Genomic DNA, 55776 nt, shown 5'->3' on the forward strand with positions numbered 1-55776 from the left:
GGCCGGTTGGAGTGGCTGGCCTGTGGATAAGTTCCCGGCACATCCCTAAAAACATGGATAAATAACCAGTGCCTTTCTGATCGGGATGCAGCCCTTAAACTGCAGCATGTTTGATCAGAATCATGGAGTTGAGGCATGGATAACTTTGCGATGATGCCTGGCCCTGCCGGCGTGAGCTTTGTGGCCTGGGCCAGCACGACGGTGGATAGCGAATCGGCCGCCCACACGCTGGCGCAGGCGGGGGTGAAAGCCCGTTTTGCTGCCTGCGCGCAGGTCGAGAAGATCCATTCGCACTACTGGTGGGACGGTCAGTTGCAACAGGGCGATGAATGGCGCATCACCTGGAAAACCACGCCGCAGCGCCTGACAGCCTTGCAGCTTTTGCTGATGCCACTGCACCCCTATGCCTTGCCGCAGTGGCTATGGGGTGAGAGCCAGGCCAGCCCTGCCTACGCGGCCTGGGTCGCCTCCGAAGTGGGTGCGCCGCTGCAGGTCTGAAGCTGATCTGGCTCAAACAGGGATGACGGCCACGCCCTGGGCGTCCAAGGCTGCCAATGCCTCGTTGTTGTTGGAATAGGCGTTGGTAATCAGGGTCTGGTTGGCCGTGGCGCAGGCCACCGCATAGCGGCTGCGCAACCCAATCTTGCTGTAATCGGCGAGCACCACCAGCGACAAGGATTGCTCGGCCATCGCCGTGGCCAGGCTGGCCTCGTGCTCGTTGCCAAAAGTGATGCCGTCTTGCGCGCTGATGCCCACGGGCGAGAGCAGGGTGACGTCGGCACGGTAGCGCCGGATTTCGTTGAGGGTGACCTCGCCATAGGTGCAGGGGATTTCCGGGTTGGTATCGCCACCCAGCAGCACCACGCGCATGGCGTTGCTTGCACCAGCGCTTGCCTGGGTGCCGGCCAGCTTGAGGGCTACGGTGATGGAGTTGGTCACGACGACCAAGCGGCTGATCAGGCTGAGCTCTTCGGCCAGGATGGACGTGGTGGTGCCGGCATCGATAAACACCATCTGGCCCGGCTGCAAGCGCTTGACCGCTGCCTTGGCGATGGCGCGCTTCTCTGCCACGCGCAGCGCCTGGCGCTGCACAAAAGGGGGCTCGTCCTGCGTGACGCGGGCGACGCCGCCATGCACGCGCCGCACCAGGCCCATGGATTCGAGTGCCAGCAGATCCTGGCGTACCGTTTCGCGGGAGACCTGCATATCCTGGATGAGTCTGTCGGTGCTGAGCCGGTCAATGGAGGCCAGCAGTGACTGGATGCGGATAAATCGGTCTTCTTGCAGCATGGATGCATTTCCTTAAGGGGGCAGGCCGCCTGTCGGGCGGCCTGCGCAATTTTGCAGTACGGCCCTGAACGGCCGTATGTAAGGCTGGAGGCACAGCCGCAGAGCGATATGCTGCGGCCAGGCCTTCTTTAGCGGCGGCGCGCTGCCGCTGCACCTGCCATCAGCAGCAGCGATGCGAGCAGCAGGGCCAGCGGCTGGTTCACCGGCACCGGGCGGGCGGCTTCCGTCGGCGGCACCACCACGTCGGCTGGCACTGCCACCAGCACCGGATCGACGATGGCACCGTTGACCAAACCGTCTTCATCGAGCGGACCGCCGTCAGTGACGGTGTAGCTGACCACGCCGCCGGCAATGCTGGCGCCGGCGATCTCGCTCACTACACGCTGTCCATCTGCAGTGGTGTGTACCTTCATGACCCGGCTGTTGGCGGGCAGATCAGCTGGCACCGCCAAGCGGACCTGAGCGCTGAAGCCTTCATGGGCGCAGCCCGAGAGCGTGAAGGACAGCAGACCGGTGGCGGCTTTCAGACCGGCGGGCAGCAGGTCGGCCGGCACGGGGCTGACGCTGGCGTTGGACTGGTCGCAGCGGGTGGCGGCCTGGATGTTCAGGTCCATCGCGGGCAGGTTGCCACCAGGGCTGGGCAGTTGGGTGTCGATCAGGTCTTGCACCGGAGGCTCGGGTTCCGGCGCGGGGTTGCCCAGCTCGAAGGAGCCGGTGGCACTCCAGTCGGACCAGTTCAGGTGTGTATCTCGCACCCGCACACGCCAGTACCAGCGCTCATCCTGGCCCAGTTGCAGCACTTGCGCTGGCTGGCCCTGGAAGGGGTCCAGGGCGGAGCCCTTGCTGCCATCAGCTTTTGCCAGCTGCGCATAGCACTGGCGGCCGCCCTGGCGTGCTGCGCCGCTGTCACCGTCTTCGTCCCACTTGTAATCGCAGCTCCAGCGGTCACGCAGGCTGTTGCCGCCGGCAATGATGGCGGTGGTCAGCTTGCCGCGGGCGGTGCCCGCATCCACATTCGGGTAGACGCGCTTGGGGTTGGCCAGCAGCTGGCCCAGGGGCAGGGTGGCGATATCGGCATCCTTTTGCGTGTTGACGCGCACACCGTTCACGTAGGTCCAGTTCTCGCGGCGCGTGTCATTGCCCCAGACGTCGTAGACCGCTTGACCGGCGGCAAACTGCGGGTCTTGGGAGACTTGCCACTGCGCTTCATACAGAGCCGGGGCAGCATCAGTGCGGTAGGCCAGTTGCACCGTGGCAGGATCGACCTGACCGAGCTTGGCCTGGACGAGTGCGGGCTTCAGCGCCAGCGCTTCGCTGGTGACTTCGATGCTGTCATCGGGCGTGGCGCTGGTGGTGGAGGCGCCCAGGTCGTAGCGCTTCCAGGTGAGGGCCGGGGTGGCGCTGCCAAAGCTGGCTTCCAAGGTGCCATAGCCAAAGCTGAGCTTGGTGTTGGCGATGACATCCAGATCGCTGTCGTCGTCTTGCTTGGCGCCTTCCAGTGCGCCGCTGCCCGAGGCCACATTCAGCCAGAGGTGGCGGCTGTTCATCGAATTGCCGCGCTCATAGAAATGCACATGGCCGTTGAGGTTGGCGGTGATGGCGCCGGTGCTGCGGCCATAGTCTTCCATCTGCGCGATGAAATCACAGGTGGCCAGCACCTCGCCCTGGCGCCACTTTTCGCTCAGGCAGGGGTAGTGGTTGAGCAGCACCATGTAGGGCTTCTTGTCCACGCGGGTCTGGGCCATCAGTCCGGTAAACCAGTTCAGGTGCTCTTGCATATAGGCGGCGCGGAAGAGACCCCGGCCGTTGTCATACCCAGTCCAGCCGCCGGTGTTGTGCATGGCGGAGGCGGGGTTGAAATCGCTGCCGACAATGCGCATGCCCAGGTAGTCCAGCGCGTACCAGTGCAGCGGATGCGTAGGCGATCCGTTGGCGGGCATGCGGTTGAAGTACTGGCGGTAGGTCTTGGCCCAGGTCTTTTCTGCCCCTGCACTGGCTTGCTCGCCGCCAAAGTACTCGTGGTTGCCAGGCGAAGGAATCAGCGGCACATAGGCCGAGATGGCAGCCAGCGGGCCGAAGAACTGGTCCTTCCAGTTGCTGCGGGTGCCGCCTGAGCCGACCAGGTCGCCGGGCACCATGAAGCCGGCCAGGTGCTGCGCGCATTGGGCTGCAGCGCCTGCGCAGTCGTTGTTGATGATGCCTTGGGTGATGTTCTTGAGGCGGTTGGCCAGGCCGTCCTGGGTGTCTGACACGACCGCGAACTTGGCCTTGGCGACGCCATCGTTGTCACGTGGCCAGGTCTTGAACTGGAAGGGACCGGCCAGCTTGGGCGCAGCGCTGCTGCCGGTCACCACCGCGTACTCATAGAGCGTGTTCGATTGCAGACCGGCGATGTCGGCAAAAAAGATGCTGCTGTCGGCAAAATCACCGACCGGGTTCTTGGCGGGCAGTAAGGTGTAAGGTCCGGTGCTGCCGGCCAGGCGCCACCAGATGGTGGGGGCGGACTCGGTGGTCTCCAGCATCACGGCCATGTGGTCGGGGCCGGGGTTTTGCAAGGTCGGGCCCACGGTCAGCGCGGGCGCGTTGGCGGTGTTGGGCAGCTTGGCGGGGTCAAAGGGCTTGGGTGGCTCGCTGCTGGTTTGCGTCAGCACCACATCATCGAGGCCCCAGTACCAGTTGTTGTCAGTGTTCAGGTAGCTGAAGCGCAGGCTGACCTTCTTGGCACCGGCGGGGACGCTGAAGGCCAGGTTCTCGTTCTGGTTCAGGCGCGAGGCGCTGGTCTCATGCAGCAGGGTCTGGACGCTGCTGTCATCAAACACGGCCTCGACCTTGATGCTCTCCTTCTTGGTGGAGCCCATCTGGAAGTGGCTGAGAAAGCCCAGCGTGTAGCTGCCGCCACCCAGCACCGCAATGCTGGGGCTTTCCATCACGGTGCTGAAGTACAGACCGCTGTTGGGCCGCAGGCCATCCGATTCGGCCACCGCGATCTTGCCGTTGGCCTTGGTGAGTTTGGCGCGATCGCCACCCGAGACCTGGGTCGTCCAGTAAGTCGGCGTGACAAACTTCCAACCCAGCCAGGGCAGTTTGGCGGCGCTGGAGCGGCCGCTGGTAGCCACCGTGTCGGCATTCTCCAGGCGCAGGGTCCAGCCGGCCGGGCCGGTGGTACCCAGGCCGGCAGGTGCATCCGCGCCCGCCGCATCAAAGTTCTCGCTAAAGACCACCGTTTGGGCCAGGGCCAGTCCGCTGACTGCCCAGAGCCCGGCGGCACACAGTTGCCGCAAGCTTGCTAATTTCATGGAATCTCCTGCCTTCAAGGCCGATGTTGTGAATGCATGTTTTCACCAGGAAGTGCAAAAAATAACAAGATTGCATGAAATTACCATGACGAAGGTAAAGAAAAAGCCCTGCTCCAGAGGGCAGGGCTTGTGTGTGGGAAGTCCGTTTGCCGGTCAGGCCAGCAGTGCCTGCGCAAATTCCTTGGCGCTGAAGGTTTCCAGGTCTTCGACTTTTTCACCCACGCCGATGAAGTACACGGGGATCGGGCGCTCTTGCGCAATGGCGGCCAGCACACCGCCCTTGGCCGTGCCATCGAGCTTGGTGACGATAAGGCCCGTCAGCTGCAGCGCATCATCAAAGGCGCGCACCTGGTTGAGGGCGTTCTGGCCGGTATTGCCATCGATGACCAGCAGCACCTGGTGCGGTGCGCTGCCATCGGCCTTGGTGACCACACGCTTGATCTTCTTGAGCTCTTCCATCAGGTGCAGCTGGGTGGGCAAGCGGCCGGCGGTATCGACCAGCACGACGTCCTTGCCCCGGGCCTTGCCAGCGGTGACGGCATCAAAACTGACGGCAGCCGGGTCGCCACCTTCCTGGCTGATGATCTCGACCGTGTTGCGGGTGGCCCAAACGCCCAGCTGCTCGCGCGCGGCAGCGCGGAAGGTGTCGGCTGCGGCCAGCAGCACACTTTGGCCGGCATCGGCCAGGTGCTTGGTCAGCTTGCCGATTGACGTGGTTTTGCCGGCGCCATTGACACCGGCTACCATGATGACTGTGGGGCTGTGCTCGCCGATGACCAGCGGTTTCTCCAGCGGTGCCAGCAAATCGGCCAGCGCGCTGGCCAGCAGGTCCTTGACCGCTGCCGGGTCCGTGGTCTTGCTGTCCTTGACGCGCTGCTTGAGGTCGTCCAGCAGATGCGTCGTCGCCTTGACACCGGTATCGGCCATCAGCAGCGCTTCTTCCAGCTCTTCGTAGAGCTGTTCATCGATCTTGGTGCCGGTAAAAACCGTGGCAATGCTGGAGCCGGTTTTGCGCAAACCGTTCTTCAAACGGCCCATCCAGCTGTCGCGGCTGCTGACAGGCTCGGGTGCTATAGTGATAGGAGCTACCGGCGCCTGTGGCGCCTGAACCGATGGGTTTTTTGCCGCGTTATCCACGGGCAGCGGCGCAGGGGCTGCGGCCTTGCCGCCCAGCCCCAGGCCACGCAACCAACCGGCCTTGGCAGGCTCGGCCACCACGGGGCTCGCGGGCTCGGCCGTCACCACAGCAGGTGCTGCTGGCGCGGGAGCTGGCGTGGGTGGTGCTGGCGTTGCCGGCAGCGGTGCCGGCGCTGGTCCCGCAGGCGGGAGCAGAGGTGCTGCGTCGGCAGCGGGAGATTTTTTCTTGAAAAAACTGAACATTGTGCGCTACGTAGAATCAGCCTATTTTATGAAACGTTCCACCATTTTGCTGGCCTTGATGGCCTCCCTGGGCGCTGGGGCTTCTTCAGCGCTGGCAGCATCGCCGGTTTCCAGCGCTGCCGTTGCCTCCAATTCTGCCGGTGCCCAGCAGTTCAAACTGTCCAATGGCATGGGCCTGATCGTACAGCCAGACAAGCGTGCGCCAACGGCGGTGCACATGGTTTGGGTGCGCGTGGGCTCGATGGACGAGGTCGATGGCCGCTCTGGCCTGGCCCATGCACTGGAGCACATGATGTTCAAGGGCACGGCCACCGTCGCGCCGGGCGATTTCTCGCGCAAGGTTGCCGCACTGGGCGGGCAGGACAATGCCTTCACCAACCGCGACTACACCGGTTACTACCAGCAGATCCCGTCCGGCAAGCTTGAAGACGTGATGCGCCTCGAATCGGACCGCTTTGCCAACAACCAGTGGCCTGACAGCGAGTTCAAGAAAGAGATCGAAGTCATCAAGGAAGAGCGCCGCATGCGCACCGATGACAACCCGCGCGCCAGCCTGATGGAGCAGCTCAATGCCGCGACCTGGCAGGCCTCGCCCTACCACCGGCCGGTGATTGGCTGGATGGGCGACCTCGACTCCATGCACCCCGATGATGCCCGCCAGTTCCACCAAGCCTGGTATGTGCCGGAGAACGCCGTGGTCGTGGTGGCTGGCGATGTGGATGTGGACAAGGTCCGCGCACTGGCCGAAAAATACTACGGCAGCATCCCCGCGCGTGCATTGCCCGAGCGCAAGCCCCGGCCCGAGCCGCTGCAAAAGGGCGAGCGCCGGCTGGACTACAAGGCGCCTGCCGAGCAGGCCTATGTGGTGATGAGCTTCAAGGTGCCCGACCTGCGCAATCTGGTGGAGCCTAAGGACAGCGACAAAGATGCCATGGCGCTGCTGATGCTGGGGTCTGTCCTCAGCGGCTATGACGGCGCACGTCTGGACCGCCAGCTGACCCAGGGCGCCAACCGCGTGGCCGATGCCACCTTCAGCGGCTCCAGCGTGGTCAACCGGGGGCCTTCGACCTTCTTGCTCGGCGGCGTGCCATCGCAAGGCAAAACTGCCAAGGATGTGGAGACCGCCTTGCGCGCCGAGGTCGCCCGAGTCGCCAAGGACGGTGTCGGCGAGGGAGAGCTGGAGCGGGTACGTACCCAATGGCAGGCCTCTACCGTGTATGAGCGCGACTCGGTCTTTGGCCAGGCCAATGACCTGGGCTCCAACTGGGCGCTGGGTTTGCCGTTGGATACCAATGACAAGCTGCTGAGCTTGATGAAGACGGTGACCGCCGCCCAGGTGCAGGCAGTGGCTGCGCGCTATTTTGGCGATGACCAGATGACGGTGGCCACCCTGGTGCCCCAGCCCTTGACCGATGCCGACCGCGCTGCGCAAAAGCGCAGTGGTGCGGCGGCCAAGGATGGCGCCGTGCACTGACGAAACGCCCAGGGACCGGTGCGGCAGTTGGCCCGCCGGTTCTGTATTGTTTTCACCAGGACCTGTCGCAATTGGCGCCAGGCCCTGGCTAGCAGAGATACCCATGCGAACCTCATTTTGCAAAACACTGGTCGGCGGCGTAGCAGCCTTGCTGGCCTCCCATTCGGCCTGGGCCTTGCTGCCCATTGAGCACTGGACACAGGACAGCGGCGCCCAGGTCTGGCTGGTCAACAGCCCCACCATTCCGATGGTGGATGTACAGCTGAACTTTGATGCCGGCAGCCGCCGCGACCCTGCCGCGCAAGCCGGTTTGGCCAACGCTGCGGCGCTGATGGCGTCCAAAGGCGTCAAAGCCCAAGCGGGCGCGCCTGCGCTCGATGAAAACGCCGTGGGCGAGGCCTGGGCGGACCTGGGTGCCAGCTTTGGCGCAAGCGCGAGCAGTGATGCGCTGACCTTCTCCCTGCGCTCTTTGACCGATGCCAGCCTGCTGGACCGTGCCGCCGATTTGGCTGCCCGCCAGATCACGCAGCCCAGCTATGACGATGCCGTCTGGCAGCGCGAGCGCGAACGCTGGAATGCCGCGATCAAGGAGGGAAACACCCGCCCGGCGGTGGTCGCAGGGCGTGCTTTCAACAAGGCGGTATTTGGCAGCCATCCCTACGGGCTGCGCACGACGGAAGAAACCCTGGCACAGATCAACCCGGGCCTGATGCAGCAGTACCTGGCCCGCTCGGTCGATGCCTGCCGCGCCAAGGTGACCTTGGTGGGCGCTTTGGACAAGGCCCAGGCGGATGCCCTCGTCAAGCGCCTGCTGGCCAAGATGCCTGCCACGCCCAAGGCGCAGTGCGCGGCGCCTGCTGAGGTGCCGCCAGTGCAGCCGCTGGCCAAGGCCGATGAGATCCAGATTGCTTTTGACTCCGCCCAGGCCCAGGTGCTGATGGGGCAGCCCGGTATTCGCCGTGCTGATCCGGATTTTCTGGCGGTGCTGGTGGGCAACCAGATTTTGGGTGGCGGCGGCTTTGCTTCGCGCCTGATGGAAGAGGTGCGCGAGAAGCGCGGCCTGGTCTATGGCGTGTATTCCGCCTTCAACCCCGGCCTGGATGCAGGCGCCTTCCAGATCGGCCTGCAAACCCGGCCTGACCAGGCGGCCGAGGCGCTCAAGGTGACCCGCGAGGTGCTGAGCGATTTCATCGCCAAAGGCCCCAGCGACAAAGAACTGCGCGATGCCAAGGACAACCTGATCGGCGGCTTTGCGCTGCGCGTGGACAGCAATGCCAAGCTGCTGGGCAATGTGACCAATATTGCCTGGAACGGCCTGCCGCTGGACTACCTGGACCACTGGACGGACCGGGTGGAGGCGCTCAGCGCGGACGATGTGCGCAAGGCCATGGCGCGCATGGTGCAGCCGGACAAACAAGTGACCGTAGTGTTGGGAGCAAAACCATAATGGGACGCAGTGCCATCAAAAGTGAAACAGCGCTGCGTGCGCTGGTGCAAAAAGCCGCAGCCGCTGCCGAGGCAGTGCCCGATGCAGCGACCGCCCGCAAGCGAGGCAATACTGGTAATACCAGCAATGCTGCCCGCGTGGCGGCATCGGCTGCCGGAGAGATCCGCATCATTGGCGGCCAGTGGCGCCGCACCAAGCTGGCGGTGCTGACCCGCCCCGACCTGCGGCCGACGCCAGACCGCGTGCGCGAGACCTTGTTCAACTGGCTGGGCCAGGACCTGGCCGGTTGGCGCTGCCTCGATGCCTTTGCCGGCACCGGCGTGCTGGGGCTGGAGGCGGCATCGCGCAACGCCACCCAGGTGCGCATGGTCGAGTCGGACGTGCAGCTGGCCGCGCAGATCAAGCAGCTGGCGCAGAAGCTGGGTGCCACCCAGGTGGAAGTGAGCCGGGGCGATGCGCTGGCGGCATTGCAGGCCTACCCTGCGCACTGGGACCTGATCTTTATCGACCCGCCGTTCTCCGGACAGTTGTTTGCGCCGGCGCTCAAAGCCGCACAGGCCGCGGTGACCGCGCAGGGCTTTATCTACCTGGAGGCGCCCGAGGCCTGGAGCGAAGAGGCGCTGGCCGAGCTGGGCCTGGTGAGCTACCGCTACCTGAAAGCGGGTGCCGTGCATGCGCATCTGCTGAAGAAGGCGGCGCCCGTAGAAGGCTGAACGGGAATGCCTGGGGGCTGGCGGTCCGCTGCCAGAAATGGTTTATGCTGCGCTGCAATGCGCCAAGCGGCTGGCGCAGCGAAGACGCTACGCAGGAGACATACATGACACTGGCCATCTACCCAGGCACCTTTGACCCCATGACCCTGGGCCACGAAGACGTGGTGCGCAGGGCCTACCAGCTGTTTGGCAACGTGATTGTGGCGGTGGCCGAGGGCCACCACAAAAAGACCATGTTCACGCTCAAGGAACGCATGGACATGGCACGTGAAGCCGTCAAGCACTATCCCAGCGTGCGGGTGGAGAGCTACTCCGGCCTGCTGCGTGATTTTGTCGTCGCACAGGGCGGCAATGCGATTGTGCGCGGCCTGCGCGCGGTCACCGACTTTGACTATGAGTTCCAGCTCGCCGGCATGAACCGCTCGCTGATGCCCGATGTGGAAGCGGTGTTCCTGACCCCCAGCACCCGCTACCAGTTCATCAGCAGCACCTTTGTGCGCGAGATTGCGATGCTGAGCGGCGAGGTCGACAAGTTTGTATCGCCCTACGTAGCGCAAGAATTGCAGCGCAAGGTGGTGGAGCGCAAAGCCCAGGAAAGCTGAGGCTCCATGGCGCGCCGCCTAGGCCAGGCGGGCGCCGGTGCCCGCTGGCGACAGCACCGTTGCCGGGTGGCTGTCCACATCATGGGGGCGCCGCACGATGTCATGCACATAGCGCAGTTTTTGCAAGGCCCCAGCCGATAGCGCAAAGGGGTAGGCATCTTGCTGCCCCAGGCTGCGGTTGAGGCTGTTGAGCAGCAAGGTCACCGGCACCCACTGGGCGACCATGTGTTCAAAGCTGGGTGGCGGCTGGATGAAGGGGTCGCCAATCCGTACGGAGGCCGCCTCGGCGCTGCCGGTCATCGTCAGGCCCGTGTGGTAGCTGGCAGCCGTCTCCAGCATATCCACCATGTGCAGGTAATGGGCCCAGGATTCGGCCCAGTCCTCCCAGGGATGGGCGCTGGCATAGGCGCTAACATGCTGCGCACTCCACTCGGTGTAGCCCGGTGGGTTGGCGTAGTAGACCTGCAGGGCATCAGGGTAGCTTTGGCGCTCATCGCCGAAGAGCTGGCGAAAGCTGTCGAGCTCGCCGCCATCACGCACCAGCTTGTCCCAGAAGAAATGGCCTGACTCATGGCGCAGATGTCCCAGCAAGGTGCGGTAAGGCTCATGCAGTGCCACGCGGCGGCGCACGCGCTCGTCGTCATCGGCTTCGGCGATATTGATGGTGATGAGACCGTTGGAATGCCCGGTCACCACGTGCTGATCGGGTACATCGGCCAGAAACTGGTAATGCGGGGTCCAGTCGGGCCGGTCAGGGTGCAGGCCCAGACGGGCAAAGGTGTAGTAGAGCCGCCGTTTCGCGCTTTCCAGCTTCTGCCAGCGCAGCATATTGCCCATGACGGAGAGGTCGGGCACCACCAGGGTCTGGCGGCAGGCGCTGCACAGGCTGTAGGGCTCATGCGCAGGTATCGCAAAGTTGCAGGCCTGGTACTGGTCGCGGTTGGCGCACATGCGGTAGTGCGGAGCGTTGGGCGCACTATGGGCGGTAACCCGCTGCCACGCTGCGGGCTGCATGTTGGGAGCCGAGGGAGTGTGAACGTCCAGGGTCCGCATCGCACCTACCTCTGCGCAATCGGGCAGGTACGCCAAGGTGGCGCCACAGTTCACACAGTGCACGCTCTCAAAAAAAACCAGGTGACCACATTGGTCGCAATGAAACAGGCGCATCGGACAAGCTTACCTCATCGACAAGGGATTGGCCATGTTTCGCCCCATACCGGGCCAGAGCCGCACGCCGGAAACAAAAAATGCCAGCTGGCTCGCACCAGCTGGCATTTCGGCAAGGGCCGATCGGTTCAGGCTTACTGCTTGACGATCAGGCTGTTGCGCACTTCGGTCACGCCCTTGACGCCGCGAGCGAGTTGACCAGCACGGTCCTTTTCCATTTGCGACTTGGCAAAACCGGACAACTGAACAATGCCGCCGTCCATGGTCTTCACGTTGATCGAGCTGGCCGAGGTTTCCTTGTCTTCAGCCAGCTTGGCCTTGACAGCGGTGGTCACAGCCGAGCCGTCGATGTATTCACCCACGGTTTCTTGCTTGCGTGCCACGGAGCAGCCGGTGGCCATCACGAGGGTTGCGCCAGCGAATGCAGCGATAGCAATAGTACGGGAGAGTTTCATTTTTGTTTCCTCGCAAAGTGTTGTTGGGGTGCTTGAAAATCGATCGGCATCTGCACCGCACTTATCCGTTATATGCCGATAGATACTTAAAAATCAGTCGCGACGGCGGGTTGCCATGATGACCAGGGTTGCCAGTGCGGCACCTGCGGCCATGGCGATGGCCATCGACTTGCCTGGTTGGTCAGAGACGTACTCATTGGCACGCTCTTGCGCACGGTAGAACTGCTCACGGGCTCGGTGCGACGAATCTGCCGCGATTCCGATGCCGCGCTCGGCCCAGTCCTGGGCGCGAGAGGCGATGTGGTCGATGGAGTGGTTCTTTTCATGGCCGTATTCATCGATGGCACGCTCTGCCTTTTGGGCTGCAGACTTCACCGCACGGCGGGTCTGGCTCACTGCCTTGTCTGCACCTTCGAGCACGTCGTTGGCGGTCTCTTCGACTTTGTCCACAGCGTCCTTGGCAATTTTTTCGGTATCCATGAAATAGCCTCTTTCTATGATGTTCAATGAAGATCTTGCAGTGTACGTTGACCTGCACCTGCGCTTTAAATGTAGCCTTTGGTGCGCACAGGTTCAAGCGATGGCAGGGTGGCTACTTTTTCAGTAGACCCATCAGGAACGATGCCACGGCCAGCACGATAAAAATCACAAACAAAATTTTGGCAATACCGACAGCGCTGGCCGCAATACCGCCAAAGCCGAAGACGGCTGCGATCAGTGCAATGACCAGGAAGACAACTGCGTAATGCAGCATATTTTTCTCCTCATGTTGTTTGCTGTGCAAGAAGGTGCGAGCAATGACTGCATTCTGGATGCTGCCTGCATGCAGGCTTGCCAGTAGGTGCGAAGAAGCGATGTAGGACGGTTCCCGCGATGTGGGGATCGGGCGCGGGCGGGGGGCTGTTGGGCATGCGCGTAACCAAGCGCAGCACCGGCCGTTGGGCGCGGTGCTGCGGATGCTTGGTCGGATGGATGAGGGCAGGCCGGACGCCGCCTGCACGCTCAGTTTTGTGGCAGGTTGGCCGAGATGGTGGTGCCTTGCTGTGGTGCAGAGGCGATGTGCAGCCGGCCGCCGCTGGCCTCGATGCGGTGGCGCATGCCGGCCAGGCCGTGCGAATTGGGATGCGCTTGGCTGGGGTCGAAACCGATGCCATCGTCGCGCACCTGCACGAACACATGCTTGGGATGGCTTTGCAGACTGATGAGCACATGGCCCGCCTGCGCGTATTTGCCGATGTTGGTGAGCGACTCCTGGATCAGGCGGTAGATGCTCAGCTGCATGGCTTCGGGCACATTGATCTGCTCAAGGCTCAACTCGACGGCCACATTGCTGCTCTCGGAGAACTCCTTGGCCAGGATCTCCAGCGAGGCCGTCAAGCCCAGGTTGGACAGCGACGAGGGCCGCAGGTTTTCAATGATGCTGCGCTTGAGGGCGATACCGCTGTTGAGGGTTTCGATCAGGTGCTTGATGCGCTCTTGCACATCGGGTGCGGTCATGTCGATCTTGGACTTGAGGCGCGCCACATCGAGCTTGGCCGTGGTGAGCAAGGCGCCCAGCTCATCGTGCAGCTCGCGCGCCAGGTGGGCACGCTCGTCCTCACGCACCTGCTGCAAGTGGGTGGCCAGCTCGCCCAGGGTGGCGGTGCGCTGGCGCACTTGTTTTTCCAGCTGGTCCCGCTCGTCCTCCAGCATGCGCTGCTCGCGCAGCATCAGGCCGGTGAGGCGGTTGGACTGGCGCAGGTAAAGGTAGAACGCCAGCAGGCCCACGATGCTGACCATCGCGATGCCCAGGCGTGCGAGGGTCAGCGATTTGAGAATCTCGGCCTCGTTGTGCATGCGCCTCTCATTGCTGTGGATCACCAGCTCATTGCTGAGCTTGCGCATGCTCTCCATCGTGGCTTTGGCTTCCGGGCTTTTGACCAGAAAGCGCCAGGCCTCTTCCAGGCCCTCGCGCCGCAGCGCAATGCTGGTGTCCATCTGGCTGAGGCGCTTGGCCACTTCGCGGCCGAGCATCGATGAGGTCTGCAGATCTTCCGGAAACACGCTGTAGATGGCGCGGAGCTCATCGACGGCATTGTTGGCATTGGTGCAGGCCTGCTGGTAGTCGGCCAGGTTGCTGTCTTCGCCGCTGAGCAGGTAGCCGCGTGCGTGGGTTTCTGCATCCACCAGCTGCTGCATCAGCTTGTCCAGGGTGGTGCGGGTCTGGTAGGTGACCGTGAGGTTCTGCAGCGAATCGTGCGAGCGGTAGTAACCAGCTTCGTTGATGCCAATCAGCACGGCAGCGGCCAAAAAGGCGGCTGGCAAACTGATGGCCCATTTGCGCAAGCGAGACCAACGCATGGAGCTTCCTTTTTTGATGGTTTTTGGTTTATGCGAGTGATAATAGTGCAAACTTTGGGCGGCGCCTGCGTGTGGCAGGTGCTGCAGTCTGCGCTGCATGAGGGGATATATGATTAAAGTTGGTATCGTCGATGACCACGCGATTGTGCGCTCGGGCCTCAAGCAATTTCTGGCCGAACATGTCGACCTGCGGGTGGTCGGGGAGGCGGCCAATGGCCGTGAAGCCATCGACCTGGTGCGCAAGGAAGAGATCGATGTGCTGATCATGGACCTGTCCATGCCGGGTCAAAGCGGGATCGATGCGCTGGCCATGCTGCGTGCCAAGGCGCCGGATATGGGTATATTGATCCTGAGCGGCTACCCCGAAGCGCATTACGCGATCAACCTGATCCGGCAAGGCGCCAGTGGCTACCTGAACAAGGAATGCGACCCCTCCGAGATCGTGGAGGCGCTGCGCACCATTTCGCTGGGCAAGCGTTACCTGACGCCAGCGGTCGCCGATCTGCTGGCGCAGCAGCTGCACCGCAAGGAAGACGCTCCGCCGCATGAGCAGCTGTCCGAACGCGAATTTCAGGTGTTTTTGAAGCTGGCCAAGGGCGAGACGGCAGGCAATATCGCCGACCAGCTGTCCTTGAGCGTCAAGACCGTGAGCACCTACCGCACGCGCTTGATGGAGAAAATGGGCCTGGCATCGAACAGCGACCTGACCTATTACGCGCTGAAAAACGGCTTGATTGATTGAGCGCATATGCCTTTGCAAAACAAGCGGCCTACCGGGGCCGCTTTTTTGTACCTGCCTGCAGGGCAACATGGTGGCGCTCACTGCAGCTGCGATGTGCGCTCCACACAGTAGTCAATCAGCGCATCAATGTCTTCGGACTTGTCAAACACCCGATTGGCGCCTAACTGTGCGCAGCGCTCGCGCATGCTGGGCGTGGCGTAGTTGCTGAGGATCACCAAGTGCTGGTGGGGCGCTCGCTCCTGCAGTTTTTCCAGCACTCCTAAGCCACTGCCTTCGAGCAGGAAAATATCGACCACGGCCAAATCCCAGTCGGTCGACGGATTGCTGAGCCAGGTAGCGGCGTCAGTTTCGGTGCTGGCATGCCCCACGGTCTCCACCTGTGCCAAATCTTCCAATGTGGCTATCAGGTTGTCGCGGATGGTCTTATTGTCTTCTACCAGATAGGTTTTCAAACGGCGATGCATATACGTCTACACGGGTGTGTCTTACCGTAACAATCATAGCAACAAGCCGAGCGCAAGCCATCGGTCTGAAAGGATGGCGTAAGTAGGACAAAGCCTTGTAGGTTTTATTTAAATCTATAAATTTATATAAATAATGAACTACAAGGCGGCATTGGCGGCATGCGTTTGGCCGCAGACCGGGCAAGCGGGGTTGCGGTTGATCCGCATCGTGCTCCACTCCATGTCCTTGAGCTCCAGCATCATCAACCGACCGTCGAGGCTGTGGCCAATGCCGGCGATGAGCTTGAGCGCTTCGGCCGCCTGCATGGTGCCGATGATGCCTACCAGTGGCGCGAACACGCCCATCGTGGAGCAGCTGGCTTCCTCGAACTGCTCGTCGGGTGAGAACAGGCAGGCGTAGCAGGCAGCACCATCTCGGCGCCTGTCAAACACGCTGATCTGGCCATCGAAACGGATGGCTGCACCGCTCACCAAAGGCTTGCGCTGCGCCACGCAGGCGGCATTGATGGCCTGGCGCGTGCGGTAGTTGTCGGTGCAGTCCAGCACCACGGTGGCGTCGGCCACCAGGGCCTGCAGGCGCTGTTCATCCACCCGCTCCTGCACGGTGCTGAGCTGGACATGCGGGTTGATGGCGAGCAGGCTGGCTGCGCAGGAGCTCACCTTGGGCTGTCCGACGCGTTCGGTGGTATGGGCAATCTGGCGCTGCAAATTGGTCAGGTCCACCGTGTCGTCATCGACCAGGCTGATGCGGCCTACGCCGGCGGATGCCAGGTACATCGCCGCCGGGCTGCCCAGGCCGCCAGCGCCAATCACCACCGCATGGGCAGCGAGGATGGCCTCCTGGCCTTCGATGCCGATCTCGTCCAGAAAGATATGGCGGGAGTAGCGCAGTAGTTGCTCGTCGTTCATGGGCCTATTGTCGGAAAAAACAAAGGCCGCAGCAGGAACTCTGCTTGCGGCCTCTGGATGCAGCCTCAAAAAGGCTGGGTGATGGGGCTTTACTTCTTGGGCTCGGTCGCGGGCGGCAGCTTGGTGTCGTCGGTGGTCGACTCTGCGGGCTTGTCGCTGGTACTGGTTTTTTCCTCGTCCTTTTTCTCGGCCGGGCGCTCGGTCTTGGTCTGGCTGACCTGCACGGGCTCACCCTTGAGCTGGTGCAGCGCTTGTTGCAGCTGGAAGTCCTTGTCCGAGCCGAACTCGGGAGGGCGGCGCTCCGAGGCGGGCTTCTTGCTCTCTTCGTCCAGGCGCTTCAATGCGGCTTCGCGGGCTTTCTCGCGGGCCTCGTCCTTGACCTCTGGGCCTTGGCCGCTGGACAAATGCTTTTCCAGATCCGCCTCGCGGGTGCGCAGTGCGGCAAACAAATCGCCTTCGGCCGATTCGTCCACCATGATGTCGGGCACGATGCCCTTGGCCTGGATCGACTTGCCGCTTGGCGTGTAATAACGCGCCGTGGTCAGCTTGATGCCGGTGTCCGGGCCCAGGGGACGCACGGTTTGCACGGAGCCCTTGCCAAAGGTCTGGGCGCCCATGATGGTGGCACGCTTGTGGTCCTGCAGCGCGCCGGAGACGATCTCGGAAGCCGATGCCGAGCCTTCGTTGACCAGCACGACCAGCGGAATGTTCTTGATGGCGGCAGGCAGCGAACGGATCGGGTCGCTGCCACGGCGGGCGTAGAACTCGGGCGAGGCACGGAAGATGGACTTGCTCTCGGCCAATTGGCCGTCGGTGGTCACCACGGTCACATTCGGCTGCAGGAACGCGGCCGAGATAGCCACGGCTGCATCCAGCAAACCGCCCGGATCATTGCGCAGATCCAGCACCAGGCCCTTCAGGTTCGGGTCCTGCTTGTACAGGTCTTCCACCTTGCGCACAAAGTCGTCGACCGTGCGTTCCTGGAACTGGGAGACGCGCACCCAACCGTAGCCTGGCTCGACCATCTTGGCCTTGACGGACTGGGTCTTGATCTCGGTGCGGGTGATGGTGACGGGGAAGCTGCGGCTCTCGTCCTTGCGCAGAATCGTCAGCACCACCTTGGTGTTGGGTTCGCCTCGCATGCGCTTGACGGCATCGTTGAGCGACAGCCCCTTGACTGCCGTGTCATCGATCTTGGTAATCAGGTCATTGGTCTTGAGGCCAGCCAGGTCAGCGGGCGAACCTTCGATCGGGGAGACGATGCGGATCAGCCCGTCCTCCTGGGTGATCTCGATGCCGACACCGACGAATTTGCCGCTGGTGCCTTCCTGAAACTCGCGGAAGGACTTCTTGTCGAAGTACTGCGAGTGGGGATCGAGGCCCGAGACCATGCCGGAGATGGCATCGGTGATGAGCTTTTTGTCATCGGCCGGCTCGACATAGTCGGTCTTGATCAGGCCGAACACTGCGGACAGCTGCTGGATTTCTTCCAGCGGCATGGGAGACATCACGCCCCTTGCGACCGTCTGCAAAGACACGGTAGTAAGGGCGCCGGCGACCACGCCCAGTGAAACCCAGCCTGCAATCTTCAATTTTTGGCCCATATGCTCACAACTTTCTATAGCGTGCCAATATACACCCAAGCGCCTGCGCTGGCGTAGGAGTGCCTCGGTTTCTGGCTGTTAAGACAAGTATTTACCTTCGGCAGCAAACAGCCGGCGCGTAGCCGGCTGCTTCGTTCAGACTCCGGCTGATGCCAGGGAGTTCCCGTTTTTTCTCAGACCGGCAGGCTGGGACTGCGTGCGGCCGGTCCTGGCAGCGCTGGTGGGCCTGCGCTTAGGCCTTGCCTTGCGAGGCCACGGCCGCAGCGGCCTTGGCAGCCGCTTCAGCATCACCCAGGTAGTAGTGGCGCAGGGGCTTCAGGTTGGCGTCCAGCTCATAGACCAGCGGGATACCATTGGGGATGTTCAGGTTCACGATGTCGCTGTCCGACACACCATCGAGGTACTTGACCAAGGCGCGGATCGAGTTGCCATGGGCAGCCACCACGACACGCTCGCCTTTTTGAATGGCGGGCGCAATCGCCTCGTTCCAGAACGGAATGACGCGGTCCACGGTGTCCTTGAGGCATTCGGTCAGCGGAACCTGGTCGGCAGCGCCGGCATAGCGGCGGTCGCCCTTTTCGCTGCGTGGGTCGCCTGACTCCAGCGCAGGTGGCGGCGTGTCGTAGCTGCGGCGCCATACCAGCACCTGCTCGTCGCCAAACTTCTTGGCGGTTTCCGCCTTGTTCAGGCCTTGCAGGGCGCCATAGTGGCGCTCGTTGAGCTGCCAGCACTTTTGCACTGGCAACCAGGTGCGGTCCATCTCGTCCAGGGTGTGCCACAGGGTGCGGATGGCGCGCTTGAGCACGCTGGTGAACGCCACATCAAAGTCATAGCCCTCTGCCTTGAGCAGCTGGCCGGCCTGCTTGGCTTGCGCCACGCCGGTATCCGTCAAGTCCACATCGGTCCAGCCGGTGAAGCGGTTTTCCAGGTTCCAGGTCGATTCACCGTGGCGAATCAGGACAAGCTTGTACATGCAATCCTCGTGCGATAGTCAGAAATCGGTGGGTGTTGCGGGCGGGCCGGGCGCTACAGGGCCGGGCGTGCGCTGCATTCACAATGGCGCCGATTGTAGAGGCAGGTCTAAATCCCACGGGTGCTGCACAGCTTGGCCATCGCAGCGCCGCGCGACGCTTGAAGCGCATCAAAGGCTTTTATCGTGCAGCGGCATGGTGGCCCTTTTAGAATGTGAGGCTGTTTGAGAATTTTTTGACAAGGGACTTGTGTGAACTTTCTGATCGACAACTGGTATCTGATCGTGCTGGTCATCGCCTCCGCCGTGATGCTGATGATGCCTGCAATGAAGAGCATGGGGGGCGGCACCTTGACGCCCGCCAATGCCGTGGCACTGATCAACCGTGAAAAGGGCGTGGTGGTGGATGTGTCCGATGCGCAGGAATTCGGCGCTGGCCACATCAGCAATGCCAAGAATGTGCCGTTTGACCAGTTGGAAGCGCAGCTGCCCAATGTCGTCAAAAACAAGGCCTTGCCGCTGATTCTGGTGTGCGCACAGGGCCAACGTTCGCAGCGCGCCGTGGCCGTAGCCAAGAAGCTGGGCTACACCAATGTGCAGGCGCTGGCCGGTGGCATGAAGGGCTGGCGCGCTGCCAGCATGCCCATCAAGAAGGCTTGATTTTTGGGATTTGAACCCCATGTGCTGGCTTTAGACACATCATTGACAGGCCTGCGCGCTTTGCGCGTGCGGGCCGCAGGACACTCTCATGCAAGCTGTAAAGATGTACACCACCGCTTACTGCCCTTATTGCACGCGTGCCAAGCAGGTGCTGCAATCCAAGGGCGTAGCGCAGATTGAAGAAATCCGGATCGACAGCGATCCGGCGCAACGTGCCGTGATGATGGAGTCCACTGGACGCCGTACCGTACCGCAGATCTTCATCGGCGACACCCACGTGGGCGGCTGCGATGACCTGATCGCGCTGGACCAGCGCGGTGGTCTGCTGCCTTTGCTCCAGTCCTGAGTTTCCCCTTTCTGCATGCCCCTTGACCTGGGGGTTGCTGCTTGGCGGCGCTGTCACTTTGCCATTGCATAATGGCAGGCTGCATGCGAGGGGCGCACACCGGGCGGCATCGCAGGCTCCATCCATTTCATTTTCTAGCGAAAGACAGACAACCATGGCGGATCAAGAAAATCCCGTGTTCCAAATTCAACGCGTGTACCTGAAGGACGCGTCGCTGGAACAACCCAACTCGCCAGCGATCCTGTTGGAGCAAACCCAGCCAAGCGTGGACATCCAGCTGGGCGTGGAAGCCACCCCCGTGGCCGATGGCATCTACGAAGTGGCCGTGACCGCCACCGTGCAGACGAAGATCGAAGACAAGACCGTTTTCCTGGTGGAAGCCAAGCAAGCCGGTATTTTCGAGATCCGTGGCATCCCTGAAGACCAGATGGGTGCTGTCATTGGCGTGGCTTGCCCACAGATCGTCTACCCTTACCTGCGCGGCAACGTGGCAGATATCGTGACCCGCGCTGGCTTCCCGCCTGTGCACCTGGCGGAAATCAACTTCCAGGCCATGTACGAACAGCAACAAGCCCAGGCCAATGGCGCTGGTGCAGGTGCCGCACTGGCCCAGTAATCGCCGCTGCTGCCAACGCAAGGGCCTTGCAGTCTCGGTTGCAAGGCCTTTGTTGTATCTGCCGGGGTATTGGTCGGGCGCAGCGACACTGTTTGAAAGCATCTAAGAGGGGTGGGTGGCTATGAAGATCTTGGTGATTGGTGCGGGTGCCTGGGGAACGGCTTTGGCCATGCATGCTGCTGCCCGCCATAGCGTGCAGCTGTGGGCGCGGGATGCGCAACAGGCCAGCCAGCTGCACACCAGCCGCGAGAACCAGCGCTATCTGCCAGGCATTCGTCTGCCCGATGCGCTAGAGGTGTGCAGCGGCGATCTGCAGCCTCTGGTGGCCCAAGCCGAGCTGATTGTGCTGGGCACGCCGATGGCGGCACTGCGCGGTGGTCTGACGATGTTGCGCGACTGCCAGGTGCCGGTGGCCTGGCTCAGCAAGGGTTTTGAAGCCGTGGCCCCCGATGCCCCCACCGGCAGCCATGGGCTGCTGGGCAATGAGGTCTGTGCCCAGGTGGCGCCCCATCTGCATGCCGGCATGCTGAGCGGCCCGAGCTTTGCGCAAGAGGTGGCCCAGCACCAACCCACCGCGTTGGTAGCGGCCAGCCGCCATGCCGATGTGCGCGATGCACTGGTGGCGGCCTTCCATGGCGACAACCTGCGCGTCTATGCCAATGACGATATCAGCGGTGTCGAAGTGGGTGGCGCCGTGAAGAATGTGCTGGCTATTGCCACCGGGCTCTGTGATGGCCTGAGCCTGGGCTTGAATGCCCGCGCGGCGCTGGTGACGCGCGGCCTGGCCGAGATGACGCGCCTGGGCGTGGCGCTCGGCGCGCAGACCGATACCTTCATGGGCCTGTCCGGCCTCGGTGATCTGGTGCTGACTGCCACCGGAGATCTGTCGCGCAACCGCAAGATCGGCCTATTGCTGGCCCAGGGCCAGAGCCTGGAGCAGGCGGTGCAGTCGCTCGGCCATGTGGCCGAAGGGGTGTACAGCGCCCGTACGGTGCTGCAGCGCGCCCAGAAGCTGGGCGTGGAGATGCCGATCACCGCTGCCGTCGTGGCCTTGCTGGGCGGCAGCATGTCGGCGCGTGATGTGGTGCAGGCGCTGATGGAGCGTGAACCGCGCGCCGAATAGGCGGCGCGCAGATCATCAGGATTTGGCCAGCAGGCCAATCAACGAAGGCAGCATGGCATCGCCGTGCTGCGCCTTGACCTGGTCCTGCAGGGTGCTCGCTGCAGCATCGGCGATGCGGCTGGCGGCCTGGGCGTCATGGGCCATGGTGCTGTAGTAGCTCAAATCCTTGGCGGCGTTGGAGATCGAGAACGCGATGCCCGAGGGGTCATCGGCCAGGATGTAGGACTGCAAACGGTCCAGCGCCACACCGGCGCCACCGCCTGCGGCCAGCACGCTGTGGAAGGCTTGCATGTCCATGCCCTGCTTGCGCGCGCAGGCGGTGGCCTCGGCCAGCAGGCTCATCTGGCCCACGGAGACAAAGTTGTGCAGCAGCTTCATGCGGTGGCCGTCGCCCAGCGCGCCCACATGGGTGACCTGGCTGGTGAAGGTGGCCAGCACCGGTTGCACCTGGGCCAGCACGGCCGCATCACCACCGACCAGCAAATTGAGCTGGCCGTCGTGGGCTTGCTTGGAGGTCTTGGTCATCGGTGCATCGATAAACTCCCCGCCTGCGGCTTGCACGGCCTGGGCCATGCGCAAGGTCGATGCAGGCACGGCCGTGGAGCAATCGATCACCACCGTGCCGGGGCGCAGCGCCGACAGCAGGCCTTGTTCGCCGGTCAGCACGGCCTCAACCTGGGGAGAACCCGTCACACAGAGGATGATCACATCGCAGTGGCTGGCCAGCTCGGCCGGGCTTTGGCAGGTGCGCGTGCCCAGGCTCAGCAGCTCGGTCAGCGGCTGGTTGCCAGGGTGCTCCAGCACATAGAGCTGGAAGCCTTTGGCCGCTACATTGCGGGCGATGCCGTGGCCCATCAGGCCGACCCCTATCAGGCCGACGACCGGCTGGGCTGTTTGCGATGGCATGGAAATCTCCTGGCGCTGTACATATGGATGGAAGGGCCTAAGGGTACTCCAAGCCTTTTGCGCAGCGGCGGCGGCGGGTGCAAGCGCAGTCAACTTGGTGACCAGCGCTTGCCGCCCCTGGGGGCCCTCTCAGCGCGCGCGCAGCTCGGCCAGCACTTCCAGTGCGCGGTCGGTGCGCACATCGTGTTCGGCAGCCAGCCGCTTGGCGACTTGCTCGACTTCATCGCCTACCGCCCCGGCCACCAGCGCAATATTGCGGGCATGCAAGGCCATATGGCCGCGCTGGATACCTTCGGTGGCCAAGGCGCGCAGGGCGCCCAGGTTTTGCGCCAGGCCTACGGCAGCGGCAATCTCGCCCAGCTCCTGGGCGGATTTCACCTGCATGATCTTGAGCGCCAGCCGCGCGAGCGGATGCGTCTTGGTGGCGCCGCCGACCAGGCCCACGGGCATCGGCAGCTCAATGGTGCCGACCAGCGCGCCGGTGCTGTCTTTCTCCCAGGTGGTGAGCGATGTGTAGCGGCCGTTGCGGCTGGCATAGGCGTGGGCGCCGGCCTCCACCGCGCGCCAGTCATTGCCGGTGGCGACGATGACCGGGTCGATGCCGTTCATGATGCCCTTGTTGTGGGTCGCGGCGCGGTAGGGGTCGATGGCGGCAAAGGTGTAGGCATCGAGCACACCTTCGATGATTTCCTCGCCACTGCGCTCGGCCGTCGTCAGGGTTTGGGGAGTCAGCCGCACGCGGGCGCGGGCCAGGCGCAGATCGGCCAGGTTGGAGAGAATGCGCAGCCGCACCGCGCCTCCGGTGATCTGCTCGATCAGCGGCGACACTGATTCCGCCATGGTGTTGACGGTGTTGGCGCCCATGGCATCGCGCACATCGACGATCAGGTGCATGACCACCATGGGGCCACGGGGTGAGTCGGGGAAGACATGGACTTCGATGTCCTTGCAGCCGCCGCCCAGGCCAATCAGCACCTTGTCGCGGCTGTTGGCCAGCTCCAGGATCTGGGCACGCGCCTGGTACAGCGCCAGCCGCACGCCATAGGGGTCGCTGATACCGACAATCTGCACCTGGGCACGCATCAGCGGCAGGGTGCTGGAGGTCTGAAACCCCCCGTCCTCGCGTGCCAGCTTGGCCATGAACGAGGCTGCGGCGATGATCGAGGGCTCTTCGACCGCCAGCGGCACCAGCACATCGCGGCCATTGACCTGGAAATTGCCGGCCACGCCCATGGGCAGCTCAAAGGTGCCGATCACGTTTTCGATCATGCCGTCGGCCAGGTTCAGCGGCAACGCGCCGGGCTGGGCCAGCAGCGCATGCTCCTCGGGCGTCAGCTGGCAGGCCTTGGCGATAAAGTCCCAGCGCTGGGCGGGGCTGAGGGCGCGAAATTGCGGCAGGCGGGAATCGGTGCTCATCTGTGTCTCCGGATCTTTTTGGGGTTTGTGCGATACCAGCCGCCAATCTACCTAAACTGTACCCATCTAGACAGGTACAGTTTGCCGGGACAGTGCTGCTGCAATGCAGCATCCGCGTAGGCCCCTCCACGGAGCACCCATGCCCACAGCCTTTGGCCGCAAGGCCTCGATTGCAGACAATCTGGCAGACATGCTGGGCCGGCAGATTGCGGGCGGTGTGCTGCGCCCCGGCGACAAACTGCCATCGCTGCGGGCCTTGGCCCAACTGCACGGCTATGCCAAAAACACGGTGGTGGCGGCGTTTGAGCTGCTGGTGTCACGCGGGCTGGTGGAGGCACGGCGCGGATCGGGCTTTTATGTGCTGCTGCAAAGCCCCGCTGCCGCGATGGCGCGCAGCGATGACAGCGCGCCGCTGCAGCGCGCGATGGATGTCGTCTGGCTGATGCGCGAGCAGCTCAAGACCCAGCCCGATGCGCTGGCGCTGGGCGATGGTTTTCCGCCCATCGACTGGCTGGCCGATATGCGGCTGGACCGCTACCACCAGAAGGTCGTGCGCACGGGGCTGGGCGCGCTGTTCCGTTACGGCAGCCGCATGGGTTATGCACCGCTGCGCGACAGCCTTGTGCGCAAGCTGGGCATGTTCGGCCTGGGGGTGACCTCCCAGCAGCTGCTGCTGACCCAAGGCGCCAATGACGCGCTCGACCTGGTCATCCGCCACTGGGTGCAGCCGGGGGAAACGGTACTGGTCGATGACCCCGGCTACTACCTGCTGTTTGGCAAGCTCAAGCTGGCAGGGGCCCGCGTACTGGGCGTGCCGCGCCAGGCCGATGGCCCCGATGTGGAGGCGCTGGAGCGATTGCTGCACACCGAGCGCCCGCGTCTGTTCTTTACCCAGTCGCTGGCGCACAACCCCACCGGCTCAGACCTGAGCGCTGCCAAGGCACAGCGCATCTTGCAGCTGGCGGGCCAGCAGCAGATGCTGATCGTTGAGAACGACCCGCTGGCCGATTTCAAACCGACCTCGTCCACACGCCTGTCGGTGCTGGACCAATTGGCGCGCACCATCTACATCGGCAGTTTTTCCAAGTCGTTCTCTGCGGCGCTGCGGGTGGGCTTTATCGCCTGCCACCCGGATCTCGCCAGCGACCTGGCCGATCTGCGCAGCCTCATCCATGTGAGTGGCTCGGAGTACTGCGAGCGCATGGTCGATGTGATGCTGCGCGAGGGCCAGTATGAGCGGCATCTGGTGCGGCTGCGCGGGCGCCTGGGCCAGGCTACGGCGCAGGCGCTGGCATGGATGGACTGCCAGGGCTGCGAGGTGTTTGCGCGCAGCGAGCAGTCGCTCTACCTTTGGGCGGCCTTCCCCGGTTGCGATGACGCCGTGCAACTGGCGGAGCAACTGCGGGCTCAGCAGGTGACGATGGCGCCGGGCCGGGTGTTCAGCCTCGACAGCAGCGCCACCTCGCGCTGGTCGCGCTGCAATGTCGGGGCCATGCAGTCGCCGCGTCTGGATGCGGCGCTGGCGGCATGGCGCGCGGTCCGGGGCTGATTGATCAGAGGCCGAGTTCGAGCGCCAGCAGCTCGTCCACTGTCTGGCGGCGGCGGATAAGGCGCGCCTTGCCGTCTTCGACCAGCACTTCGGCCGCCAGCGGGCGGCTGTTGTAGTTGCTGGACATGGAGGCGCCGTAGGCACCGGTGTCGTGGATGACCAGCAGATCGCCCACCTGCGCATCGCCCAGCGGACGCGGCAGCACCACGCCTGCTTCGCCCTGGGTGAAAACATCGCCCGATTCGCAGAGCGGGCCGGCAACGACCGCATCGCCTTGCGCAGGCAGCACGCCTACGCCACGGCGCTGCACATGCATGCCGTGGTAGCTGCCGTACATCGATGGGCGCATCAGCTCGTTAAAGCCGGTATCGACCAGTACAAAGTGGTTGCTGCCGGCGTTCTTGGTTGCGCGCACGGTCCCGAGCAGTACGCCGGATTCGGCCACCAGGTAGCGGCCCGGTTCCAGCTCCAGACCCAGATGGTGGCCCACCAGCGCCTCGGCCTGCTTGCGTGCCGCATCCCATAGCCCAAAGTAATGCTGGGTGTCGATGGTGGCGTCGCCCTCTTTGTAGGGGATGGACAGACCGCCGCCGGCCGAGATGGCCTGCAGGCGGTGGCCGGCCGCATGGGTGCGCTGCACCAGCTGCACCATCGCGCCGCAGACCTCTTGCAGGTGGCTGTAGTCCACACCCGAGCCAATGTGCATATGCAGGCCCACCAGCTGCAGGCCGCGCTCGGCGATCACCGCCAGCGCCATCGTCAGGTCGCTGTGCCAGATGCCATGCTTGCTGTGCTCGCCGCCGGTATTGGTCTTGTTGCTGTGGCCATGGCCAAAGCCGGGGTTGATGCGCAGCCAGACCGCATGGCCGGGCGATGCCTGGCCCAGCTGGTGCAGCATGTCGATAGAGCCGGCATTGACAGGAATTTTGTGCTCGACCACGGTGGCCAAGGTGGCCTGGTCCATCACATCGGCAGTGAACACAATGTCGGAGGGCTCGCCAAAACCGCCTTGGTAGCCGGCTGCCAGCGCGCGCAGTACTTCACCGCGCGACACCGCATCCACCTTGACGCCTTGCGCACGCATCAGCTGCAGCACATGGATGTTGGAGCAGGCCTTTTGCGCAAAGCGCACCGTGTCGAATGCCTGCAGCTCGGCAATGCGCTGGCGGATGGTGTCCGCGTCATACACCCACAAAGGGGTGTTGAAGTCATCGGCCAGCTGCCACAGCAGATCGGGGGTAAAGGGGTTGCTCATAGTCGGTGTGCCGGAGGCTTTGGAATCAGGGATCGGAGAAATCAGGCGCTCAGTGTGCCCGGCGCGGGGTATTTGGTCTAATGCTTATTTATCGGCATGTCATTCATAATGGATATGTCTTTCTTTAGTGCCGCCTCCCCATGCCACGTTCGCCAGCTCCCCATCCGCCAGCTTCCGATCCGTTCCAGGACGCCAGCCCATCAGCGCCCCGACTGCAGCACCGCCATATCGAGGTGTTTCGCGCCGTCATGCTGGCCGGGGGCGTGACAGGGGCGGCGGGGCTGCTGTTCAGTTCTCAGCCGACGGTGAGCCGCGATCTGGCGCGCATGGAGCAGCTGCTGGGCTACCCGCTGTTTGAGCGGGTGCAAGGCAGGCTGCGGCCCAATGCGCGCGCCTTGGCGCTGTGGGAAGAGGTGCAACGCAGCTGGCAGGGGCTGGATCGGGTGATTGACCGGGCGGTGGCGCTGTCGCGCCCCCAGGCGGCGCGAATCAATGTGCTGAGCATGCCGGCACTCAGCCATGCGCTGCTGCCGGCGGCGCTGGCGCAGATGCAGCAGGCGCAAGGGCCGGTGGCAGTCAGTGTGGCCACGCAAGAGTCCCCCTTGCTGCAGCAGTGGATGGCGGCACAGCGCTATGACCTGGGCCTGACCGAGCAGGGCGAGGCGCCGGCGGGCACGCGCGCGGTGGCGCTGCCCGCGGTGGACGAGGTGGCAGTGCTGCCGGCAGGCCACCCGCTGGCGCGCAAGAAAAAGCTGCAGCCAGCCGACTTTGACGGCCAGGCCTTTATCAGCCTGGCCGAGGGCGACCCCTACCGCAGCGAGATCGACCAGGTGTTTACCGACGCCGGTGTGGCCCGGCAAATGCTGCTGGACACGCACAGCGCCGTAGCGGTATGCGCCATGGTGCAAAACGGCCTGGGTCTGGCGATCGTGAACCCCTTCACCGCACAGGCCTGCATGGGCCAAGGGCTGGTGCAGCGGCCTTTGGCGTTTTCGATTCCTTTCCGCACCCAGGTGCTGCTGCCGCTGCACCGGGCCGCTGTGCCCGAAGTGGATGCCTTGGTGACAGCGCTGGGCCAGGCGGCAGCCAGCCTGCCCACCTACAATGCGCAGCACGCCGGATCGCGCTGATATGCCGCTGATATGCCGGTGGTCTGACCAGGAGAATCGCCCCATGTTGTTTGCCCCGCTTCGTTCCCTCGCCCGGCCGCTGTGCGCCAGCGCCCTGTTGCTGGCGCTGCTGTCAGGTTGCGCCAGCACCGGCAGCCACACGCCCACCACGGCCCAGGCTGCGCCACCCATCCAGGTCAAGGTGTTTGTCGCGGCCATGTTTGAGATCGGCGCCAACACCGGCGACCGGGCCGGCGAGTTCCAGCACTGGTATGAGCGCTACTTCCGCAATGCCCAGCCGATCCAGGTGCCGGGTGCTTTAGGGCCGGTGTTCTGCAATGCCGATGGCGTGTGTGGCAGCGTGCTGGGCATGGGCAAGGTCAATGCCTCGGCGTCGATCCAGGCCATCGTGCTGAACCCGCAGTTCAATTTTGACCAGGCCTACTATGTGATCAGCGGCGTGGCCGGCACGCCGCCATCGCGCGGCACCATTGGCGATGTGACCTGGGGCAGCTGGCTGGTCGATTACGACCTGGGCCACCGCTGGGCGCCGGAAGAGGGCCAGCCCGGTGCGCCGGTGTTTGTGCCGCGCAAAGGTTATGAAGACTACCGCCGCTTTGCGCTGAACCCGGCCCTGACCCAAGCCGCCTATGCGATGACCCGCGCCGTGCCCTTGCAAGACAGCGATTCCGCCCAGCGCTACCGCATGCGCTACCCCGATGCGGCGGCCCGCAAGGCGCCCAGCGTACATGTGGGAACGCATATGACGGGAGACACCTTCTTCCATGGCCCGGGCCTGTCCAAGGAGGCGCAGTACATCGCCAAGCTCTATGGGGCGGACGACTATGTCGCCACTGAGATGGAGGCCGCCGCCATTGCGCTGGTGCTCAAGCGCAGCCATGGCACGGACCGGATCTTGAGCCTGCGCGGCTCCGTCAATTTTGACCAGGGCAACCCGCAGGAAACCACCCAGGCCCACCTGGACCCCAAGCCGGGCGACACCGCGGGCGGCTTTGCCGAGACGGTGGCCAATGTGGTGGCGGTGGGCGGCGTGTTTGTCGACACCGTGGTGAAGGACTGGCCGCAGTGGAAAGACGGCGTGCCAGCACAGCGCTAAGTTGATCCGCTACGCACATCAGGCCCCCCAATCCGCTTGGGGGGCCTTTTTTTTTGGCTTATTTCCAGGGCTGGGTCAGGATGGACGCCAGGCTCTTGACGCCATCGAAGTAGTTGCCCAGGCGCATGTTCTCGTTTTTGCTGTGCTGGTTGTTGTCGGCATTCACCATCGGCACAATCACAAAGGGCACCTTCAGCGCCTGCACCGCGGCACCCGTGGGCACTGTGCCGCCCATCATGCGGATCTGCACAGGGGCTTGGCCCCAGGCCTGCTGCATGCCCTGGCGCAGCCAGTCGCCAATGGGGGCGTTCAGGTCGGTGCGCACAGCGCTGGACGAGGCCGATACGCCGCCCATCTTCAGGCTCGCCAGCTTGGGGTACTGGGCGCGCTGCTCGGTGCTGGGCTCGCCGTCAATCAGGGTGAAGCCCTGGCCTTCGATATGGGTCTTGAGCAATTGCAGCAGGCGCTCGGGCGGGGTCTCGGGCACCGTGCGCAGGTCCAGCTCGGCAATCGCCTGGGCGGGCACCACGGTGCGGGCCTTGGCGCCTACGTCAGCACTTTGCAGGCCGCGCACATTGAGCGATGGGTACTGCATCGCTTCCTGGTAGTTGCTGCCCACCTTCTCGGCCTGGGCAATGCCCAGGCGCTTGCGCAGCGCGACTTCGTCATCGGGCACGGCCTTCATCACCGCCTGGGTGGAGGCATCAAAACTGATGCCGTCGTAGTAGCCTTTGACGAGCACCCGGCCATCGGGCGCCTTCATCGATGCCAGCAGCTGCGCCATCGTGAATGCCGGGTTGGCGGCATAGTTGCTGTAGTGGCCGCTGTGCAGATCCTGGCTGGCGCCGTAGACCGTCAAGGTGGCCTGTGCCACGCCCCGGTTGCCAAACACCAGGGTGGGGCGGTTGCTGGCATGCATGGGGCCATCGAGCACCAACAGCGCATCCGCCTTCAAGGCCTCCAGGTGGGCATCGATCACGCCGCCCAGCGATGGCGAACCCTTTTCCTCTTCCGAGTCGAGCAGGATCTTGATATTGGTGCTGGGCGCCAGGCCCTGCTGTTTGAGGGCGTCGAGCGCGGCCATCAGCATGATGATCGGCGCCTTGTCATCGGACGATGAACGGCCAAACACGCGCCACTCGCGGTCGGGCTGGGCGCCATAGAGCTGGTCCAGTGCAATCTCTTTCCAGGCGCCATCGGCCTGACGCTCCTTCAGCACCGGCTTCCAGGGGCTCTCCTGCTGCCATTCGGAAGGGGTCACTGCCTGGCCATCCATGTGCGCGTAGAACAGCACCGTCTTGGTGGCGCCAGGCACGGGCGGCAGGGTGGCCAGCACCATGGGCTTGCCCTGGTTGGGCAGCAGCTGGGTCTGGAAGCCGCGCTTATCCAACGCCGCCTTGAACCACTGCGCATTCTTCTCGATATCGGCCGCCACATTCGAGTCATTGGGCAGGGCCAGCACCTCGATCCATTCACGCAGGCTGGCGCTGCTGGCTTTTTGCACGGCGGCATCCGATGGGGAAGCGGCCTGGGCCAGGCCGGCTGCGCACAGCGCGGCGCTGAGCAGGGTGAGGGTTGCGAACTTCATGCAAGGGCTCCGTCAGAGAAAGGAAAACAGGTTCTAGGCAATGGCTTGGAGTATCTCCGAGTGCGTGCGCACCCACGGGCAGGCAGGCGGGTGCATTGTCGCCAGGGCGCCAATTGGTTAATGTGCCGCACGCAGGCGTTCGTACTGCGCGATCAGCCCTTCAAACGACTGCTGCAGCGCCTGCAGCGGCGGGGCGCCATCGGGCCAGGCCTCCAGCTGCTGCAGTGCCAGAGCGGCGGCCTCCAAGGTCGAGAGCTGGCCATCGCGCGGCGCTTTGCGGATGCGGTAGCCGGCAGGCCCGGTATCGGTCAGCGCCAGGCGCGGCAGCTGGGCCAGCAGTGGGTTGGCATAGAGCATCTTGCGGCTTTTGCGCCAGGTGCCATCGATCAGTACCAGGCGCCGCACAGGGGCTGGCGCGTCGCCATCTATCAGCGCCGTCAGGGCGGCGGGCTGGTCGGGTGTCTGGGGGTAGAGCAGCAGCGTTTGCTGCGGTGACTCGGCGCCGGGCCAGGCGCCGTACAGCCATTGCTGCAGCTGCTGCGGCTCAAAGGCCTCGCCAACCTCAAGTCGGCTGCCTGGCAGGCAGAGGTGCAGCAGGCGGGCGGTGCCCTTGGCCTCTTGCAGCTCCAGCGGGTGCTGCAGGATGAGGACCTGGGTATCGGCCAACGCGGTGTTCGCCAGCGCGCAGATGCAGGCGCTCTGCGGGCGCAGGCAAGTGGGGCATTGGGCGCGGCGCGTGGAGGATGGCACGGGGGCAGGTTGGGAGCAGACAGATGGCTATTGTCCTGCAAGGACAAGGCGCCGCCGCTATGCTGGCGCCCCTATGACAGCGCACAAGCCCTTTTTTGCCTGCATCGATATGAGCCAGCCTTTGGTCGCTGAGGAGCGGCTGCGCCTGAACCTGTCTGGCCCTGACCGGGTGCTGGAGGCGCAGGATGCGCCTTCGTTGCAGCGCTTGTTGGCCGCCGTGGAGCAAGCCGCCCGCGCGGGCGCCTGCTGTGTGGGAGGCCTGCGCTATGAGGCCGCCACGGCGCTGAACCCCTATTTGCCAACACAGGCAGCGCCTAGCGCTGAGGCACTGGCATGGTTTGCGATCTGGGATGCCCCAGCGCCCGAAACGGCGCCTGCGCCTTCAACTGACACCGCAGCGCCGCAACTGCAATGGCAGAACACGCTGACCCGGCCGCATTTTGATGCGCAGATGGTGCGCATCCATGCCGATATCCGCAATGGCGCTTACTACCAGATCAACTACACCCAGCAGCTCCATGGCCGCAGCACCTTGCCTGGCGGCGGCCAGGTGGATGGCGCGAAGCTATTTGCTGCATTGCAACAAGCGCAGCCCGGCGGCTACGCGCTGCATATCCACAAGGGCGATGAGCAACTGCTGTCTGTATCGCCCGAGCTGTTTTTTGACTGGCACCAGCCGGCCAGCGGCGCGGGCGATATCTTGACCCGCCCGATGAAGGGCACGGCCCCCCGGGGCACCAACCCCGAACAGGACGAGGCCCAGGCCCAGGCCTTGCGCGCATCGGCCAAGGAGCGGGCCGAGAATGTGATGGTCGTCGACCTGCTGCGCAATGACCTGGCGCGCATTGCGGAGCTAGGCAGCGTGCAAGTGCCGCAGCTGTTTGCGCTGCAGGCGCTGCCCACGGTGTGGCAGATGACCTCGGACGTGCGTGCCCGCCTGCCCCAGGGCACGGGGCTGGTCGATGTGATGCAGGCCTTGTTCCCTTGCGGCTCTATCACTGGCGCGCCCAAGCGGGCAGCCATGCAGGCGATTGCCGCGTTGGAGACGGAGCCACGCGGCTGGTACTGCGGCGCTTTGGGCGTTGTACGGTCTGATGGCGCAGGGGGCATACGCGCCACCTTCAACGTCCCCATCCGCACCGTGGCCTTGCGCGGCACGCAGCTGCAATGCGGCATTGGCAGCGGCATCACCGCCGATGCCACTGCTGACGGCGAATGGCGTGAATGGCGGCACAAGCGTGCCTTTCTGGAGCGGGCCAGCATGCCTTTTGCGCTGATCGAAACCCTGGCGCTGGACGATGGCCTGCTGCGCCATGCCGCGCTGCACCTGCAGCGCATGGCCGCTGCCGCCGCGCATTTTGGCTACCGCTGGGATGGGGAGGCCGCGCAAGCGGCTTTGGACGGCCTGGCCCAGGCTCATCCTCAAGGCCTGTGGCGCCTGCGCCTGCTGCTCAATGCGCAGGGCACTTTCCAGGCCGAGGCCTTTGCCTGTCCGCCATCGCCCGACCAGGTCAGCCTGCAATGGGCGCCCGCACCGCTGGCCGAGGCGCAGGGCGAGTTTGTGCGCTTTAAAACCACCCGCCGCGCGCATTACGAGCGCTGGGCGCCGCAAGACAGCAGCGTGTTCGACACCCTGCTGTGGAACGAGGCAGGTGAGATCACCGAAACCACCCGGGGCAATATCGCCATGCAGATCGATGGCCGCTGGATCACGCCCGCGCTGCACTGCGGCTTGTTGCCCGGTGTGGGCCGCCGGCTGGCGTTAGAGACAGGCAGGGTGGAGGAGGGCGTGGTGCATTTGCGCGATGTGCCGCGCGTTCAGGCCTGGGCTTTTCTCAACAGCCTGCGGGGGTGGCTACCGGCGCAGGTGCTGGGCGAGGTGCCGGTGTGGCAGCAGGCTGGGATGTCTAGCTGAGACTGCCTGAATAGGGCTGGTTCGTGCCAAATCGCGGCAGGTTGCCAGCGTGACGAATGGGCCAGACTCCAAGGGTTTTTGTGCCGCAAGCTACCATGGAGGCTCTTTAGCAACCCTTCGGATTTTATGCCCGACAACCCGGACCCTGAGCCTCCTTCGTCCGCGACGACCCAGTCGCTGTCTTCTTGTTTTAGCCCCAGTGCACCGCCCTTGGTGCCTCTGCCCTGTGAAGGGAGCACCGCATGATCGAGCTGCTCTCCGACCCGCAGATATGGATTGGTCTTGTCACCCTGGTGGTGCTCGAGATCGTTCTGGGCATTGACAATCTCATCTTTATCGCGATCCTGGCCGACAAGTTGCCGCCCCACCAGCGGGACAAGGCACGCGTCATTGGGCTGTCCTTGGCTCTGGTGATGCGCCTGGGTCTGCTGACGGCCATCTCCTGGCTGGTCACGCTCACACAACCGCTGTTTTCCCTGGGACCGCTCAGTTTCTCGGGGCGCGATCTGATCCTGCTGTTTGGCGGCCTGTTCCTGCTGTTCAAGGCCACGACCGAGCTGCATGAGCGCATGGAAGGCGTGAGCCTCAGCAAGTCAAGCAGCACGGTGTATGCCAGCTTCTCGGCCGTGGTAGCGCAGATCGTGGTGCTCGATGCCGTCTTCTCGCTCGACGCGGTGATCACGGCCGTGGGCATGGTCAACAACCTGGGCGTGATGATGGCCGCCGTCATCATCTCGATCGGTGTGATGCTGTTCGCGTCCAAGCCGCTGACGCGTTTTGTGAATGCGCACCCGACCATCGTCATTCTCTGCCTGAGCTTCTTGCTGATGATCGGCTTCAGCCTGGTCGCTGAAGGCCTGGGCTTCCATGTGCCCAAGGGCTATCTGTATGCCGCCATTGGCTTCTCGATCCTGATCGAGACCTTTAACCAGGTATCGTCGCGCAATGCGATCCGCCATGAGCAGCGCGTGCCGCTGCGCGAGCGCACGGCCCTCAAGGTGCTGTCGCTGATGGCGGGCCGCAGTGGCAATGACCAAGTCGAGCATGACCATGGCGACCCGGCCGCTGCCGAGGACGCACTGACCTTTGCGCCCGAAGAGCGCATCATGGTCAGCGGCGTGCTGGCGCTGGCCGACCGCAAGGTACGCTCGATCATGACCCCCGTCTCGGATGTGGACTGGGTGGACCTGAGCGACGATGCCGAGGCGATCCAGCGCTCGCTCAACGACAACCCGCACAGCCACTTGCCGGTGTGCATGGGCCAGGTGGACCAGCTCCAGGGCGTGGCGCGCGCCAAGGACATGCTGATGGACCTGATGCAGCATGGCGCCATCCAGCCGTCCACCATCCGCAAGCCGCTGATGGTGCCCGAAGGCGCTGGTGTGATCGCGCTGATCAATGACCTGCGCCAGTCCAAGGGCCATATGGTCATCGTCATCAACGAGTTCCATGTGATGAGCGGTGTGGTGACGCCGGTCGATGTGCTCGAAGCGATTGCCGGCGAGTTTCCGGATGAGGATGAGAGCTTCACGATCCAGCCGGTGGATGGCGAGCCCGATACCTGGATCGCCAGCGGCGCGGCCGATGTGCATATGGTGCAGCAGTTGCTGGGCTCCAGCGAGCTGGTCTCGTCTGCCGATGCCTTTACCACCTTGGGTGGCTTGCTCACCGAGTTCAATGGTGCCTTGCCCAAACAGGGCGATGTGGTGGTGATCGATGGCTGGCAGTTTGCCGTCACCGAGGCCACCGATGGCGTGATGCGCAAGATCCGCATCGAAAAGGACACCAAGGGCCAGGCGCCTTCGGAGTACTGAGCGATCAGCGGGCGGCAGCGTAATGCTGCCGCAGCATGAAAAAGGCCTGCCGTCTTGCGAGAGACGGCAGGCCTTTGTATTGGCGGTGCCGCAAAGGTTGCGGCCGCTACAGGCTGTTTACAGCGAACCCTTGTAGTACGAGCCCCGGTCCATATCGACAATGTCCACGCTCAGTTGCACCAGCATGCCTTCGGGGTGGGGCGTGAACTCGCGCAGCACGGCGCCGATGCGGTCGGACAGGTCGCGCTTGGCCTCGGGCGTGCGGCCGGCCAGCAAGCGCAGCTCGGCATGCACAAAGCCGCGCAGGGCGGTAGGATCCGCGCCAATGACGAACTGCTCGGTGCGCACGGTGCGGCTCTTGAGGTCTTGCTCGTTTTGCACCTGGCCGCTGGCGATGACGGCGGCATTGAGGGCATCGAGCAGATGGGCCTCAGGGAAGTTTTCCAGGTTGCTGGTGTATTCGATGACGAGATGCGGCATGGTGGTCTCCGTTGGAATAGGGCGATATCAGGGAAAAATGGGGCGGGTGCGTGGGCAGTGGCTGGCTCAGACGGGCGTATACGACAACCGCACATAGATGGGTGCAAAGGCTTCCGCCTGGGTGATCTCGATCAGCGTCTCCTTGGCCAGCTCCAGCAGCGCGATAAAGGTCACCACCAGCACGGTGCTGCCTTTTTCTGGCTCGAAGATATCCTCGAACTCGACAAAGCGCCGGCCTTGCAGGCGCTTGAGGATGGCGCTCATGTACTCGCGCACCGACAGCTCTTCGCGGGTGATCTTATGGGTCTGCACCAGCTTTGCGCGTTTGAGAATGTCGCGCCAGGCGTCTTGCAGCTCGGACATGTCCACATCTGGAAAGCGCGGCTGCAGCGCTTGCTCGATGAACACCTGGGCCTTGATGAAATCGCGGCCATATTGCGGCACGGCGCCCAGGCCCTGGGCGGCCAGCTTCATCTGCTCGTACTCCAGCAGGCGGCGCACCAGCTCGGCGCGGGGGTCTTCGGCTTCTTCGCCCTCGGCCTGCTTTTTGGGCGGCAGCAGCATGCGCGACTTGATCTCGATCAGCATCGCGGCCATCAGCAGGTACTCGGCCGCCAGCTCCAGGTTGCGGCTGCGGATCTCATCGACATAGCTCAGGTACTGGCGGGTCACGCTCAGCATCGGAATGTCGAGAATATTGAAGTTCTGCTTGCGGATCAGGTAGAGCAGCAAATCCAGCGGGCCTTCAAAGGCCTCCAGGAACACCTCCAGCGCATCGGGCGGGATGTACAGGTCGGTGGGCATGGCGAACAGCGGCTCGCCATACAGCCGGGCAAGCGCGACCTGGTCCACCACGTCGGGCATGGCACTGCCGGCAGAGGCGCTCGCGCCATCCTCGGCCGTGCTCAGCTTGCCAGATGTGGCCATGCGCTGGGGCTATTCATGGTCGGCAGGCGTTGCCAGCCGGGCGGCCAGCCACGCAGCACGGTGATCAATCGTGGTTGGTTTGGTACACGTAAGGCTTTTGCGCCACACGTGCGGTCTGATACTCCGCTTCCTGCTGGCGGTCCAGGTCCTTGTCCCAGAGCAGGGCGCGGCCTTCGAGTTGGCCTTCTTCGAGCTGGGGCTTGTCAGCCTTGAGCTTCAAAAGAAACTGGGTGGTGTCGGATTGGTAATCGGGGCGGCGAAAGAAAGACATAGCGTATATTTACCTCTTCCCTGGATTCTACCGAACCTGACCATGTCCTTCGTCACCAAACTTGCAATCGCCGCCTCTGCGCTGGCCGTTTCCGTGTTTATGGTGGGCTGCGACCAGCAGCGCATCAAGGAACTGGAGGAGTTTGTCTCCACCGAGCAGGATGTGCGCGACCGTTTTGGCGAGCCCAACCAGATCTGGGATGAGGCCGATGGCTCGCACACCCTGGAGTACACCCGCCAGCCCTCTGGCGCGCAGAACTACATGATCACCATTGGCAAGGACGGCAAGATGACCGCGCTGCGCCAGGTGCTGGCTCCCGCCTACTTTGCCAAGGTGCAGCCAGGCATGGACCAGCAGGAGATCCGCCGTCTGCTGGGCCAGCCAGCCAAGCGCACCAGCTACCCGCTGAAGAACGAGGCCGAATGGGACTGGGGCTGGGTCGACCCGCCCAGCACCAAGATGCTGTTCACCGTGGTGTTCGACGCCCAGGGCAAAGTGCTGCGCAGCAACAGCACCATGGTGGTGAATAGCCGCTGATCGCTGCCACCCGGCAGCGCAAGTGTTGCGGATATGCCTACACCTGAGCGGCTGAATATCTTTAAAATTCGGGTTTATACCTAGCACCACCCGCGCTGGGCAGCCCCGCCGCACCATCCTTGCGCGGGCACGCAACTTGCTGTCAACCCGACATGTCCTCACCGCTATCCACCCCTACCGGTTCCACCGGCCTGCCCGGCCCTGTGGCGCCCGTGCCTGTGCCGCTGGCCGTGCCTGCGCTGCGCCATGGCCGTTTTGAAGATGCCCAGGCGCTGTTCACCGGCTCCCTGTTTGTCTCCATCACCCTGGGGCTGTTTGCACAGGCGGGATTGCTGACCGGCAGCACCGCGGGCCTGGCGTTTTTGCTGCACTACGCTACTGGCTGGCCGTTCGGCGCTGTGTTCTTTGCGATCAATCTACCGTTCTACTGGTTTGCCTGGACGCGCATGGGCCCGGAGTTCACGATCAAGACCTTTATCTCGGTGGCCATGCTGGCCTTGCTGGTCGATATTGGTCCGCGCTTTATCCACATCGACTACATCAACCCCTTGTATGCCGCCATTGCCGGCGGCTTGCTGATGGGGACGGGCTGCCTGTTTTTGGCCCGCCACCGCTCCAGCCTGGGCGGTGCCACCATCGTCTCGCTCTACCTGCAGAACCGCTATGGCATCCGTGCCGGCAAGGTGCAGATGATCATTGACTGCACCGTAGTGCTGCTGGCGCTGTGGATCGTGCCATTTGAGCGCGTGGCCTATTCGGTGCTGGCGGCGGTGGTCATGAGCGTGTTCTTGTGGATCAGCCACCGGCCTGGCCGCTACGCTGGCAACTGACCGGGTCAGCGCCCGTGTAAGTCAGGGACCGCTGGGGATGGCAGTGTCTGGACCCGCTACAGGCGTTGTCACTGGTGATGGTGGTGCAGGCGTTGGAAGGGGCTCCGATGTCTGCTGCGGCGGGAAGGTCTCGCCCGGCCTGCGCTCCCGGTAACGCACCGTGATGCCGCTGTTGTCCTGCTCCTCTCCTGTCGCCATGTCATAGGTTTTGCCGACCCCTTTGCCCACGACCTTCACCGTGCCCACGGCGGCATCGGCCGCCAGGCCCACCGCAGTGGCGGTGACGCTGACGGCAGCGGCGCCCACGGCGACGACGCTGCAGCCGCCCAGCAGCCAGGCCGAGGCACAGTAAAAAGCCCCGGCGGCCAACAGGCGCAGGGGCTTCAAGGGGGCGCGATCAGCGGCCATCCAGATCAATGGATACGCATGCCTGGCAGCGCGCCGGGGAAGGGCTCCAGCACATAGATGCCGGGGTGGGCCTTCTCATCAGCATGGCTGGCGGCCAGCACCATGCCTTCGGAAATGCCGAACTTCATCTTACGGGGCGCCAGGTTGGCCACCAGCACGGTGAGCTTGCCTTGCAGCTGCTCAGGCGCGTACATGCTGCTGATGCCGCTGAACACATTGCGCGTCTTTGGATTGCCGTCTTCGTCCTTTTCACCGGCATCCAGGGTCAGCTGCAGCAGCTTGGTCGAGCCTTCAACGGCCTTGCATTCCACAATCTTGGCAATGCGCAGGTCGATGCGGGCAAAGTCGTCGATGCCAATGGTCTCGGCCAGCGGCTCGCCGCCGGGGGCGTTCGGGTCCACCACGGCTTCGGCTTTCTTGTCGGCCTTCTTGGCCTTGGCAGGGGCCGCCGCAGCGGTGGCCTGTTCCTGGCTGGCAGGGGTTTCGAACAGCGCTTCGAGCTGCAGTGGGTCGACGCGCTGCATCAGATGCTGGTACACCCCAATTTGGTGGCCAGCGCCCAGCGGCTTGTCCACCTCGGCAAATTGCTCGGGCGGCACGATCAGGAAGTTCGCCACTTCGGCAGCCACACCCGGCAGGATGGGCTTGAGGTAGATGGTCAGCATGCGGAAGGCCTCGATGCAGACGGTGCACACATCGTGCAGGCGCTGCTCCATGCCTTCCTTCTTGGCCAGCTCCCAGGGCTTGTTGGCATCGACATAGCTGTTGACCTTGTCGCACAGCTGCATGATCTCGCGAGCCGCGCGGGCGGTGTCGCGTGCTTCGTAGGCGGCGACGATGGCGTCCTTTTGCCCGCGCAGCAAGGCCAGCAGGTCCTGGCCATCGGCGCTCACTTCGCCCAACCGGCCTTCAAAGCGCTTGCTGATAAAGCCGGCAGCGCGCGAGGCGATGTTGACGTACTTGCCGATCAGGTCGGCATTGACGCGCAGCATAAAGTCTTCGGCGGTGAAGTCGATGTCTTCGTTCTTGCCATTGAGCTTGGCGCCCAGGTAGTAACGCAGCCACTCGGGATTCATCTTGAGCGCCAGGTACTTGAGCGGATCGAGGCCCGTGCCACGGCTCTTGCTCATCTTCTCGCCGTTGTTCACCGTCAGGAAGCCGTGCACGCAGATCTTGGTGGGGGTCTTGCGGCCGCTGAACTTCAGCATCGCTGGCCAGAACAGGGTGTGGAAGGTGATGATGTCCTTGCCGATAAAGTGGTACTGCTCCAGGCTCGGGTCGGCCATGTAGGCATCAAAGTCTTCGCCGCGCTTGTTCAGCAGCTCCTTGAGCGACGCCAGATAGCCCACCGGCGCATCCAGCCAGACGTAGAAGTACTTGCCCGGAGCATCGGGAATTTCGATACCGAAATAGGGCGCATCGCGCGAGATGTCCCAGTCGTCCAGGCCCTCGCTGGTCGAGCCATCGGGGTTGGTGCGCACGCCAAACCATTCCTTGATCTTGGCGGCTACCTCGGGCTGCACATGCTGGCCGTCCTGGGTCCAGGTGGTCAGGAACTCGACTGCGCGTGGGTCGGACAGCTTGAAGAAAAAGTGCTCCGAGGTCTTCATCACCGGCTTGGCGCCGGACAGCGCCGAGTAGGGATTGATCAGGTCGGTCGGCGCATAGACGGAGCTACAGACTTCGCAGTTGTCGCCGTACTGGTCCTTGGCATGGCAGCGCGGGCATTCGCCCTTGATAAAGCGGTCCGGCAGGAACATGTTCTTTTCGGGGTCGAAGAACTGCTCGATGGTGCGTGTTTCGATGAACCCGGCTTTTTTCAGGTCCAGGTAGATCTGCTTGGACAGCTCGTGGTTCTCCGGGCTGTCGGTATTGCTCCAGTTGTCGAAGGCGACGTGGAAGCCATCGAGGTACTGCTTGCGGCCAGCGGCGATGTCGGCCACAAACTGCTGGGGCGTTTTGCCGGCTTTTTCAGCGGCAATCATGATGGGCGCGCCATGGGCGTCATCGGCGCCGACAAAGTTCACCGCATTGCCCTGCATTCGCTGCGCACGCACCCAGGTATCGGCCTGGATGTATTCCATGATGTGGCCGATGTGGAAGTTGCCGTTCGCATACGGCAGGGCGGTGGTGACGAAAATCTTTCGTTGAGACATAGGGTTGCGGAACTTTCTAATCACAGACAGGGCGCAGGCCAAGGGGCCGGTGCGGATTCTGGTCATGGGGAGGGGTAGCGCCGCCAGCCCTCAGCGCCCGTGGGCGCTCCAGAACCGGCCAATTCTAGGCGCTTACGGGGCTGGTCGGGCCGTCCAGGGGATTGGCGCCGCCAGGGGAGCGGCCGTGCCAGCCAAAAAAGGCGCAGACCTCGTCGCGCCGGGCCATGGTGTCGGCCCGGCCCAGCGCAATCAGCGCGCGGGTGTAGCCCGGCTCAAACAGCAGGTAGCTGGCCAGCGCCGCACTGCCCACGTTCTGGCTGTGTACCGACACGCCCATGGCGCCCAGCAGCGCCCGCACGGGGGTCGGCAGCTCTTGCAGGTGCTCCAGCGCCATCGCGTCCAGCGACTGCGAGGGCGTGAACACCAGCAAATCCAGCGGGCGCAAGGGGCTGCGGGCGCGTTCGGCCTCCGGTATCAGGCTCAGCGTGTGGTTGATGCGCTGGGCACGCTCCACATCGACCGACAGCGCATCGAGAAAGATGGTGGACAGCGCATGGCCAGCCACCTGGGCCAGCGACGGAAAAGGCGGGTGCTCGCCCTGGGGCAGGTGCAGCACCTCATGCGAGCGGCCCACGCCCACCACCACAATGCGCTGGGCGCCCAGGTGGATGGCGGGCGCGAGCGGCGCGGTCTGGCGCATGGCGCCATCGCCCAGGTAGTTGTACTGGCCGCGGATCTGCAGCTCGGCGGGTGCAAAGATAAAGGGGATGGACGACGAGGCCATCAGGTGCTGGTGGCTGATGCGGTCCTGGATGGCGCGGCGCTGGGTGCGCGACCAGCCAGGCACATGCGGGCCGGCCTCGTAGAAGGTGATGTGCTCGCCAGTGCTGTAGCTCGACGCGGTGATCGCCAGCGCCGAGAGCTTGCCACTGTGCAGCAGATGGGGGATCTTCTCCAGCGGCAGCTCGGCCTGCAGCAGATCCAGCAGCGGGGCATTGTCGAGCAGGGAGCGGGGTTTGGCATGGTGCCAACGGGTCAGCGCCCAGCCCAGGGTCAACAGGCTGAGCCAGCGTGCGCCGCTGCGCATGACGCCAAAGGCATCGGCCCGGTAGACCTGGCTGGTGGAGAAATTGCGCCAGACGCGCGACAGCCGCTGCACGGCCAGATCGAAATGGTCGGCGCCGCAGGCCAGGCCGGCCGCATTGATGGCGCCGGCCGAGGTGCCTACCGCGATGGGGAAGGGCGTGGGCCCCAGATCTGCCCCGGCGTTTTGCCGCAATCGCGAGAGCGCCTGCAACACCCCCACTTGGTAGGCGGCACGTGCGCCGCCGCCTGAGAGCACGATGGCGGTGGCGGCGGTGTGGGGGTCGTAGTGCAGAGCAGGCGGCATGGGCTGCACCATAGCCGAAACTCGGGGGGCGCGCCTAGCCGGGCTGTCGCAGATTTCCGCTTGTACCCCGGCACAGTGGCCTCAATCAAACAGCGATGGGGGCCTTTTTCAGCAAAGTGGCCAGCTCCAGGTTTTGCAGCAGCACGATTTTCTTGTCGCGGGCAAACACGCGGGCGTTGTCGCTCAGATCGCCTTGCAGCAGCACATAGACGCTGGCCGCATCGGCCTTGCTGGCGGCATCGTGCAGCGCGCGCAGCGGCTCGATGCCATGCACGCCGGCCTTGCTGCGCTTGGTTTGCACCCAGGTGGTCTGGCCATTGCGGGCCAGTTGCAGGTCGGCGCTGCTCTGTTGCAAGGGGCTGACGGTGTAGCCCTCGGCCTGCCAGGCGCGGGTCAACCAGGCTTGCAGATCGCGGCTGGACATGGCAGCGGCCTGCGCCAACAGCGCCTCGGTGGCAGAAGCGCTGGGCTGGTTCCACTGGCGCTTGGCGGCCATCGCGCCAATCACCAGAAAGGGCAGGCTGCCGGCGGCGCCGACAAAGCGGATGTCCTTGGGTAGCAGCGCCAGGCACAGCACCACGATGATGGCTCCGACCACCACACTGATCCACCACGACGAGCGCAGCAAGATCGCAAACACGGAGTTCTCCGCCATTTTCAGTTTCACGGGTGCAGGTCTTTCAAGAGGTGCAGAGGGGAAAGCCCAGATTGTCGCTGGTTCGCAAGGACAAGCGCGGTTCGCTAGACTTATTGCTGTCTCAGGAATAGAAAACACGATGACAGTGACCGAAACAACGCTACTGGCCGCACTGGCCAGCGTTCAAGACCCCCACACGGGCAAAGATTTTGTCAGCACGCGTGCAGTGCGCAATCTCCAGATCAATGGCAGCGATGTTGCCTTTGATGTGGAGATGGGCTACCCCGCCAAAAGCCTGGTGCCTGCGCTGCGCAGCCAGTTTGTGGCGGCAGCCAAGACGGTGCCGGGCGTGGAAAACGTCTCGGTGAGCATCAGCAACAAGGTGATCACGCATGCCGTGCAGCGCGGTGTGCCGCTGTTGCCGGGCGTGAAGAACATCATTGCCGTCGCATCAGGCAAGGGCGGCGTGGGCAAGAGCACCACCACCGCCAACCTGGCGCTGGCCTTGGCAGCCGAAGGCGCCACCGTGGGCGTGCTGGATGCCGATATCTACGGCCCCAGCCAGACCATGATGATGGGCGTGGACGGCAAGCCCGAGAGCAGCGATGGCAAGACCATGGAGCCCAAGCTCAACCATGGCGTGCAGGTGATGTCGATCGGCCTCCTGGTCGACCAGGACCAGGCGATGATCTGGCGCGGCCCTATGGCCGTGCAGGCGCTGGAGCAAATGCTGCGCCAAACCAATTGGGCGGGCCTCGACTACCTGCTGATCGATATGCCACCGGGCACCGGCGACATCCAGCTGACCTTGAGCCAGCGCGTGCCGCTGACCGGCGCGGTGATTGTGACCACGCCACAGGACATCGCCTTGCTCGACGCGCGCAAGGGCATCAAAATGTTTGAGAAGGTGGGCGTGCCTCTCTTGGGCGTGATCGAGAACATGGCCATGCATGTTTGCACCAACTGCGGCCATGTGGAACACATCTTTGGCGCCGATGGCGGCAAGCACATGGCGGCCGATTACCAGCTCGACTACCTGGGCGCGCTGCCGCTGTCGATGCAGATCCGCGAGCAGGCGGACAGCGGCACCCCCACCGTGGTGGCGGCGCCCGACAGCGAGGTCGCAGCCATCTACAAGCAGGTGGCGCGCAGCATTGCCGTCAAGATTGCGCAGCAGGCGAAAGATTTTTCGTCGAAGTTCCCGACCATCAGCGTCAGCAGCAGCACCTGATGAACCTGCTCGCTGCCATGCGTTATCTGGCCGCGCTCCATGCGCATGGCCATTTCGCGCGGGCAGCCCAGGCTTGCCATATCACCCAGCCCACTCTCTCCAACGCCCTGCGTGCGTTGGAGGCGGAGTTTGGCGTGCCCATCGTGCGCCGAGGGCGGGTGTTTGCCGGCTTTACGCCCGAGGGCGAACAGGTGCTGCAAACCGGCCTGGAGATGCTGCAGACGGAGGCGCGGTTGCGCCAGCGCCTCAGTGCCCAGGCAGGCGATTTGCAAGGCCAGCTGCGCATGGCAGCGGTGCCCACCGCCATGCCAATGCTGCTGCGCTTTGCCAGCCTGCTGCGCCGCCAGCACCCGGGCCTGGTGCCCGCGCTGCATGCGATGAGCTCGCCTGACATTGAGCGCGGTCTGGAGGAGCTGAGCCTGGACCTGGCGCTGGGCTACAGCGACCGCATCCACCGCAGCAGCACCCACTGCGTGCCCCAGTACCAAGAGCACTACTACCTGCTGCAATCAGCACCACCGCCGGCCTGCGTGGCTGACACGGTGCATGCCGCCGATCCACTGCCATGGGCCCTGGCGGCGCAGCAGCCGCTGTGCCTGCTGACCCCGGATATGCACAACCGCCAGATCGTGGAGTGCAGCTTTGCCAGCGTGGGCGTGGCCGTGCAACCCGCCATGGAAACCAACTCGGTACAGGCCTTGCTGCAGGCCGTGGCCGAGGGGCAGATGGCCAGCATTGTGCCGGGCGCTGTGCTGGCCACCGTGCGCAATACGCCGGGCCTGCGCGCCTGGCCGCTGGTCGATCCGGTGGTGGAGAGCGAAGTGGGCTTTCTCTACCAGCCATCGCAGCAAGCCATGCCGGCACTGGCGGCGGCCTGCGCGCTGATGGCGCAGGCGGATTGGCGGGAGCAGTGCCTGCTGCATGCCGGTGCGCTCAGCCTGGTGGTGGCGAGCCCAACATCGGCATCTTGAATGCCGGCATTGCGGTATTGAATTTGACGCCTGGCCACCAGCGCGTTGAAATGCAGGGCTACATCGAGCCCCTGCCATGCAAGAACAGAAAATCGCCTTCTACAAAGGCCCAGCCGGTGGCTGGGGCGCTTTGAACAGCGTCAAGAACACGCTGCTGCACCACGACATCGCCCTCAAGGGCGCCAAAACACTGCTGTCGGCCAACCAACCCGATGGCTTTGACTGCCCGGGCTGCGCCTGGCCCGACCGCAACCATGCCTCGACCTTTGAGTTCTGCGAAAACGGCGTCAAGGCCGTTGCGGCCGAGGCCACCGCCCGGCGTGCGGGCCCGGAGCTGTTTGCCCGCTACAGCGTGCGCGAGCTGGCCCAGCAAAGCGATTTCTGGCTGGAGGACCAGGGCCGGCTGACGCACCCGATGGTGTATGACCCGGCCAGCGACCACTACCAGACGATTGCCTGGGACGACGCCTTTGCATTAATTGCCCAGCACCTGAATGCGCTGCCCAGCCCGGACCAGGCGGTGTTCTACACCTCGGGCCGGGCGAGCAATGAGGCGGCCTTCCTCTACCAGCTGTTTGTGCGCGAGTACGGCACCAACAATTTCCCCGATTGCTCCAACATGTGCCACGAGCCCAGCGGCTCGGCGATGCGCGAGCAGATTGGCGTGGGCAAGGGAACGGTGACCCTGGCGGATTTTGAAGAGGCCGACGCGATCTTCATCTTTGGCCAGAACCCAGGCACCAACCACCCGCGCATGCTGGGTGAGCTGCGCGAGGCACACAAGCGTGGCGCGCGCATCGTCAGCTTTAACCCCTTGCGCGAGCGCGGGCTGGAGCGCTTTGCCGATCCGCAGGACAAGCTGGAGATGGCGACGCTGGGCTCCAGCCCCATCAGCACGCATTATTTTCAGCTGCGCGTGGGCGGTGATCTGGCGGCGCTGCGGGGCATGCTCAAGCATGTGCTGGAGCAGGAAGCGGCCCGGGGCGGTGTGCTGGACCATGGCTTTATTGCCGAGCACACCACCGGCTTTGAGGCCTTGGCGCAGAGCCTGCAAGACGAAGACTGGGAACTGCTGGCGCAGGAGTCGGGCCTGAGCGAGGCGCAAATGCGTGCGGCTGCCGATGTCTACCTGGGCGCGGACAAGGTGATTGCCTGCTGGGGCATGGGCATCACCCAGCATGGGCATTCGGTGGCGACCATCCAGATGATCATGAACCTGCTGCTGCTGCGCGGCCACATCGGCCGGCCGGGGGCAGGGCCTTGCCCGGTGCGCGGCCACAGCAATGTGCAGGGCGACCGCAGCATGGGCATTTGGGAAAAGCCGCCCGCAGCCTTGCTGGATCGTTTGCAAGAGGTGTATGGCTTTGCGCCGCCCCGCGCGCACGGCATGGACACGGTGGAGGCCATTGCCAGCATGCGAGATGGCCAGGCCCAGGTGTTCTTCGCGCTGGGCGGCAATTTTGCCGCCGCCACGCCCGATACCTATGAAACCTGGAAAGGCCTGCAGCGCTGCGCGCTGACGGTGCAGGTCACCACCAAGCTCAACCGCAGCCATGTGGTGCATGGCCGCCAGGCCTTGCTGCTGCCCTGCCTGGGCCGCACCGAGATCGATCTGCAAAACGGCCAGCCCCAGGGCGTGACGGTCGAGGATTCGATGAGCATGGTGCATTTGTCGATGGGCATGAACCCACCGGCCTCACCGCATCTGCTGTCCGAGCCGGCGATTGTGGCGCGCCTGGCCCATGCCACCTTGGGGGCGCGCAGCCGGGTGGACTGGCTGGCATTGCTGGGCGATTACGCGCTGATCCGCGACGAGATCGCCAAGGTGTTCTCCGATTTTTCCGACTTCAATGCGCGTGTGGCCGTGCCCGGCGGCTTTCGGCTGCGCAACACCGCCAGCGAGCGCATCTGGGCCACGGCCAGCGGCAAGGCCAGCTTCCACGCCCATGCGGTGCCAGTGGATACGCCCACGCACCGCGCCCGCGAACGGGTGCGTGACCAGCGTGTGTTCACCTTGCTGACCACCCGCTCTCACGACCAGTACAACACCACCATCTATGGCATGGACGACCGCTACCGGGGCGTGTTTGGCCAGCGGCGGGTGGTCTTCATCCATGCCGATGACATCCGCGACCTGGGGCTGGCCGATGGCGATTGGGTGAACATCCGCACCGTCTGGGACGATGGCCAGCCGCGCCAGGTCGATGGGTTCAAGCTGGTGGCCTATGACATTCCGCGTGGCAACCTGGCGGCCTACTACCCGGAAACCAACCCGCTGGTGCCCCTGTCGGCGGTGGCAGCGCTGGCAGGTACGCCCACCTCCAAATCCATTCCCGTGGTGCTGGAGCCCGGCCAGGCGCCGGGGTGAGCGAGCCGCCCATCAGCCCGCTGGCGCAGCGCCTGCTGCAGGCCTTGGCGCAGGAGCAGCAGGCACGCGCCGGCCAAGCAGTGCCGCTGGTGCGCATCGCCAAACTGCTGGATGCCGGGGCCAGCACCTTGCTGCGCGAGTTGGCCATGCTCAATCTGGCGCAGCAAGCACCCTGGGTGGTGGCCGAGGCGGTCGAGGGGCGCTGGATGCTGGCCTTGACGGCGCCAGGCGCAGCAGCCGCGCAGCAGCTCGACCGCTGAGCTGCGCGGGTGGCTTAGGCGGCGGCCTGGTGGCGCGCTTTGCGGGCCTGCTTGGTCTGGTACATGGCCAAGTCGGCCTGCTGCAAGGCCGTATCCGCGTCTGTGTCGGGCGAGACGGCGACCAGACCGACGCTGGCGCCGGTGTAGTTCAAGCGCACGCCCGCGCCCAGGCACAGCGACTCCGCCCGGGTGCTGGCAAACAGCCGCGCCTGGGTTTCATGCAAGGCCGGCGCAATGGGTTCGCGCAAGGACGGCCCTAGGCCGGCAAAGACGAACTCATCACCGCCCTGGCGGGCAATCAGGTCCGAGTCACGCATGGCGTCCCGCATTTGCTCGGACAGCAGCTGCAAGAAACGGTCGCCGGCCTCGTGGCCATAACCATCGTTGATGGCCTTGAAGCCATCCATGTCGATCATGCCGACAAACACATAACGTTCCTGGCGCCTGGCAATGGCCTGCAGTTGGTCCAGCTGCTCAATCAGCGCGCGGCGGTTGGGCAGGCCGGTGAGGGGATCGGTGCGGGCCAGTCGCAGCAATTCCTCGTTCTGGACCTGGATCTGGATGAGCAGCTGCTCGCGCTCGACCTGCTGGCCCAGAAACTGGGCGAACAGGCGCATGACATCCTGGGTATCGCGCTGCAGCGGTTTGCGCGTGGCGCTAGCGCCGCAGAGCGTGCCGTAGAGCACGCCATCCGAGAGGTGTACCGGTGTGCTGGCATAGGTCTGGATGCCCAGCGCCTGCGCGGCCTGTGAGTCGCCCCAGATCTCGCTCACTTCGGCGGTATAGAGGCAGTTCTCATCAATGGCGCGCTTGCACAAGGTGTCCTCCCAGGGAACGCTCAGGTTCTCGGGGATCTGCAGGCTCTGGGTATTGCGCGCAAACAGCACTTGCTGCACGCGCTGGCCCAAATCAATGCGGGTGAGGTAGGTGGACTCCAGACTGGTGACTTTTTGCAGCATCTCCAGCAGGGGGCGCGTTAGCTCCTCCAGACTGCGAGCTTTGGCAAACGTCTGGCCCAATTGTGAAATCAAGGCTTGCATAGGAATGGCTCGTTGAGAGATTGTTGTTTCATATCGTAACTCGCAATCGATGGTTTAGGGATGATCTCTTTCAATGAAGCTTTTAGAGAGCGTCTACAAAATCTGCCCACCCAGGTGCGCGGCAGGGCTGCGTGGTGGGTTTCAGCAATCCATGGTGCTTCAGGCCCCATTTGTAACGGGCTTGACCCTACTCGCAGCATGCGCTTTGGCGGGGTCTGGTGGCCTTCGGATAGCCAGGAAATCCGGCAAGGGCTGGGGGTAAACGCGCATCAGTTATGTTTGCTGCATGAAACACAATTTTTTTGCACTGGGCTGGCGCCAATTGCTGCGGGATTGGCGCGCCGGTGAGCTGCGGCTTTTGTTGGTGGCCGTGGCGCTGGCCGTGGCCGCACTGACGTCCGTAAGCTTTTTCTCGGACCGCCTGCAGGCAGGGCTGCAGCGCGATGCCAGCCAGCTGCTGGGTGGCGATGTGGTGGTGGTGAGTGACAACCGGACGCCTGCGGCTTTCAGCGACAAGGCCCAGGCGCTGGGTTTGAAGGGCGTGACGACGGTCACCTTCCCGACGATGGCCCGTGCCGATGATGCCGATGGGGGCGAATCGCGCCTGGTCGGCCTGAAGGCCGTGCAGGCGGGCTATCCGTTGCGCGGCAGCCTGCGCACGGCCCCGGCGGCTGGCCAGCCCGATGCGGCGACCCGGGACGTTCCGGCGCCTGGCGAGGTCTGGGTCGATCCGACCCTGCTCGAAGCGCTGGGCCTCAAGACCGGCTCCATGCTCTGGCTGGGCGACAGGCAGTTCAGCATCGGCCGGGTGCTGACCATCGAGCCCGACCGGGGTGCAGGCTTTCTGGGCTTTTCTCCCCGGGTGATGCTGGACTGGAGCGACCTGGCCGCAACCGGCCTGGTGCAGCCGGCCAGCCGCTTGCTGTACCGCTTTGCGGTGGCGGGCGAGCCCGATGCAGCAGCCCAGTTTTTGCAATGGGCCGAGACCGAAGTGGCCCAGCCCCACACCCATGGCGTGCGCATCGAGTCCTTGCAAAGCGGCCGGCCTGAAATGGAGCAAACCCTGGAGCGTGCGCAGAAATTCCTGAACCTGGTGGCCCTGCTGGCCGCGCTGCTGTCCGCCGTGGCCGTGGCCCTGGCGGCCCGCACCTTTGCCAGTGCCCACCTCAATGGTGCGGCGCTGTTGCGCGTGCTGGGTCTGGCCCAGCGCGCCATTGCCGGCGCCTATGTGGTCGAGTTCGTCATCGTCGGCTTGGCGGCCAGCCTGCTGGGCGTAGCGCTGGGTTATGCGATGCACTACCTGTTTGTCTGGCTGATGGCTGGGCTGCTGTCCGTCACCTTGCCCGCCGCCAGCGGCTGGCCCCTGGTGATGGGCGTGGGCATGGGCATGACCTTGCTGCTGGCCTTTGGCCTGCCGCCCGTGTTGCAACTGGCCCAGGTGCCGCCGCTGCGCGTGCTGCGCCGCGACCTGGGCGCCCTGCGCCCGGCGTCGGCCTCGGTGCTGCTGTTGGGGATGCTGGGTTTTGCGGCCATGCTGCTGCTGGTCAGCGGCGATGCCAAATTGGGCGGCATTGCCGTCGGCGGTTTTGCGATCGCGATCGTCGTGTTTGGTCTGCTCAGCGCGGCGGCCATCACGTTGCTGCGCCGGGTGGTGAACGAGCGCACCGCGCCGCGCTGGCTGCTGCTGGCCACGCGCCAGGTCGCCGCACGGCCCTGGTTTGCCGTGGTGCAGGTCAGCAGCCTGGCGGTGGGCCTGATGGCGCTGGTGCTGCTGGTATTGCTGCGCACCGACCTGATCCAGACCTGGCGGCAGACCACGCCGCCCGATGCGATGAACCGCTTTGTGATCAATATCCAGCCTGACCAGGCCGATACCTTCCAGCAGCGGCTGCGCCAGGCGGGCATCGACAAATGGGACTGGTACCCGATGATTCGCGGCCGCCTCATCCAGATCAATGGCAAGGACGTGGGGCCGGGCGATTACACCGAAGACCGCGCCAAGCGCCTGGTGGACCGGGAGTTCAATATCTCCCACAGCGAGGTGCTGCAGGAGCACAACCAGATCGTGCAAGGCCAGTGGAAGCCGGGCGAGGCCGGTGGTGTGAGCGTGGAAGAGGGCATTGCCGAAACCCTGGGCCTGAAGATGGGGGACCGCTTGTTGTTTGACATGGGCGGCGTGCAGCACGAGAGCACCATCACCAGCCTGCGCAAGGTGGACTGGGGATCGATGCGCGCCAACTTCTTTGTGATGTACCCGGTGGCGCAGATGGACGATGTCGCCATCACCTACCTGGCGGCCTACCGCGCCCCTGATACGGCCGGCTTTGACAATGCGCTGGTGCGCGAGTTTCCCAACATCACCAATGTGGACCTGCGCGCCACCGTGGCCCAGCTCCAGCAGGTGCTCAACCAAGTGATTCGGGCGGTGGAGTTCTTGTTTGGCTTTACCTTGGCCGCTGGCCTGGTGGTGCTATTTGCGGCCATCACCGCCACGCGGGAAGAGCGCGCCCGCGAGTACGCAATCATGCGCGCCGTGGGCGCCCGCAGCCAGCTGCTGCGCCAGGTGCAGCGTGCCGAGCTGGCCGGTGTGGGCCTGCTGGCCGGTGTGCTGGCCAGTGTGGTGGCCATGGCCATTGGCTGGGCGCTGGCCCAGTTTGTGTTTGACTTTGCCTGGGTGCCACGCTGGTGGGTGCCACTGGCCGGTGGCGTCTGCGGTGCCGTGCTGGCGCTGGTGGCGGGCTGGTGGGGCTTGCGCGAGGTGCTGCGCCGTCCGGTCATCGTGACTTTGCGCGAAGCGGTGTGAGGGCATGCAAAAGCAGTAATATCGCGGGCCCAAGGCGGTGGCAGCTATCCACATACAGCGGCCACCGCCTGATCCTCTGACCCTGAGAGCCATCTATGCAAATCGAAGAAAAGCCCCCCTTTGACACCCCGTTTGAATGGATAGGCGGCGAGGACAAGGTGCGGGCGCTGGTGGACCGTTTCTATGACCTGATGGACCTGGAGCCCGGCTATAAGGCCCTGCGTGATGCCCATGGCAGTACCTTGCAGGATGCGCGCGACAAGCTGTTCTGGTTTCTCTGCGGCTGGCTGGGCGGGCCTGACCATTACCAACAGCGCTTTGGCCACCCGCGCCTGCGCATGCGCCATATGCCGTTCTCGATCGGCATTCTGGAGCGCGACCAGTGGCTGGCCTGCATGGACCAGGCGATGGGCGATGTCGGGGTCGACGACAAACTGCGCAGCCGCCTGGGCCAGAGCTTTTTTCAGACTGCCGACTGGATGCGCAACCGCTGAACGGGGCCAGTATTTCTGGATAGTTGGGCCAGCATCCGCTTGCAAGCGCCGTTGCGGCCGGGATCCCGCTATCCAATACCTGATTTCTTGACTTCTGTCATGTACCGGGTTCGCAAAATGCAACGTCAACCCTGGTTTGCATTCCCTATTGGGGCGCTGTGGCGCTTTGGCCCATAATCAAGCCACTAAAAACGAAGAGGGTGGATGAGGGTTATGAATACCAATTTGGTGGTGGTTTCAGCGGTGATGGCAGCCTTGCTGGTGTGGGGTGTGCTGGTCTACAACCGCCTGATGGCCTTGCGCAACCGCACCGGCAACGCGCTGGCGCAGATCGATGTGCAGCTCAAACGCCGCTACGACCTGGTGCCCAACCTGGTGGCGGTGGCCAAAAAGTACCTGGAGCACGAGTCCCAGACCCTGGAGGCGGTGATCCGCGCACGCGGCCAGGCCCAGGCAGCGGCCAGTGCACTGCGTGCCGCGCCTGGCAAGCCGGAGGTGGCCGATGCCATGGTGGCGGCCGAAGGCGCCTTGGGCGGTGCCTTGGGTCGCCTGATGGTGCTGACTGAGAGCTACCCCGACCTGAAGGCCGATGACACCATGCGCTCGCTCAGCGAAGAGCTGGGCAGCACTGAGAACCGCATTGGCTATGCACGCCAGGCCTATAACGACCAGGTGCTGGCGTTCAACAATGCCTCCCGCGCTTTCCCTGCGATTGTGGTCGCCTCGATGCTGGGCTTCCATGCGATGCCGATGCTGCAGTCCACGCAAAGTGCCCAGGAGCGCGAAGCCGTTCGCGTGCAGTTCTAAGCCCATGGCCGCTGCTGCCGCCAGCCGAGGCCATCGCGACAATCGCCCGGTGTGCTGCAAAGCCGCAGCTGCTAACCCATGACATTCTGGGATTTCCAAGCCAGCGCCCGGCGCCGCACCTGGGGCTTGCTGGCCGCTTTTGCGTTGCTGGTGCTGGGCATTGTCGCTGGGGTGCATCTGGTGCTGGCGCTGGTGTTCTGGACACCGGCACTGGTGGCGGTGGCCTTCAGCAGCCTGCGGCTCGAACAGGTCGCCGTGCACTATCCGGCCGGGTTTCTGGCCACCAATGTTGGCATCGTCACCTTGATGGTGCTGGGCGGCGCCTGGATCAAACGCAGCAATCTGAGCCAAGGGGGCCTGCACCTGGCCAAGCAATTGGGCGCGCGGGCGGCGCTGCCGTCGGTATCGCATGCTGAGCAGCAGTACCTGAACATTGTTGACGAGCTATGCATTGCCTCTGGCGCGCAGCGGCCCCAGGCGATGGTGCTGCCCCGGGATCTGTCGCTCAACGCTTTTGCCGCTGCCTGGAAGGCCGAGGATGCGGTGATCGTCGTGTCGATGGGCGCGCTGAACTACCTGAGCCGTGACGAGCTAAAAGGCGTGGTGGCGCATGAGCTGTCCCATCTGCACGAAGGCGATACCCGGCTGAACATGGAACTGGCCGGCTATGTGTTCGGGCTGGAGATGTTGTTCAACTACGGCAGCGACTGGGTCGAGCGCGGGGTGTCGCTGTTTGGCAGGCCGCTGATGGCGGTGGGCTGGCTGGGCTGGCTGGCGGCGCAGGCGCTCAAAGCAGCGGTATCGCGCCAGCGCGAATACCTGGCCGATGCCCGGGCGCTGCAATGGACACGCAACCCCGATGGCCTGGGCCGCGTGCTGCGCAAGGCGCTGTGGTTGCAGGATTACCCACTGCAGGCCGATGCCTTGCAGCCCCGTGCTGCGGCGGCTGGCGCCTATTCGCCGTTGGTCGACCACATGCTGCTGCTGGATGTGCACAGCGTCGAAGAGATGCATGACTTCTGGCACCTGGGTGGGGCCCGCTGGCTGGCCAGCCACCCCACGCTGGAAGAGCGCATTGCGCGGGTCTATGGCGAGGAAGAAGCCCGGGAGGCGCTACCGCTGCAGGACGCCGAACAACGTTGGGTCAACCCCTTCAGCGCGCCCTTGCCTCTGGGCGAACCCCAAGCGTCTCCCCTACGCTGATCAGCGCTTGGGCTTGCTGCTGCGGTACTGCGCCGCCCAGGTGGCAACCTGAGCGACCACCGGGTCCGGCGCGGGCGCAGCGGCGGCTTGCTGGGCGATGGACTGCATCTCCAGCAGCGCATCGGCCACCTGAACGGCACTGGTCGTCATTGCGGCGGCGCGCAGCAACACCACCAGGGCGCCGGCGCCGCCATCCACCGGGCGGGCCTGGACAAAGGCCAGCACCTCATTCTTCTGCACCAGCCAGCTGTGTACCCGGCCTTTGAGCACCGGCATGCGCCCGGGCGAGCCCAGGCCCTTGCCATGCACTACGCGCACGCAGCGCAGGCCTTGGCGTTGGGCTTGGCGGATAAAGGCGCCCAGCGCCTCGCGCGCCTCGTCGGTGCGAAAGCCATGCAGGTCGATCTGGCGCTGGATGGTCCAGCTACCAGCGCGCAGCTTGTGGACCACATCGCGGCCAATGCCTTTGCGGCGAAAACTCAGCTGGTCGTCGGTATCGAGCAAGGTGCTGGCATCGAACTCGTCGCTCATCGCTTCGAGCAGCACCCTTTTCTCATCGGCCCAATGTTGCAGCGGCAAGGGATCGGGCAGGGCGGGTTCGGCGGGCACCAGGTCGCTGCTAGGCAGCGGGCGCACGGCGCCCACGGTTTGCCGGAACAGCTGGCGGTCGCGCTCGGCCTGGCGCATGGCCTGCTGCCGGGCCTGCTCCTGCAGCTGGCGCTGGGCCGCTTGCTCGGCCTGCAAGGCCGTCAGCGCCTTGCGCAGCTGCTTGAGCTCCCGCAGGGATGCCAGGCTGCGGGTCTTGTCCTGTTTGCTCACATCTCACCTTCCTCGGCCATCGACAGCGCTGCACCGGGCCCAACAATAATATGGTCCAGCACCCGCACATCGACCAAGGACAGGGCGGCCTTGAGGCTGTGCGTCAGTTGCTTGTCCGCCTGGCTGGGCTGGACCTGACCGCTGGGGTGATTGTGCGCCAGAATCACGGCCGCGCAATGGTGGTGGAGTGCGCGCACCGCCACCTCGCGGGGGTAGACGCTGGCCTGGCCCAAGGTGCCCCGGAACAATTCCTCCAGCGCAATCAACTGGTGCTGGCTGTCGAGAAACAGCACCGCAAACACCTCATGCTGTTTGTGGGCCAGGTGCAGCTGCACATAGGCTTTGACGGTGGCCGCACTGTCGAGCGGCGTGCGCTGCTGCAGCTGCTGGGCCATGGCCCGGCGCGCCAGCTCCAGCACCGCGATCAGCTCGGCCCGCTTGGCGGGGCCCAGGCCTTTGACCTTGGCCAGCTCGGCGCTGCTGGCCTGCAGCAGGCCGTTGAGGCCGCCAAAGCTACCCAGGGCATCGGCCTGGCGGGGCGCCAGCAGCTCGGCCGCCCACTGCAGCACGCTTTTGCCGGCCATGCCGGTGCGCAGCACAATCGCCAGCAGCTCGGCATCGCTCAGTGTCGCAGCGCCTCGGCTGAGCAGTTTTTCACGGGGGCGGCAGTTCAGCGGGAGGTCGGTAAGCGGCATGCAGGCCTTTCATGGCGGGTGACGAGCCTGGCGGCTGGTGGGCGGTACCTGCCAGGCGCCAACAAGGGCGAGGCAGCAGAAATGGGGAGGGCGGAGGTACTCCAGGATGTTGGCTGTCGAGATCAGGATTGGATGCAGGGGTTACACCCTACAACCTACAATACGGCCCAGTTTATAGGGATTTGCATGACTACTCCGATGGCCCCCGTGACGCCGCTGCCTACCGATGCGCCAGTGGTACAACCCGGATCGTTTCTGACCTTGCACTACCGCCTGGCTGGCCCGGCGGGCGATGTGATCAACACCTTTGAAGGCAAGCCCGCGACCCTGTCGCTGGGCATGGGCGAGTTGTCGCCGTCGGTCGAGAACCTGCTGCTGGGCCTGCCCGAGGGCACGCATGCGACCTTCCATGTGCCTGCAGGTGAGGCCTTT

At 64.1% G+C, this 55776-nt stretch carries 53 protein-coding genes (1 of these 53 running past the window's edge); 26 read left to right on the forward strand and 27 right to left on the reverse strand.

The genetic code is table 11. From position 1 onward, the window contains the following. The first annotated feature begins 135 nt into the window (after positions 1-135). On the forward strand, positions 136-498 hold the full coding sequence (gene cutA, locus HS961_RS07350; RefSeq protein ID WP_238347825.1) for a divalent-cation tolerance protein CutA: 363 nt from the start codon (positions 136-138) through the stop codon (positions 496-498). Between the two features lie 12 nt (positions 499-510). Here cutA and HS961_RS07355 read toward each other — a convergent pair whose 3' ends face one another. The 3 genes from HS961_RS07355 to ftsY all read right to left on the reverse strand — a co-directional run bounded on the left by HS961_RS07355 (position 511) and on the right by ftsY (position 5966). Then, positions 511-1290, reverse strand: coding sequence for a DeoR/GlpR family DNA-binding transcription regulator (locus tag HS961_RS07355; RefSeq protein WP_182327085.1), 780 nt, complete (start codon positions 1288-1290; stop codon positions 511-513). 128 nt (positions 1291-1418) lie between these two features. Then, positions 1419-4586 carry a metallophosphoesterase family protein gene (locus tag HS961_RS07360; RefSeq protein WP_182327086.1) on the reverse strand — a complete coding sequence of 1056 codons (3168 nt, stop codon included), beginning with the start codon at positions 4584-4586 and terminating at the stop codon, positions 1419-1421. 153 nt (positions 4587-4739) lie between these two features. After that, positions 4740-5966, reverse strand: a complete 1227-nt coding sequence (gene ftsY / locus HS961_RS07365) for a signal recognition particle-docking protein FtsY (protein WP_182327087.1) — start codon at positions 5964-5966, stop codon at positions 4740-4742. 28 nt (positions 5967-5994) lie between these two features. On the opposite strand from ftsY, the gene HS961_RS07370 reads away from it, so the two are divergent. From HS961_RS07370 to coaD, 4 genes are all read left to right on the forward strand, one after another. Further along, entirely contained in the window at positions 5995-7440 is a 1446-nt protein-coding gene (locus tag HS961_RS07370; RefSeq protein ID WP_182327088.1) for a M16 family metallopeptidase, read from the forward strand. A 103-nt stretch (positions 7441-7543) separates the two neighbouring features. Beyond that, the gene (locus tag HS961_RS07375; RefSeq protein ID WP_182327089.1) at positions 7544-8887 is read left to right on the forward strand and encodes a M16 family metallopeptidase; all 1344 of its coding nucleotides are present in this window, start codon (positions 7544-7546) and stop codon (positions 8885-8887) included. Then, positions 8887-9600, forward strand: coding sequence for a 16S rRNA (guanine(966)-N(2))-methyltransferase RsmD (rsmD, locus tag HS961_RS07380; RefSeq protein ID WP_182327090.1), 714 nt, complete (start codon positions 8887-8889; stop codon positions 9598-9600). Before HS961_RS07375 ends, rsmD begins: the two co-directional genes overlap by 1 nt. Positions 9601-9704: 104 nt before the next feature. Then, positions 9705-10202, forward strand: a complete 498-nt coding sequence (coaD, locus tag HS961_RS07385; protein WP_182327091.1) for a pantetheine-phosphate adenylyltransferase — start codon at positions 9705-9707, stop codon at positions 10200-10202. 18 nt (positions 10203-10220) lie between these two features. Here coaD and HS961_RS07390 read toward each other — a convergent pair whose 3' ends face one another. From HS961_RS07390 to HS961_RS07410, 5 genes are all read right to left on the reverse strand, one after another. Next, complete coding sequence (locus HS961_RS07390) at positions 10221-11369, reverse strand: zinc-binding metallopeptidase family protein (protein ID WP_182327092.1); 1149 nt, start codon at positions 11367-11369, stop codon at positions 10221-10223. A 134-nt stretch (positions 11370-11503) separates the two neighbouring features. Further along, entirely contained in the window at positions 11504-11824 is a 321-nt protein-coding gene (locus tag HS961_RS07395; RefSeq protein ID WP_182327093.1) for a BON domain-containing protein, read from the reverse strand. Between the two features lie 93 nt (positions 11825-11917). After that, on the reverse strand, positions 11918-12304 hold the full coding sequence (locus HS961_RS07400) for a hypothetical protein (RefSeq protein WP_182327094.1): 387 nt from the start codon (positions 12302-12304) through the stop codon (positions 11918-11920). Positions 12305-12416: 112 nt separating this feature from the next. Then, on the reverse strand, positions 12417-12578 hold the full coding sequence (locus HS961_RS07405; RefSeq protein ID WP_021026244.1) for a DUF1328 domain-containing protein: 162 nt from the start codon (positions 12576-12578) through the stop codon (positions 12417-12419). Positions 12579-12826: 248 nt separating this feature from the next. Then, positions 12827-14164: a CHASE3 domain-containing protein gene (locus HS961_RS07410; protein WP_182327095.1), complete on the reverse strand. Its 1338-nt coding sequence runs from the start codon at positions 14162-14164 to the stop codon at positions 12827-12829. Between the two features lie 109 nt (positions 14165-14273). Between HS961_RS07410 and HS961_RS07415 the strand changes: the two genes are divergently transcribed. Further along, positions 14274-14906, forward strand: a complete 633-nt coding sequence (locus HS961_RS07415; RefSeq protein ID WP_021026242.1) for a response regulator transcription factor — start codon at positions 14274-14276, stop codon at positions 14904-14906. Positions 14907-14983: 77 nt separating this feature from the next. Here HS961_RS07415 and HS961_RS07420 read toward each other — a convergent pair whose 3' ends face one another. From HS961_RS07420 to gpmA, 4 genes are all read right to left on the reverse strand, one after another. Next, entirely contained in the window at positions 14984-15370 is a 387-nt protein-coding gene (locus HS961_RS07420) for a response regulator (protein WP_182327096.1), read from the reverse strand. 138 nt (positions 15371-15508) lie between these two features. Further along, the gene (locus HS961_RS07425; protein WP_182327097.1) at positions 15509-16279 is read right to left on the reverse strand and encodes a HesA/MoeB/ThiF family protein; all 771 of its coding nucleotides are present in this window, start codon (positions 16277-16279) and stop codon (positions 15509-15511) included. Positions 16280-16368: 89 nt separating this feature from the next. Then, complete coding sequence (locus tag HS961_RS07430; protein WP_182327098.1) at positions 16369-17883, reverse strand: S41 family peptidase; 1515 nt, start codon at positions 17881-17883, stop codon at positions 16369-16371. A gap of 232 nt (positions 17884-18115) precedes the next feature. Continuing rightward, entirely contained in the window at positions 18116-18856 is a 741-nt protein-coding gene (gene gpmA, locus HS961_RS07435) for a 2,3-diphosphoglycerate-dependent phosphoglycerate mutase (protein WP_182327099.1), read from the reverse strand. 249 nt (positions 18857-19105) lie between these two features. Between gpmA and HS961_RS07440 the strand changes: the two genes are divergently transcribed. The 4 genes from HS961_RS07440 to HS961_RS07455 all read left to right on the forward strand — a co-directional run bounded on the left by HS961_RS07440 (position 19106) and on the right by HS961_RS07455 (position 21598). Beyond that, positions 19106-19513, forward strand: coding sequence for a rhodanese-like domain-containing protein (locus HS961_RS07440; protein ID WP_182327100.1), 408 nt, complete (start codon positions 19106-19108; stop codon positions 19511-19513). 88 nt (positions 19514-19601) lie between these two features. Further along, positions 19602-19859 (forward strand): glutaredoxin 3, encoded by a 258-nt coding sequence (grxC, locus tag HS961_RS07445; RefSeq protein ID WP_182327101.1) that lies wholly within the window; start codon positions 19602-19604, stop codon positions 19857-19859. 154 nt (positions 19860-20013) lie between these two features. Beyond that, positions 20014-20475 carry a protein-export chaperone SecB gene (secB, locus tag HS961_RS07450; RefSeq protein WP_182327102.1) on the forward strand — a complete coding sequence of 154 codons (462 nt, stop codon included), beginning with the start codon at positions 20014-20016 and terminating at the stop codon, positions 20473-20475. A 121-nt stretch (positions 20476-20596) separates the two neighbouring features. Next, a complete protein-coding gene (locus tag HS961_RS07455) occupies positions 20597-21598 on the forward strand; it encodes an NAD(P)H-dependent glycerol-3-phosphate dehydrogenase (protein WP_182328167.1) in 1002 nt (333 codons plus the stop codon). Between the two features lie 15 nt (positions 21599-21613). Here the strand turns inward: HS961_RS07455 and HS961_RS07460 are convergent, their stop codons facing one another. Both HS961_RS07460 and HS961_RS07465 read right to left on the reverse strand, forming a co-directional pair. Next, positions 21614-22510, reverse strand: coding sequence for an NAD(P)-dependent oxidoreductase (locus tag HS961_RS07460; protein ID WP_272956300.1), 897 nt, complete (start codon positions 22508-22510; stop codon positions 21614-21616). Positions 22511-22633: 123 nt separating this feature from the next. Then, the gene (locus HS961_RS07465) at positions 22634-23959 is read right to left on the reverse strand and encodes a hydroxymethylglutaryl-CoA reductase, degradative (protein ID WP_272956301.1); all 1326 of its coding nucleotides are present in this window, start codon (positions 23957-23959) and stop codon (positions 22634-22636) included. A gap of 100 nt (positions 23960-24059) precedes the next feature. Here HS961_RS07465 and HS961_RS07470 point away from each other — a divergent pair, with 100 nt between their 5' ends. Then, a complete protein-coding gene (locus HS961_RS07470; protein WP_182327105.1) occupies positions 24060-25469 on the forward strand; it encodes a PLP-dependent aminotransferase family protein in 1410 nt (469 codons plus the stop codon). 4 nt (positions 25470-25473) lie between these two features. Here the strand turns inward: HS961_RS07470 and lysA are convergent, their stop codons facing one another. Continuing rightward, positions 25474-26724 (reverse strand): diaminopimelate decarboxylase, encoded by a 1251-nt coding sequence (gene lysA, locus HS961_RS07475; RefSeq protein ID WP_182327106.1) that lies wholly within the window; start codon positions 26722-26724, stop codon positions 25474-25476. Positions 26725-26864: 140 nt separating this feature from the next. Here lysA and HS961_RS07480 point away from each other — a divergent pair, with 140 nt between their 5' ends. Both HS961_RS07480 and HS961_RS07485 read left to right on the forward strand, forming a co-directional pair. Next, on the forward strand, positions 26865-27854 hold the full coding sequence (locus HS961_RS07480) for a LysR family transcriptional regulator (RefSeq protein ID WP_182327107.1): 990 nt from the start codon (positions 26865-26867) through the stop codon (positions 27852-27854). A gap of 43 nt (positions 27855-27897) precedes the next feature. Further along, on the forward strand, positions 27898-28950 hold the full coding sequence (locus HS961_RS07485; RefSeq protein ID WP_182327108.1) for a purine-nucleoside phosphorylase: 1053 nt from the start codon (positions 27898-27900) through the stop codon (positions 28948-28950). 58 nt (positions 28951-29008) lie between these two features. Here HS961_RS07485 and HS961_RS07490 read toward each other — a convergent pair whose 3' ends face one another. After that, a complete protein-coding gene (locus HS961_RS07490; protein WP_182327109.1) occupies positions 29009-30538 on the reverse strand; it encodes a M20/M25/M40 family metallo-hydrolase in 1530 nt (509 codons plus the stop codon). A 117-nt stretch (positions 30539-30655) separates the two neighbouring features. After that, the gene (locus tag HS961_RS07495; RefSeq protein ID WP_182327110.1) at positions 30656-31288 is read right to left on the reverse strand and encodes a tRNA-uridine aminocarboxypropyltransferase; all 633 of its coding nucleotides are present in this window, start codon (positions 31286-31288) and stop codon (positions 30656-30658) included. 109 nt (positions 31289-31397) lie between these two features. Between HS961_RS07495 and HS961_RS07500 the strand changes: the two genes are divergently transcribed. Both HS961_RS07500 and HS961_RS07505 read left to right on the forward strand, forming a co-directional pair. Next, positions 31398-33203: a bifunctional anthranilate synthase component I family protein/class IV aminotransferase gene (locus tag HS961_RS07500; protein ID WP_327012017.1), complete on the forward strand. Its 1806-nt coding sequence runs from the start codon at positions 31398-31400 to the stop codon at positions 33201-33203. A 245-nt stretch (positions 33204-33448) separates the two neighbouring features. Next, positions 33449-35017: a TerC family protein gene (locus tag HS961_RS07505; protein WP_182328168.1), complete on the forward strand. Its 1569-nt coding sequence runs from the start codon at positions 33449-33451 to the stop codon at positions 35015-35017. Positions 35018-35134: 117 nt separating this feature from the next. On the opposite strand, the gene HS961_RS07510 is transcribed toward HS961_RS07505, so the two are convergent. From HS961_RS07510 to HS961_RS07520, 3 genes are all read right to left on the reverse strand, one after another. Beyond that, a complete protein-coding gene (locus HS961_RS07510) occupies positions 35135-35497 on the reverse strand; it encodes a 5-carboxymethyl-2-hydroxymuconate Delta-isomerase (RefSeq protein WP_182327112.1) in 363 nt (120 codons plus the stop codon). Positions 35498-35563: 66 nt separating this feature from the next. Continuing rightward, entirely contained in the window at positions 35564-36361 is a 798-nt protein-coding gene (locus HS961_RS07515) for a segregation and condensation protein A (RefSeq protein ID WP_238347922.1), read from the reverse strand. A gap of 127 nt (positions 36362-36488) precedes the next feature. Beyond that, the gene (locus tag HS961_RS07520; RefSeq protein ID WP_182327114.1) at positions 36489-36695 is read right to left on the reverse strand and encodes a DUF3460 family protein; all 207 of its coding nucleotides are present in this window, start codon (positions 36693-36695) and stop codon (positions 36489-36491) included. A gap of 42 nt (positions 36696-36737) precedes the next feature. Here HS961_RS07520 and HS961_RS07525 point away from each other — a divergent pair, with 42 nt between their 5' ends. Together HS961_RS07525 and HS961_RS07530 are read left to right on the forward strand one after the other, a co-directional pair. Continuing rightward, complete coding sequence (locus HS961_RS07525) at positions 36738-37232, forward strand: outer membrane protein assembly factor BamE (protein WP_182327115.1); 495 nt, start codon at positions 36738-36740, stop codon at positions 37230-37232. A 152-nt stretch (positions 37233-37384) separates the two neighbouring features. Continuing rightward, the gene (locus HS961_RS07530) at positions 37385-38062 is read left to right on the forward strand and encodes a YitT family protein (RefSeq protein ID WP_182327116.1); all 678 of its coding nucleotides are present in this window, start codon (positions 37385-37387) and stop codon (positions 38060-38062) included. A gap of 21 nt (positions 38063-38083) precedes the next feature. Here HS961_RS07530 and HS961_RS07535 read toward each other — a convergent pair whose 3' ends face one another. The 4 genes from HS961_RS07535 to HS961_RS07550 all read right to left on the reverse strand — a co-directional run bounded on the left by HS961_RS07535 (position 38084) and on the right by HS961_RS07550 (position 42683). Beyond that, positions 38084-38470: a hypothetical protein gene (locus tag HS961_RS07535; RefSeq protein ID WP_238347827.1), complete on the reverse strand. Its 387-nt coding sequence runs from the start codon at positions 38468-38470 to the stop codon at positions 38084-38086. Between the two features lie 5 nt (positions 38471-38475). Then, the gene (gene metG / locus HS961_RS07540; protein WP_182327117.1) at positions 38476-40626 is read right to left on the reverse strand and encodes a methionine--tRNA ligase; all 2151 of its coding nucleotides are present in this window, start codon (positions 40624-40626) and stop codon (positions 38476-38478) included. Positions 40627-40750: 124 nt separating this feature from the next. Then, on the reverse strand, positions 40751-42016 hold the full coding sequence (locus HS961_RS07545) for a patatin-like phospholipase family protein (RefSeq protein WP_182327118.1): 1266 nt from the start codon (positions 42014-42016) through the stop codon (positions 40751-40753). Between the two features lie 85 nt (positions 42017-42101). Next, positions 42102-42683: a restriction endonuclease gene (locus HS961_RS07550; protein ID WP_238347828.1), complete on the reverse strand. Its 582-nt coding sequence runs from the start codon at positions 42681-42683 to the stop codon at positions 42102-42104. A gap of 109 nt (positions 42684-42792) precedes the next feature. On the opposite strand from HS961_RS07550, the gene apbC reads away from it, so the two are divergent. The 4 genes from apbC to HS961_RS07570 all read left to right on the forward strand — a co-directional run bounded on the left by apbC (position 42793) and on the right by HS961_RS07570 (position 47483). After that, a complete protein-coding gene (gene apbC, locus HS961_RS07555; RefSeq protein WP_182327119.1) occupies positions 42793-43884 on the forward strand; it encodes an iron-sulfur cluster carrier protein ApbC in 1092 nt (363 codons plus the stop codon). After that, positions 43884-44855 (forward strand): LysR family transcriptional regulator, encoded by a 972-nt coding sequence (locus tag HS961_RS07560; protein WP_182327120.1) that lies wholly within the window; start codon positions 43884-43886, stop codon positions 44853-44855. Before apbC ends, HS961_RS07560 begins: the two co-directional genes overlap by 1 nt. 76 nt (positions 44856-44931) lie before the next feature. Next, positions 44932-47223, forward strand: coding sequence for an FdhF/YdeP family oxidoreductase (locus HS961_RS07565; protein WP_182327121.1), 2292 nt, complete (start codon positions 44932-44934; stop codon positions 47221-47223). Continuing rightward, complete coding sequence (locus HS961_RS07570) at positions 47220-47483, forward strand: hypothetical protein (RefSeq protein WP_182327122.1); 264 nt, start codon at positions 47220-47222, stop codon at positions 47481-47483. Before HS961_RS07565 ends, HS961_RS07570 begins: the two co-directional genes overlap by 4 nt. 14 nt (positions 47484-47497) lie before the next feature. Here HS961_RS07570 and HS961_RS07575 read toward each other — a convergent pair whose 3' ends face one another. Continuing rightward, positions 47498-48523 carry a sensor domain-containing diguanylate cyclase gene (locus tag HS961_RS07575; RefSeq protein WP_182327123.1) on the reverse strand — a complete coding sequence of 342 codons (1026 nt, stop codon included), beginning with the start codon at positions 48521-48523 and terminating at the stop codon, positions 47498-47500. A gap of 286 nt (positions 48524-48809) precedes the next feature. Between HS961_RS07575 and HS961_RS07580 the strand changes: the two genes are divergently transcribed. From HS961_RS07580 to HS961_RS07595, 4 genes are all read left to right on the forward strand, one after another. Next, entirely contained in the window at positions 48810-51326 is a 2517-nt protein-coding gene (locus HS961_RS07580) for an ABC transporter permease (RefSeq protein WP_182327124.1), read from the forward strand. Between the two features lie 95 nt (positions 51327-51421). Then, positions 51422-51820 (forward strand): group II truncated hemoglobin, encoded by a 399-nt coding sequence (locus HS961_RS07585; RefSeq protein ID WP_182327125.1) that lies wholly within the window; start codon positions 51422-51424, stop codon positions 51818-51820. Positions 51821-52033: 213 nt separating this feature from the next. Then, positions 52034-52627: a LemA family protein gene (locus HS961_RS07590; protein WP_182327126.1), complete on the forward strand. Its 594-nt coding sequence runs from the start codon at positions 52034-52036 to the stop codon at positions 52625-52627. A gap of 78 nt (positions 52628-52705) precedes the next feature. Beyond that, a complete protein-coding gene (locus tag HS961_RS07595; protein WP_182327127.1) occupies positions 52706-53830 on the forward strand; it encodes a M48 family metalloprotease in 1125 nt (374 codons plus the stop codon). Here the strand turns inward: HS961_RS07595 and HS961_RS07600 are convergent, their stop codons facing one another. Together HS961_RS07600 and radC are read right to left on the reverse strand one after the other, a co-directional pair. Further along, positions 53831-54649 (reverse strand): Smr/MutS family protein, encoded by an 819-nt coding sequence (locus tag HS961_RS07600; RefSeq protein WP_412101637.1) that lies wholly within the window; start codon positions 54647-54649, stop codon positions 53831-53833. Beyond that, positions 54646-55344: a RadC family protein gene (radC, locus tag HS961_RS07605; protein ID WP_182327128.1), complete on the reverse strand. Its 699-nt coding sequence runs from the start codon at positions 55342-55344 to the stop codon at positions 54646-54648. The genes HS961_RS07600 and radC overlap by 4 nt, the downstream gene beginning before the upstream one ends. Positions 55345-55530: 186 nt before the next feature. Between radC and HS961_RS07610 the strand changes: the two genes are divergently transcribed. Then, positions 55531-55776, forward strand: partial view of an FKBP-type peptidyl-prolyl cis-trans isomerase gene (locus HS961_RS07610; RefSeq protein ID WP_238347829.1) — the 5' portion only. Its footprint extends 240 nt past the window's final position; 246 of the gene's 486 nt are visible here — the first part of the coding sequence; its start codon is at positions 55531-55533; its stop codon lies beyond the right edge, outside the window.

Source organism: Comamonas piscis (genome assembly GCF_014109725.1).
Classification (GTDB): domain Bacteria; phylum Pseudomonadota; class Gammaproteobacteria; order Burkholderiales; family Burkholderiaceae_C; genus Comamonas; species Comamonas piscis.

What these genes read in the sequence shown, in the direction of transcription:
- cutA (WP_238347825.1), top strand. Translation starts at nt 136, where the DNA reads ATGGATAACTTTGCGATGATGCCTGGCCCTGCCGGCGTGAGCTTTGTG.
- HS961_RS07355 (WP_182327085.1), bottom strand. Translation starts at nt 1,290, where the DNA reads ATGCTGCAAGAAGACCGATTTATCCGCATCCAGTCACTGCTGGCCTCC.
- HS961_RS07360 (WP_182327086.1), bottom strand. Translation starts at nt 4,586, where the DNA reads ATGAAATTAGCAAGCTTGCGGCAACTGTGTGCCGCCGGGCTCTGGGCA.
- ftsY (WP_182327087.1), bottom strand. Translation starts at nt 5,966, where the DNA reads ATGTTCAGTTTTTTCAAGAAAAAATCTCCCGCTGCCGACGCAGCACCT.
- HS961_RS07370 (WP_182327088.1), top strand. Translation starts at nt 5,995, where the DNA reads ATGAAACGTTCCACCATTTTGCTGGCCTTGATGGCCTCCCTGGGCGCT.
- HS961_RS07375 (WP_182327089.1), top strand. Translation starts at nt 7,544, where the DNA reads ATGCGAACCTCATTTTGCAAAACACTGGTCGGCGGCGTAGCAGCCTTG.
- rsmD (WP_182327090.1), top strand. Translation starts at nt 8,887, where the DNA reads ATGGGACGCAGTGCCATCAAAAGTGAAACAGCGCTGCGTGCGCTGGTG.
- coaD (WP_182327091.1), top strand. Translation starts at nt 9,705, where the DNA reads ATGACACTGGCCATCTACCCAGGCACCTTTGACCCCATGACCCTGGGC.
- HS961_RS07390 (WP_182327092.1), bottom strand. Translation starts at nt 11,369, where the DNA reads ATGCGCCTGTTTCATTGCGACCAATGTGGTCACCTGGTTTTTTTTGAG.
- HS961_RS07395 (WP_182327093.1), bottom strand. Translation starts at nt 11,824, where the DNA reads ATGAAACTCTCCCGTACTATTGCTATCGCTGCATTCGCTGGCGCAACC.
- HS961_RS07400 (WP_182327094.1), bottom strand. Translation starts at nt 12,304, where the DNA reads ATGGATACCGAAAAAATTGCCAAGGACGCTGTGGACAAAGTCGAAGAG.
- HS961_RS07405 (WP_021026244.1), bottom strand. Translation starts at nt 12,578, where the DNA reads ATGCTGCATTACGCAGTTGTCTTCCTGGTCATTGCACTGATCGCAGCC.
- HS961_RS07410 (WP_182327095.1), bottom strand. Translation starts at nt 14,164, where the DNA reads ATGCGTTGGTCTCGCTTGCGCAAATGGGCCATCAGTTTGCCAGCCGCC.
- HS961_RS07415 (WP_021026242.1), top strand. Translation starts at nt 14,274, where the DNA reads ATGATTAAAGTTGGTATCGTCGATGACCACGCGATTGTGCGCTCGGGC.
- HS961_RS07420 (WP_182327096.1), bottom strand. Translation starts at nt 15,370, where the DNA reads ATGCATCGCCGTTTGAAAACCTATCTGGTAGAAGACAATAAGACCATC.
- HS961_RS07425 (WP_182327097.1), bottom strand. Translation starts at nt 16,279, where the DNA reads ATGAACGACGAGCAACTACTGCGCTACTCCCGCCATATCTTTCTGGAC.
- HS961_RS07430 (WP_182327098.1), bottom strand. Translation starts at nt 17,883, where the DNA reads ATGGGCCAAAAATTGAAGATTGCAGGCTGGGTTTCACTGGGCGTGGTC.
- gpmA (WP_182327099.1), bottom strand. Translation starts at nt 18,856, where the DNA reads ATGTACAAGCTTGTCCTGATTCGCCACGGTGAATCGACCTGGAACCTG.
- grxC (WP_182327101.1), top strand. Translation starts at nt 19,602, where the DNA reads ATGCAAGCTGTAAAGATGTACACCACCGCTTACTGCCCTTATTGCACG.
- secB (WP_182327102.1), top strand. Translation starts at nt 20,014, where the DNA reads ATGGCGGATCAAGAAAATCCCGTGTTCCAAATTCAACGCGTGTACCTG.
- HS961_RS07455 (WP_182328167.1), top strand. Translation starts at nt 20,597, where the DNA reads ATGAAGATCTTGGTGATTGGTGCGGGTGCCTGGGGAACGGCTTTGGCC.
- HS961_RS07470 (WP_182327105.1), top strand. Translation starts at nt 24,060, where the DNA reads ATGCCCACAGCCTTTGGCCGCAAGGCCTCGATTGCAGACAATCTGGCA.
- lysA (WP_182327106.1), bottom strand. Translation starts at nt 26,724, where the DNA reads ATGAGCAACCCCTTTACCCCCGATCTGCTGTGGCAGCTGGCCGATGAC.
- HS961_RS07480 (WP_182327107.1), top strand. Translation starts at nt 26,865, where the DNA reads ATGCCACGTTCGCCAGCTCCCCATCCGCCAGCTTCCGATCCGTTCCAG.
- HS961_RS07485 (WP_182327108.1), top strand. Translation starts at nt 27,898, where the DNA reads ATGTTGTTTGCCCCGCTTCGTTCCCTCGCCCGGCCGCTGTGCGCCAGC.
- HS961_RS07490 (WP_182327109.1), bottom strand. Translation starts at nt 30,538, where the DNA reads ATGAAGTTCGCAACCCTCACCCTGCTCAGCGCCGCGCTGTGCGCAGCC.
- HS961_RS07500 (WP_327012017.1), top strand. Translation starts at nt 31,398, where the DNA reads ATGAGCCAGCCTTTGGTCGCTGAGGAGCGGCTGCGCCTGAACCTGTCT.
- HS961_RS07510 (WP_182327112.1), bottom strand. Translation starts at nt 35,497, where the DNA reads ATGCCGCATCTCGTCATCGAATACACCAGCAACCTGGAAAACTTCCCT.
- HS961_RS07515 (WP_238347922.1), bottom strand. Translation starts at nt 36,361, where the DNA reads ATGCCCGACGTGGTGGACCAGGTCGCGCTTGCCCGGCTGTATGGCGAG.
- HS961_RS07520 (WP_182327114.1), bottom strand. Translation starts at nt 36,695, where the DNA reads ATGTCTTTCTTTCGCCGCCCCGATTACCAATCCGACACCACCCAGTTT.
- HS961_RS07525 (WP_182327115.1), top strand. Translation starts at nt 36,738, where the DNA reads ATGTCCTTCGTCACCAAACTTGCAATCGCCGCCTCTGCGCTGGCCGTT.
- HS961_RS07530 (WP_182327116.1), top strand. Translation starts at nt 37,385, where the DNA reads ATGTCCTCACCGCTATCCACCCCTACCGGTTCCACCGGCCTGCCCGGC.
- HS961_RS07535 (WP_238347827.1), bottom strand. Translation starts at nt 38,470, where the DNA reads ATGGCCGCTGATCGCGCCCCCTTGAAGCCCCTGCGCCTGTTGGCCGCC.
- metG (WP_182327117.1), bottom strand. Translation starts at nt 40,626, where the DNA reads ATGTCTCAACGAAAGATTTTCGTCACCACCGCCCTGCCGTATGCGAAC.
- HS961_RS07545 (WP_182327118.1), bottom strand. Translation starts at nt 42,016, where the DNA reads ATGCCGCCTGCTCTGCACTACGACCCCCACACCGCCGCCACCGCCATC.
- apbC (WP_182327119.1), top strand. Translation starts at nt 42,793, where the DNA reads ATGACAGTGACCGAAACAACGCTACTGGCCGCACTGGCCAGCGTTCAA.
- HS961_RS07560 (WP_182327120.1), top strand. Translation starts at nt 43,884, where the DNA reads ATGAACCTGCTCGCTGCCATGCGTTATCTGGCCGCGCTCCATGCGCAT.
- HS961_RS07565 (WP_182327121.1), top strand. Translation starts at nt 44,932, where the DNA reads ATGCAAGAACAGAAAATCGCCTTCTACAAAGGCCCAGCCGGTGGCTGG.
- HS961_RS07575 (WP_182327123.1), bottom strand. Translation starts at nt 48,523, where the DNA reads ATGCAAGCCTTGATTTCACAATTGGGCCAGACGTTTGCCAAAGCTCGC.
- HS961_RS07580 (WP_182327124.1), top strand. Translation starts at nt 48,810, where the DNA reads ATGAAACACAATTTTTTTGCACTGGGCTGGCGCCAATTGCTGCGGGAT.
- HS961_RS07585 (WP_182327125.1), top strand. Translation starts at nt 51,422, where the DNA reads ATGCAAATCGAAGAAAAGCCCCCCTTTGACACCCCGTTTGAATGGATA.
- HS961_RS07590 (WP_182327126.1), top strand. Translation starts at nt 52,034, where the DNA reads ATGAATACCAATTTGGTGGTGGTTTCAGCGGTGATGGCAGCCTTGCTG.
- HS961_RS07595 (WP_182327127.1), top strand. Translation starts at nt 52,706, where the DNA reads ATGACATTCTGGGATTTCCAAGCCAGCGCCCGGCGCCGCACCTGGGGC.
- radC (WP_182327128.1), bottom strand. Translation starts at nt 55,344, where the DNA reads ATGCCGCTTACCGACCTCCCGCTGAACTGCCGCCCCCGTGAAAAACTG.